A 56,463-nucleotide genomic window follows, 5' to 3' on the forward strand; every position below is an offset into this window, starting at 1 on the left:
CCGCCGCTGATTCACGGCACGTGCCGCTGACGCTCGGTACCCGAACGGGGCCGTTCTCCAGACATGGAGAACGGCCCCGTTCTCGCTCCAGTCGCCCGCCATGACCAGGGCGCTTAGCGTGGTGGGCGAAGTCGATCGGGGGGTCCGGTGGTTTGGAGGCCACGATGGATCGCTCGCCCGACACCTCCCCGACAGGCGCCGAACCCGGCATACAGAACTCCCCTCCCGACGGCGGCTCCGTGCCGTACGCGGGCGGGGGCAGGCACGAGCACCGATGGCTGATCCTCGCCGTGATCGGCCTGGCGCAGCTGATGGTCGTCCTGGATGCCACCATCGTGAACATCGCGCTGCCGTCGGCCCAGCAGGACCTCGGGTTCTCCGACGGCAACCGGCAGTGGATCGTCACCGCCTACTCCCTGGCGTTCGGCAGCCTGCTGCTGCTCGGCGGGCGGATCGCCGACCTCGTCGGCCGCAAGACCGTCTTCCTCACGGGTCTGATCGGGTTCGCGGTGGCCTCCGCGCTGGGTGGTGCGGCGAGCAGCTTCGAGATGCTGGTCGCGGCGCGCGCCCTGCAAGGCGCGTTCGGCGCGCTGCTCGCACCGGCCGCGCTCTCCCTGCTGACGACGACGTTCACCGATCCCAAGGAGCGGGCCAAGGCCTTCGGCATCTACGGCGCCATCGCCGGTGCAGGCGGCGCGGTCGGGCTGCTGCTCGGCGGTGTGCTGACCGAGTACCTGGACTGGCGCTGGTGCCTTTTCGTGAACCTGGCCTTCGCCGCTTTCGCGTTCCTGGGCGGCCTGCGTCTGCTGCACGGCGGGCGCCCCGTGGACCGTCCGAAACTGGACGTGCCCGGCACGCTCCTGGTGTCGGCGGGACTGTTCTGCATCGTGTACGGATTCTCCAACGCCGAGACCCATGACTGGAGCGAGTTCGCGACCTGGGGCTTCCTGGTGATCGGTGCCGTCCTGCTCGCCGCGTTCGCCTGGTTCGAGACGCGGGCCGCGCATCCGCTGCTGCCGCCGCGCGTGCCCCTCGACCGGGACCGCGGCGCGTCGTACCTGGCGATGTTCATCGCCGGTGCGGGCATGTTCGGTGTGTTCCTGTTCCTGACGTACTACCTGCAGCAGATCCTGGAGTTCTCGCCGGTGTCGACCGGTGTGGCGTTCCTGCCGATGGTCGCCTGCATGATCTTCTCGTCGATCGTCACGCAGAACGTCCTAGCGCCGAAGTTCGGGCCGAAGCCGATCGTGCCGCTGGGCATGGCACTGGCCGTGGTGGCGATGATCTGGCTGACCTTCCTCGACCTCACCAGCAGTTACGCCGCCCATGTGCTGCCTCCGACGCTGGTGATGGGCCTCGGCATGGGCATGATCTTCGCAACGGCCATGAACCTGGCCACGTCCGGCATCGCCGCGCACGACGCGGGCGTGGCCTCCGCGATGGTCAACACCAGCCAGCAGGTGGGCGGTTCGATCGGCACGGCGCTGCTGAACACGCTGGCCACGACCGCCGCGACCAGCTACCTCGTCGGCAAGCGGCCCACGCCGCTGGTGCGGGCGCAGGCCGCGATCGAGAGCTATTCGACCGCCTACTGGTGGTCGGCCGTGTTCTTCGGTGTCGGCTTCATCGTGACGCTGCTCCTGTACCGGCCGGGGCGGCCGAAGGTGATGTCCGGCGAAGGAGCCACGCACATGTGAGGCGGGGCGTGCGGCTTCGCTTCACGCGGCTTCGGTCGGCTCGGTTTTGGTTCGCACGGCCCATCCATGGGGCATACCCACTGAGCACAGTCCGCCCAGCGGGCAGGTGGCGGGGCGGGCGGCTGCGTCGTGCGGGGCGGACGGGACAGGGGCGAGGGGGCCGTCATGCGTGGCGTGCCGTACGAGGCGTACCAGGTGGACAGCGAGCGGCTGGCGACGGCGTTCGTGGAAGTGGCCGACGCCGCCGTACGGGGTGGCGCCCAGGCCCTCGGCGCGCTCGTCGGCAGCTGCGTGTCGCTGCTCGGGGTGGCGTCGGCGGTGGCGGTGCTGGATCCGCCCGCGGCCCGGGTCCAGGTCGCGGCGTCCGATCCACGCGGCCTGCGGCTGGAGCGGGCCGCGCTGACCTGGGGCGAGGGCCCCGGCCTTGACTGCCGCAGCTCCGCCACGGCCATCAGCGGCGTTCCGCTCGCGCATCCGTACGCGCGCGCCAACTGGCCGTCGTACACGGCGATGGCGCGCGGTCTGGGCTTCGCGTGTGTGGTGGCGGTGCCGCTGCGGTCCTCGGGCCGGGCGGTGGGTTCGCTGAGCCTGCTGTCGGAGCGGTCGGGGCCGATCGGGCCGCTGCGGCTGCGTCTTGGGCAGCATCTCGCGGACGCGACGGCGTTGGGGGTTGTGCCGCGGGGGCGGCCTTGAGCGAGCGCCTGCCTCGACTTCCGGCTTCCGGCTTCCGGCTTCCGGCTCGGCTTGGACTTCCGGCTCGGCTTCGGCTTGGATCTCCTTCCTCGCGTCCGCGGCCTGGGGGATTTCCCCCAGCAGGGACGGAGGACAACCTCGTTCCGGCGGATCGTCCAGGTCCCTAGCGTGGATGTCACACGAAGGACGCGATGGCAGAGCGCGCCGGCAGAGGGAGTCGAGATGATCGAGGCCAGGGGTCTCACCGAGCGGTACGGCGGGACGGTCGCCGTGGAGGACCTGAGCTTTCGGGTGCGCCCCGGGAGCGTCACGGGCCTCCTCGGGCCGAACGGGTCGGGGAAGCCCACGACCCTGCGCATGATCATGGGCCTCGGGATCGGCGCGATCACGCGGCACACGGCGAGCGCGATAGGTGTCCTGGTCGGCATCACGTATGTGCTGCCCGCGCTCCTGGCCGGGACCACGGGGACGGCGGTCGCGGAGTTCTTCCCGACGATGATCTCGGGCAACTCGCCGGCGGTGACGGTGCCGGTCGACGGGATGCTGTCGCCGTGGGCCGGGTTCGGGGTGCTGTGTCTGTGCACGGCGGCGTTCCTCGCCGTGGGCGACCGGCTGCCGGCGCGCCGCGATGCCTGACTTCCCTGTCGTCGGCCTGCCGACCGTACGCGCGGCGCTGACGGCCTGCGTGACGCGGCGGGCGTGGGTGGAGGCGGCGTACTGCCTCCTGTCCTACGTCCCGGCGCTCGTGGGATTCCTCCTCGTCGTGGTCGCGCTGGCCCTGGGGTCGGCGCTGACGCTGACGGTGGTCGGGGCGGTCCTCGGCGCGGTGTTCCTGCTGGCCGGGCTCGGTCTGGCCCGGGGCCTCGGCGCGCTGCACCGGCGTCTCGCGGGTGTGCTGCTCGGCGAGCGGGTGGCGGCGCCGGGTCCGCCGTCGGCCGAGGGTGGGACGTTCGCGCGCGTGGAGGCGCGGCTGCGGGACGGGGCGGCGTGGCGGGCGGTCGCGTACGTACTGGTGAAGCTGCCGTTGGCGACGGTGGGCCTGTACGGGGTGACGTGGTGGGTGATCGGCGCGGTGAACATGGCGGCGCCGGTGCGGTGGGTGTTCACGCCGGAGGATCTGACGCTGGTGACGCCGTTGCCGTGGGGCGGGCAGCCGCAGGTGCACTCGCTGGCCGGGGCGTTCGGCGTCGCACTGCGGGGTGTGCTGATCGTGGTGGTCGCGCCGTGGGTGACGCGGATCGCCGTCACGGCGGATCGCACGCTGATGGCGGCGCTGCTCGGCCCCGGTGAACTGGCCGACCGCGTGCGTGACCTGGAAGAGAAGCGGGCGCTGGCGGTGGAGGACGCCAACGAGCGGCTGCGCCGGCTCGAGCGGGATCTGCACGACGGGGCGCAGGTCCGCCTGGTGGCGCTCGCGATGAGTCTGGACATGGTGCGTGAGCAGTTGGACGACCGGGACCGGCCGGAGCTGCACCGCATGGTGGAGACGGCACGGGACTCCGCGACGGAGGTCCTCACGGAGCTGCGTGACCTCTCGCGGGGCCTGCATCCGCCCGCGCTCGACGGCGGGCTCGGCGATGCGCTGAGCACGCTCGCGGCGCGCAGCACACTGCCGGTCGATGTGAGCGTGGATCTGCCGGAGCGGCCGGCGCCCGCGATGGAGAGCCTGGCCTACTTCTGCGTGGCGGAGCTGCTGGCCAACGCGATAAAGCACAGCGGGGCGCAGCGGTGCGGGGTGGAGGTGGCCGCGGGGGACGACACGTTGCGGCTGCGGGTGACGGACGACGGGAAGGGGGGCGCACGCATGGAGCCGGGCGGCGGGTTGGCGGGACTGGTGCAGCGGGCGCGGACGATGGACGGGTCCCTGGAGGTGACGAGTCCGCCGGGCGGCCCGACGGCGGTGACGGTGTCACTCCCGCTGCGCACGTAGACGCAGGCGCAGGCGGGAGCGGACAGGAGACGAAGGAGTGAAGTGAACGCGGTGAGGGCCCATGAGACGATCCCGGCCATGCGCGTAGTGATCGCCGAGGACGCCGCCGTGCTGCGGGAGTTGCTGGCCCAGATGCTGTCCATGCGGGGGCACGAGGTCGTGGCGGCGGTGAGTGACGCGGACGCGCTGCGGGCGGCCGTGGCGGAGCACCGGCCCGACGTGACGGTCGTCGACATCCGGATGCCGCCGACGCACACCGACGACGGGCTGCGCGCGGCGATCGACATCCGGCGCGAGCATCCGGGGACCGGGGTGCTGCTGTTCTCGCAGTACGTGGAGACGAAGTACGCCACGCGGCTGCTCGCCGAGGGCTCGGCGGGCGTCGGGTATCTGCTCAAGGAACGGGTGGCGAACGTCGCGGAGTTCACGGACGCGCTCGCCCGGGTCGCGGCCGGCGGCACCGCGCTGGACCCGGAGGTGGTGACTCAGCTCGCCGGTGCGGGCAGGGCGACCGAGGAGCTGAGTGCGCTCACGGAGCGGGAGCGGGACGTGTGGGAGCTGATGGCGGAGGGCCGGTCGAACGCGGCGATCGCCGAGTCTCTGCATGTGTCGGCGGGCACGGTCGAGAAGCACGTCGCGGCGGTCTTCGGGAAGCTGGGGCTGCCGGTGTCCGAGGATCACAATCGCCGTGTACTCGCGGTCATCCGGTTCCTGCACCGAGACTTGACGCATGGCTGACGGGACGAGGCGAACGAAGCGCAGCGCGGGCCTGCTTCTCTTCCGGCGCGCGTCGGAAGGGGTGGAGGTGCTGCTCGGGCACATGGGCGGGCCGTTCTGGGCGCGCAAGGACGCGGGCGCGTGGGGCGTGCCGAAGGGCGAGTACGAGCGGGAGGAGACGCCGTGGGAGGCGGCGCGGCGCGAGTTCCAGGAGGAACTGGGCCTGCCGCCGCCGGAGGGGACCGCGTTGCCGCTGGGCGAGACGGTGCAGTCCGGTGGCAAGCACGTGACGGTGTGGGCGGTGGAGGCGGACCTGGATCCGGCGGAGATGGTGCCGGGGACGTTCACGATGGAGTGGCCGCGCGGCTCCGGTCGCACGGCGGAGTTTCCGGAGCTGGACCGGGTGGCCTGGTTCGCCCTGGACTCCGCGCGGACCCGCATCGTGAAGTCCCAGGCCGTCTTCCTCGACCGGCTCGCGGCCCAGGTGTCCTGAGCCGCGGACGGTGATCCATCGGGCGGGCGTCTGACGGGCCCGTCCGCGGGTACCCGGCGCTCGCCCCGCAGCCCGCGTTGCGCAGGTCCGTGGCGCGCGGGAAGGTCGAGGAAACCGCGCACAGGAGGTCGGCAGCATGCCCATCGCGACAGTCAACCCGGCGAACGGCGAGACCCTCAAGACGTACGAGGCCCTGTCCCCGGAGGAGATCGAGCGCAGGCTCGCCCTGGCGGCGCGCGCCTTCGACTCGTACCGGACGACGACGTTCTTCGACCGGGCGAGGTTGCTGCAGCGGGCGGCGGATCTGCTGGAGGCCGACGCGCCGGACATCGCCCGCGTGATGACGACCGAGATGGGCAAGCCGGTCGCGGCGGCCCGGGCCGAGGCGCTGAAGTGCGTGAAGACGATGCGCTGGTACGCGGAGCACGCGTCGCGGCTGCTCGCGGACGAGCATCCGGCGGAGTCGGACGTGACGGACTCGGGCGCGGTGCGGGCGCATGTGCGCTACCGGCCGCTCGGTCCGGTGCTCGCGGTGATGCCGTGGAACTTCCCGCTGTGGCAGGTCGTACGGTTCGCGGCGCCCGCCCTGATGGCCGGGAACGTGGGCCTGCTCAAGCATGCGTCGAACGTGCCGCAGATGGCCCTCTACCTGGAGGACCTCTTCCACCGGGCCGGTTTCCCCGAGGGCTGTTTCCAGACGCTGCTCATCGGGTCCGGCGCGGTCGAAGGGATTCTGCGCGACGAGCGGGTGGTCGCGGCGACGCTCACCGGCAGCGAACCGGCCGGCCGTTCCGTGGCGTCGATCGCGGGCGACGAGGTGAAGAAGACGGTCCTGGAGCTGGGCGGCAGCGACCCGTATGTGGTGCTGCCTTCGGCGGACGTGGCGAAGGCAGCCAAGACGGCCGTCACCGCGCGCGTGCAGAACAACGGGCAGTCGTGCATCGCGGCCAAGCGGTTCATCGTGCACGAGTCGGTGTTCGAGGAGTTCCGGGAGGTGTTCGTGTCCGGCATGCGGGAGCTGCGGGTGGGCGATCCGCTGGACGAGGGCACGGACGTCGGCCCGCTCTCCAGTGAACAGGGGCGCACCGACCTGGAGGAACTGGTCGACGACGCCGTGGAGAGCGGAGCGACGGTGTTGTGCGGCGGACAGCGGCCGAAGGACTTCGCCGACCGCGGCTGGTTCTACGAGCCGACCGTGATCGCCGATGTGACCCCTGAGATGCGTATCCACCAGGAGGAGACGTTCGGCCCGGTGGCGACCTTGTACCGGGTCGCGGACCTGGACGAGGCGATCGCTGTCGCCAATGACACGCCTTTCGGGCTGAGTTCCAACCTGTGGACCCGTGACGAGGACGAGATCGAGCGCTTCGTGCGCGACAGCCAGGCCGGTGGCGTCTTCGTCAACGGTATGACGGCCTCGCACCCGGCCCTCCCCTTCGGTGGTGCGAAGCGCTCCGGCTATGGGCGGGAGCTGTCGGACCAGGGCATCAAGGAGTTCTGCAACATCACCACGGTGTGGATCGGGGCCTGACAGCGACACATCGACGGTGGCGGCTCACCCCGGCGGGCCGCCGACGTATTGGCGGCTCATTCCGGCCAACCGGGCCCCCGCGCACAGTCCGTGCAGCAGGTCGCTGCCGGAACTGTGGCCGACGGCGAGCAGATCGGCGACTGGTGCGCTCAGATCCGCGTCGGTCGCCGCCGCGTGCAGTACCACCGCTACCTGGGGAATGCAGTAACCGTCGGCGGCGAGCAGCAGAAGCGCGGCGGAGACCGGGGGTGTGCGTGTTCCGGACCGTTCGGCGGTGGCTACGAGGGCGGGCAGCCAGGTGGGTGGCAGCGGGGAGAGGCGGGCGGCGAGCAGCAGGCCGCACAGGAAGTCGTCGCCGGACGGGGTGGCTCCGGGGCCGAGGCCCAACAGGGCGTCGGCGGCGCGTCGCCCCGCGCTCGGGGCTCCGTGTGCGAGGGCGCGGACGAGCGCGGTCGCGGCGGGGCGGGCCTCGGCGGCCAGGGGGCGGGGCGGACGCAGTCGCGCGAGCCGGTCGAGGGCCGGGCCGGGCGGGGTGTCCTGGGCGCGGGGCGGCGCCCAGAACTCCCCTGCGGTCAGACGGAGTTGCCCGACCGAGACCCGCCCGCCCCCGACCCGCCCGGCGTCCCCGACCGCTACGCCGTCGAACGGCCGCTCCCCCGCCGCACTCGGCAGGACGACGGCGGTCGGTACACGCACGGCCTGCGGTGCGATCACGGCGACCGGGGTGTCACCGCCGTACGGCAGCAGGTACAGCGCCTGCCGGGCGACCGCGATGACGCGGGCGGGACGAGGTGGCCCGGCGAGCAGGGCGCGGGCCAAGGTACTGACGGTGCAGGGCAGTTGGGCGGGGCTCATGCCCTGGAGACCGTGACTGCTGACTCCGGGACGGCGAACGCCTCCAGCGCCTTTCGGAAGCATTCCAGGGGTGCGTGGGCCAGGCCCGCTCCGATCTGTCCGATGCCGGGTTCCCTGTGGGCGATGCCCGTGGTGATGACCGGCTCGATGCCGGTGTCGAGGACGGCCCGCATGTCGATGCCGACCGGTGAGCCGATGCCGCCGAGGGCGGGCAGCCGGTAGGCCTCGTGCCGGGCCAGCGTGATGCGGGCCATGTCACGGCTGGTGCGCAGCGCCTCCTCCATGGTGCCGCCGACGAAGCCGGTGATGGCGGGCGCGGCGGCGAGGGCGAAGCCGCCGAGGCCGTTGGTCTCGGTGATGGCGCTGTCGCCGATGTCGGGGTTGGCGTCCTCGGGCCCGTATCCGGCGAAGTACAGGCCCCGCACCTCGGCGGCGGGCGCCGTGAACCAGGCGTCGCCGAGGCCGCTGACGCGGATGCCGACCTCGACGCCGTTGCGGGCGAACGCCGTGACGAGCGTGGAGTGGGCGACGCCGTGGGCGGCCGAGGTGGCGAGTTTGGCCGCCGCCATCGAGAAGTTGAGGAACCAGTAGTGGTTCTCGGCGAGGAACTCCAGGACCTCGGGGCCGTGCGGCACGCGGGCCAGCGGCGCGGCGATGTCCCGCAGCAGCAGCGCGGAGGCGGCGGTGTTGCGGCTGTGGCACTCGTCGCCCATCTGGAGCGCCTGGGCGACGACGGATCGCAGGTCCACGCCGTCGGGCCGGTCGGCGAGGGCGGCGCGCAGCGCGGGGGCGAGGACGTCGGCCATCCAGCGCAGCCGGTCCATCACGTCGTCGCCGAGCGCCCCGTAGCGCAGGCAGCGGCCCGCGCCCTCGTTGAGGTTGGAGTAGGCGCGGCGGCCGGTGGCCTGGTCCTCGACGACGAGCACGGGCATGGACGGGGAGGTGATGCCACCCATGGGCCCCACGGCCTCGTGGTGGTGGCACGGCTCGAAGCGCAACGCGCCCGTGTCCGCGAGGAGTTCGGCCTGTCCCGGGGTGTCGGCCCAGCCTTCGAGCAGCGCGGCACCGATGACACCCGCACGCATCGGGCCGCACATGTCGTCCCAGTCGACGGGCGGCCCCGCGTGCAGCAGGACGCGTTCGCCGGTGGCCCGGTCGTCGAGCACCGGCAGGACGTCGCGGGCGGTGCGTACGTCGCGCCACACGGGCCGCACGGCGAGCAGCCGGTCGACGGCGGTGCGGTTGGCGGCCTCCACGGCGTCGTGGCCGGTGAGTTCGGCCAGTTTCCAGGCGAGATCGGGGTCGCCACCCGCGGGCGGCCGCCAGTCGAGGGTGCTGACGTGGGCGCCGGCGGTGCGGGGCACATCGGCGAAGTCGGCCACGCCGACGGCGGCGATACGCGGTGGGGCGTCGCCCGCGCTGAGCAGATCGGGGTTGAGCGAATCGGGCACGAGGTGAGGGGTCATGTGCGGCCTCCTGGACGGTGGTTGGGGTTCGGTGGGACGGTTCGGCGGGCCTGCGTCGCACGCGGTCCGCGACGGTCGGCGTGGGCTGGCGTGGGCCGGCGCGTTCGGTGAGCGCAGCCCCAGCGACCTCCACGGCGTCTGCGACGCGTCTGCGACACCGCGGCAGTGGACGATGGGCGCAGTCGGTGTGTTCGGCGAGGGCGATCGGCGCCATCCACGACGGCTGCGCCACCCCGCCAATAGACGCGCCATCGGCGCAGCTCAGTGTTCGGCGACCGCCGTCGGCCCGCGTCCACGGCGCCTGCGGCACCACGACACTGGACGCACCCTGGGCGGCACGCCATGCGCCCGCCCGTCACCGCGTCCTGGACGCACGGACCGTCGGCCACTCCGACGAGCCGGTGAGACGGCGCGCCGAGACGGCTTCCGCCGCGTCAAGGCACCGTCACCGCTCTACCCTCCCCGTGGACATCAACTCACCAGCCTCCCACCGCAGTTCGACGCCATCGGTCACCAGCGACACCGCCCACTCGGCCGCATCCGTACTGTTCGGGGCCAGCACGGCGCCCGCCTTCTCCAGGCGTGCCCGTACCGCGTCCGCGTCCTGCGGGTCGCCGTCCGTGCCGACGACGAAGGCGATGACCGGTAGTCGGCCCCGCTCCCCCGCCCGTTCCAGCTCGGTCGCGAGCGCGCCGGCCGGGTCCGCGCCGGCGCCGTGCCCAAGGACGATGTCCAGGACCACGGCCGCGGTCCGCGGGTCGGACAGTGCGGCGCGCAGATGGGCGGCGCGCACCGTGGGGTCGATCATCGGGTGCGGGCGGCCCGCGGTGTAGGCGTCGTCGCCGAGATCGAGCACCAAGTGGCCTCCTGGAAGGGCGATTTCGCGGCCGGGAACGTGGGGGTCGATCGCCGTGACCGCCCCCGGCAGCAGTTGCCGCGCCTCGTAGGCGAAGGTTCCGCCCGCGTAGAGGGCGCGGAGGTACTGCCCGGGTCCGGGCGATACGGCCGGGGCCGTCCACGGCGGCGCCGGAACACCGCCAAGCGTCCGCGCCGCCTCGCGGGCCGCGTCGCGCAGCATGCCGACGACGGTGACGGGGCCGCGTGACGCGGGGCGTTCGGTGCCGAGGAACGCGGCGACGACCGGCTTGCCCGCCCCGCCCGCACGGGCGATGACGCGTTCGGCCACCTCGGGCGCGGGCGGCTTCGACACCAGCACGATCAACTCGCAGCCGGGGTCCGCGGCGAGCAGGTCGAGCGCGTCGAGCGTGGTGCGCGCGCCGACCTCCGCGCCGAGGTCGCGGCCGCCGGTGCCGATCATCTGCCGGACCCCTTCGCCGGCGGCGTCCAGCAGGCAGGACACTTGCTGAAGTCCCGTTCCGGAGGCGCCGATCAGGCCGACGCGGCCGGGGCGCAGGACGTTGGCGAAGCCGAGCGGGACGCCGTCCAGGACGGCGGTGCCGCAGTCGGGTCCCATGGCGAGCAGGCCACGGCGGTGCGCCTCTTCCTTGATGCGGATCTCCTGCTCGACGGGCACGTTGTCGCTGAAGACGAAGGCGTGCATGCCGTGGCGCAGCGCCTTGAGCGCTTCGGCGGCCGCGTACGGGCCGGGGGTGGAGATCAGCGCGAGGGCGGTCGCCGGGTCGGCCTCGCCGAGGGCGCGCGGCACCCAGGTGTCGGGCTCGGTGCTTTCCGGGGCGGCGGGCTGTTCGAGCAGCGCGGGCACCTCACCGAGGGCGTACTCGACCGCGTCGGCGGTGCCGCGCAGGGCGACGATCAGGTCGGCGGGGCGTGCGGCGCGGCCCTCGTCGGTGAGGAGTCGGGCGTCGGCGAGCAGTCGCAGGTTGGGTTCGGTCGCCATGACGAGGCTGGCGGCCGTGATGCCGGGCAGCCCGGTGAGGTACTGTGCCGCGCGCATCAGGGCGACGGAGTCGGCGTAGGCGTCGCACCGCACGGAGTTCGTCGTCAGGGTGTCCGGGGCGGGGTGGCCGTCGGTGGCGGGCGGGGTGGGCTCCATGACCTCGACGCTACGGCCGCCGGCCGGGCGCGGTCTTCGGCGAGCGGTGCCAGCGCGGGGGTGTGGATCACCGGCAACGGCTGACAGTGACCGGGGTGGCGGGCGTGCACCAGCAAGTAGCCGAAAGGTGGCGACCGTCAGTGAGCACGCGCGCTGAGCAACCGGTGCGCGTGGACGGCCAGTTCCGTCTGGAGTCGGCGCATCGGATCCTTGTCGGGTGCGCCGGTGAGCCGTTCGATCTGCTTGAGGCGGTAGCGCAACGTGTTGTAGTGCACGTGGAGTTCCTCGGCCGCCTCGACGCCGTTGCGGTCGTGCCGCAGATACACGGTGAGGCTGTGCACGAGGCTGCCGTCGTGCCCGGCGTCGTACGTCAGCAGGGGGCCGAGGGCGTCGTCGACCAGTGCCTGGAGTTCGCCCGCGGGCAGTTGGTCGAGCAGCCGGTACACGCCGCTCTCCTCGTGGAGCCGGACGAACGAGCGGGCGGGGCCCTCCAGTTCGCGGCCCAGGGCGAGCGCGCTGAGCGCTTCGCTGTGACTGAGGTGCAGTTCGGTGAAGTCGGCGCGGATCGTGCCCGCCGCGACGGACACGGCGCGCCCCGGGCAGGCGGCGGCGACCGCGCGGCGCAACTCCTCGCAGGGGCGGCGCAGTTCGGCGCCGTCGGGTGCCACCAGTGCGGTGAGGCCACCGGGTGTGCCCCAAGCGGGCGTGTGGGCGCCGAGCGCGGTGCGGGCCGCGGCGAGCAGGCGTTCCTCGGTGAGGCGGACGCCGCCGCCGTCCGGGGGCGCCGCGGCCTCGACGACCACGGCGGCGTGCGGCCGCTCCAGGTCCCAGCCGAGCGCGGCGGCGCGGCGCGCCGACTCCGCGCGGTCGCGTGGCGGGTGGGAGACGAGTTCGGTCAACAGCAGGGTGCGGTAACGGCGTTCGCGCTCGGCCAGTACGCGTTCCTGTACGGCGAGCATCCCGGCCAGGCTGGCCACGTGGTCGGCGGCGGTGCCCCACTCCTCGTCGGGCGCGCATCCGGGCCCGGCCCACAGGGCGACCTCGCCGCCGCTGCGGTGGCCGACGGCGATCGGCCGGGTCACGGACGCGGGGGTGGCCTCGGGCACGTCTCCCGCCGCCGCGAGGAGGCCGCCGTCCGGGCCGCGGATCGCGGCGGGGCAGCCTGTCTCCGCCGCGAGCAGGACGACGAGTTCGCCGTAGGAACCGCCTCCGAGGACGGCTTGCGAAAGCCGGTCGCGCAGCGCCTGCGAGCGCTCCAGAGTGAGCGCCTGCCGGTTGAGTACGGTGCCGATGACCTCGGAGAGGATGTCGTTGAGCATGACGTCGCCGGGCAACTCGACGATGGGAAAGCCGAGTTCGTCGGCGAGGTGCAGCATCGGGACGGGCAGCCGCGGCAGGTAGGGGCCGACTTTCACGCCGAGGGCCGCGAGGCCGCGGTCGGCGAGCTCGGGCACCAGGCCGGTGAGCGCCTGCTCGTCGTCGCGGACCGCGTAGGCGGTGGTGAGCAGGAACTCGCCGCCGCGCATCCAGCGGATGATGTCCGGCACTTCCATGATGTTGGCGACCCTGATGCCGCGGCGCGCGCCCGCCCCCCCGGCCGCCAGGCGGGCTCCCGCGAGCGCGGGCAGCTCCAGCGCCTGGGCCACGGTCAGGGCCGCGGCGCCGGCGGGACGGGGGGGGGCCGTCACGGTGTGCGGAACAAGGGTCACGCCGCTCACTATGGGCGCCCCCGCGGGGGCTGTAAACGCTCATGACACGAGGTTGTATACGATTCTTCGATACGCTGACGACGCCGCGGTCCACCCCCACCCAGCCGCCCCTGAAGCACTGTCAGCGAGCGTCAACGCCCCCGCACACACGCTGGTACCGGCTGCCCATGACCGCCGCGTCCGGCGTTCCTATCGTCCTGACATGCCTCCAGGAACCGCGCCTCCACCAGCCGCTTCCCCCGTTCGCCCGCCGGCCGCGACACACCCCGCCGCCCCTGTCACCGTCCTCGCCATCGGCGGCAACGCGCTCCTCAACGGTGGCCCGCGCGCCACCATCGCGGAACAGTTCGCCGCCGCCCGGCAGTTGGCGCGTCCGGTCGCCGAGCTGGTCCGCGCGGGGCACCGCGTGGTCGTCACGCACGGCAACGGACCACAGGTCGGCTTCATCAAGCGGCGTGCCGACCTCGCGGCCGAGTTCGCCCCCGAACTCCCGCTCCTGGACCTCGACATGTGTGTCGCCGACTCACAGGGCAGCATCGGCTACATCCTCGTACGCGGTCTTATCGACGCCCTGCCGGCCGGGTCACGGCCCGTCGCGCTGCTCACGCACACCGTCGTCGACCCGGACGACCCGGCGTTCGCCCGGCCCACCAAGCCCATCGGCACCCACTACGAGCGCGCGGAGGCGGAGCGGCTCGCCGCCCGGCACGGGTGGACCGTCGCCGACGACGCGGGGCGCGGCTGGCGCCGCGTCGTCCCCTCTCCGGCGCCGCACGCCGTCCTCGAACTCGACGCCATAGCAGCCCTGTTGGATGCCGGGCATGTCGTGGTGGCGGGCGGGGGCGGCGGCATCCCCGTCACGCGCGGGCCCGACGGGGCGCTGTGCGGCGTGGAGGCGGTCGTCGACAAGGACGCGACCTCCGCGCTGCTCGCCTCGGCGCTCGGCGCGGACGAGCTGATCGTGACGACCGGCGTGGAGCGGATCGCCCTCGACTGGGGCACCCCGAACCACCGCGACCTCGACCGCATGGACGCGGCGCAGGCCCGCGAGCATCTGGCGGCGGGACAGTTCCCCGAGGGCAGCATGGGGCCGAAGGTGCGCTCGGCCCTGGACTTCCTCGCGTCCGGCGGCCACCGTGTGCTGATCACGTCGCCCGGCGCGCTGAGCGACGCGCTGCGCGGCACCACGGGCACGCGCATCGTCCCGAGGGACCGCACTGTCCGGTCGGTCAACGGCACTGGCGGCAGCACTGGCAATGGCAATGGCAACACGACGGCTTCGGAGCCGTAACACGACGACAGCAAGATCGTCCCTGCCACCGGCCGCCCCCTCACTCAGCCCTCCGCACTCCGCCCTCCGCCTCCCCCGCACCCCCTCACGGCCGAAGGACCTCATATGACGCTGACCTCCGCCGCCCCCTCCCCCGACGCCCTGCCCGTCGACGGCCGCCACCACCTCTCCACCACACCCGACACCGCCCGCTGGGGCGTCCTCCCCCGCGTGGACAGCGCCCCGGTGCTGAAGGTCGACGACGGTGACACGGTCACGCTCGATCTCGTCTCCCACGAGGGGATCCTGCCGGACCAGGGCCGCGACCCGGTGGAGTTCTTCGGTGGTTACGGAGTGCCGGCCCACCAAGTGCCGCGCGACGCACAGGAGATCGCGGCGTCCGACCTCGGGCGCGAGCCGGACGGCCTGTTCGGCCCGCACATCGTCACCGGCCCCGTCGCGGTGCGCGGCGCGCGCCCCGGTGACCTGCTGCGCGTGCGCACCCTGAGCCTGCATCGGCGTACGCACTACGGCATCGTCTCCAACCGGCACACCCGCGGTTCCCTGCCCGATGAACTCCCGGACCCGGCAGCGGAGTTCACGGGCCCCGACACCAGGCGCGCCAAGGAAGGCACAGTCTCCTCGTTCTGCACGGTCGAACGCGACGGTGAAGGAGCCGAGTTCGGCGTGCTGCGCTGCACTCCGACGCTGAGCGCCCGCTTCCCGCTCGGCCCGTTCGTCGGGATCATGGGCGTGACGGACGACGGCGCGGACACACTCAGTTCGGTGCCACCGGGATCCTTCGGCGGCAACCTCGACATCAAGCACCTGACCTGCGGCTCGAACCTGTACCTGCCCATACGTACCGACGGCGCGGGCTTCTACGCGGGTGACCCGCACTTCGCGCAGGGCAACGGCGAGGTGGCGCTCACCGCACTGGAGGCGCCGCTGAGGGCGACGGTCCAGCTGTCCGTGGTGCGCGGTGAGGCGGCACGCCGGGTGACCGGGCTGCTCGCGGAGCCGTTCGCCGAGACCCGTACGCACTGGATCGCGCTCGGGCTCGACGCCGACCTCGACGAGGCGATGCGCCAGTGCGTGCGCTCCGCGCTCGGCTTCCTCACGGCGCGCACCGGCATGGACCGGGCCACCGCGTACGCGTATCTCAGCGCGGCGGCCGACTTCGAGGTCTCACAGGTGGTCGACCAGATCAAGGGCGTCCACTGCCTGATCCGCAAGGCGGACTTCCCCGCCGAAACGTAACCACCACCCCCCAGGTCGCGCCCGCACGCACCGCACCCGCACTTGCCCGTCACGCATCTCTCGACCGAAGGAGAACCACCGTGACCGCTCTGCTGCTGCGCCACGCGCGTGTGGAGGACTCGCCCGACCCGACCGACATCCGGGTGCGTGGCGGACGGATCGAGGCCATCGGCCCCGCTCTCGCTCCGCCGGACGACATCGGCGCCGAGGTCCTCGACTGCGCGGGCCGTGTCGTCGTGCCCGGTCTGATCGAGGCACATCTGCACCCGGACAAGGCACTGCTCGACGGGTTGGCCCCGGAGGGCACCGGCTCCCTCGCTGACGCCATCAGGATCACCGCGCGGCTCAAGGCGGGATTCACGTACGACGAGGTACGCGCGCGTGCCGAGCAGGTGCTGCGGATGTGTGTCCTGAACGGCACCACCGCGATCCGCGCCCACCCCGACGTCGACCCGGTGGCGGGCCTGACGGGGCTCAACGTTCTGCTGGAACTGCGCGAGAAGTGGGCGGCCCTGGTCACCCTCCAGGTCGTCGCGTTCCCCCAGGAGGGCATCTTCAAGGCGCCCGGCACGGAGAAGCTGCTCCGTGAGGCGCTCGACTCGGGCGCCGATGCCGTCGGCGGGTGCACCTACAACGAGGCCTCCCTCGCCGACTGTCACCGGCACGTGGAGCTGGTCCTCGATCTCGCCGCCGAGTACGGCGTCCCGGCTGATCTGCACGCGGACTTCGGCGACGACCACGGCGACAGCCGCTTCGCCCTCGCCGAGTTCATCGCCGCGCGCACGGCCGAGCGCGGCCTCCAGGGGCGGGTGGCCCTCGGCCACGCCACCTCGCTCGCCGGGCGCCCGCCGGCCGAGCGGCGCGCGGTCCTCGCCGCGCTCGCGGCCGCCGGTGTCGCGGTCGTTCCGCTGCCCGCCACGGATCTCTTCCTGGGCGGTCGCGGCGACGACACGGCTCCCCGTCGGGGCCTGGCCCCCGTACGTGAACTCTGGGACGCCGACGTCCTCACCGCCTGCGCCACCAACAACATCCGCAACGCCTTCACCCCGTACGGCACCGGCGACGTCCTGGAGACCGCGCTGCTGCTCGCCCGCATCGCGCACCTGTCAGGGCCCGCCGATCTGCGCCGGGTGCTGCGCATGGTGACGTACGACGCCGCGCGCGTGATCGGCATTCCGGAAGCGGACTACGGGGTGCGCGAGGGCGCGATCGCGGATCTCGTCGTCCTGGACACCCGTGACCACGCCACGCTGCTCCTGGACCGGCCCGCGCGCACCGCGGTGGTCAAGTCGGGGCGGGTGGTGGCCCGTTCGACGGTGTCCGCGGAGCTCGACGGTTCCCTCGTCGCGGGCGGGGTGGTCTGACATGGCCGAGGCGACGACAGGGACGAGCACGGCCGCTCCGGTGGCACCCGTGGTCCGGGAGCGGATTCCGCACGAGATCGTGGCGTCGGTGCTCGCCGCGACGACCGCGTTCGTGGGCGGGACGGCGCTGCATCTGCCGCCCTGGGCGATCTTCATTTCGTGGGCGGGCATGTTCCTGATGGGCGGCCCGAGCCTCGCCGGAGCGCGCCGCCTGTGGTGCGCGATGCCGGTGGGTTCCACGTACGCGCTGCTCATCGTGCTTCTGGAGACCCACGCGGGCACGGCCTTCGGGGAGAGCCAGCCGGCCCGGAACGCGTTCGCGGCGCTGTGCATCCTCGTCCTGAACAGCGCGCTGATGTACACCGGGCGGGTCCGGTTCTTCTCGCTCATCCCCGGCATGTTCTTCGGTTTCGCCAGCTACTTCGCGACGTTCTTCGGCGGCTTCGGCTTCGAGGCGGGCAACCCGTGGGCGGCCTGGGTGTGCGTGGTCGCCATGAACGCGCTCGGCCCGGTGTACGCCTGGCTGTCGATGCGGCTGACGTTCCCTGTGGAGATCAAGTCGCCTTCCTGAGCCGCCCCGTTCACCCTGGTGTCACTCCGTGTTCGGGGCGGGGGCCGACTGTGTGCGCTGTACACCGTATCCGCGCCTCAGGAGGCCCCATGTCCCCGCTCGTCCCCGGTAAGCGCCGCGCCCTCGGCCGTTCCGTCGCCGCGGGTGTGCCGCTCGCCGCTCTCGTGGCGCTCGGTGTGGCGCCGGCGGCGACGGGAGCGCCCGCCGGGTCGGGAGCGGCCGAGGTCACCGGGAGCGCGACGCTCGGCGACCTGCCCCTGGGCGGGTTCAGCAACGCCCTGCTGCCGGGCACGGTCGACAACGACCGGGGCGTGGACCTCGGCGGCATCGGTTCGGACCTCTACCCGGCGGGCCGCGAGGGCGAGTTCTGGACGGTGACCGACCGCGGCCCGAACGGCCAGATCAAGGTCGACGGGACGAAGCGCCGCACGTTCCCCGTGCCCGGCTTCGACCCGGCGATCGCGAAGATCCGCGTCACGGGCAAGCGGGTGAAGGTCATCGACGCGATCCCGCTCACGACGCAGTCCGGCAAGCCCGTCACCGGCCTGTCGAACCAGGAGGCCCGCGACGAGAAGCCGTACTCGTACGACGCCGGGTCCCCGCTCGCGTACAACCCGAACGGTCTCGACACCGAGGGCATCGTGCGTGCGGCGGACGGCAGCTTCTGGCTCGTCGACGAGTACGGCCCCTCGCTCGTGCATGTCTCCGCGCACGGCCGGGTCCTCGCCCGGCACGTGCCGAAGGGGCTGAACCTGCGGGGCGCCGACTACCCGGTCGTCGAGTCGCTGCCGTCCGTGCTGCTGCACCGCAAGACCAATCGCGGGTTTGAAGGACTTGCCCAACTGCCGGGCGGGGACCTGGTGTTGGCGGTGCAGAGCCCGCTGTCGCTGCCGGACGAGGACGCGGGCGAGGCCTCGCGGACGACGCGCCTGCTGCGGTTCTCGCCGAAGAGCCAGGCCGTCACGGCGGAGTACGCGTACCGCTTCGACCCGGTAGACGTGGTGGATCCCGGCGAGGACGACCCCTCCGAGCTGAAGATCTCCTCCGTCGTCGCGGTCGGTGGCAACCGGTTGCTCGTCGAGGAGCGCACCGACAAGGCGGCCCGCCTTCAGGAGGTGCGGCTCACGAGCGGCGCCGACATTCTGGGCGGGCGCTGGGACGACGACGCGACGTCCCCGTCCCTGGAGCAGCTCGACGACCCGGCGGCGAACGGCGTCCCGGTCCTCGACAAGCGCCTCGTGGTGGACCTGAACAAGGTCGACGGCGTCCCGGACAAGATCGAGGGCATCGCGCTCGCGGGACGTGACACCCTCGCCCTGATCAACGACAACGACTTCGGGATGACCGACGGCGACGGTGCGTTCGACGCGGACGGGCGGCTCGTGGACAGCGGCATCGAGACGAAGGTGACGCGCGTGAAGCTGCCGAAGGGCGCGCTGTAGTCGCACGTCGCGGCCGTCGTATCGGCGACATCAGCCGTCAAGGGCGCTGGGCAACTCGCTCGGAAGTTCGCTGGGCAGCTCCGAGGGCACCTCGCTCGGCAGTCCGCTGGGGAGCTCGCTCGGCAGGTTGCTGGGCAGCGAGGACGGCAGCTCGCTCGGAATACTCAACGACGGTGAGGGCGTGGCCTGTTCGCTGCTCTTGTCGGGTGACGACGGTTCGTCGTCGGAGGAGTCGCCGCCCATCGTCGCGAACACCACGAAGCCGACGACGACGATCACGACCACGGCGGCCAGCACGGCGATCAGGAGGAACGGCCCTCCGCCGGAACGCCGAGGCCCGTCCGGCGGTGGCGTGCCGAAGGGACTGCCCGAGGGCGGGCCGAACCCGCCGCCCCCGGGTGGCTGACCACCGGGCGGCGGGGGCGGCTGCGGGGGCATCGGAGGAACGGCCATGCCCCAAGGGTCGCCGCCGGGGGGGCCAACGCGCGACCCCCTGGCGGAAGTTGGGACACGCGTCAGCCGCGCGCACCCAGCAGGTGGTCCATCGCCAGCTGGTCGAGGCGCTCGAAGGCCATGCCGCGCTCGGCGGCGGCGTTCACGTCGAACTCCTCGAAGGCGCTCTTGTCGGCGAGCAGCGCGGACAGACCGTCGGCGGCGGTCGGCCGCGCGAGCTCGTCGAGGCGGGAGGCGGCCAGCGCCGCCTGGACCTCGGGGTCGTCGCGGAAGGCGGCGGCCCGGTCCTTGAGGATCAGGTAGTTGCGCATGCAGCCGGCGGCCGAGGCCCACACACCGTCGAAGTCCTCGGTCCGCGGCGGCTTGAAGTCGAAGTGCCGGGGCCCCTCGTAGCCGGCCTGCTCCAGCAGGTCGACGAGCCAGAACGCGGCGCGCAGGTCACCGGCGCCGAAGCGCAGGTCCTGGTCGTACTTGATGCCGGACTGGCCGTTGAGGTCGATGTGGAAGAGCTTGCCCGCCCACAGGGCCTGGGCGATGCCGTGCGCGACGTTGAGGCCCGCCATCTGCTCGTGGCCGACCTCGGGGTTCACGCCGTACATCTCGGGCCGCTCCAGGCGCTCGATGAACGCGAGGGCGTGGCCGACGGTGGGCAGCAGGATGTCGCCGCGCGGCTCGTTCGGCTTGGGCTCGATGGCGAACTTGAGGTCGTAGCCCTGCTCGATGACGTACTCGCCGAGGAGGTCGAAGGCCTCCTTCATGCGGTCGAGGGCGTCGCGGACGTCCTTGGCGCCGCCGGACTCGGCGCCCTCGCGGCCGCCCCACGCGACGTAGGTCTTGGCGCCGAGCTCGGCGGCGAGGTCGATGTTGCGGATGGTCTTGCGCAGCGCGTAGCGGCGCACGTCGCGGTCGTTGGCGGTGAAGCCGCCGTCCTTGAAGACCGGGTGCGTGAACAGGTTCGTGGTGGCCATCGGGACGACCATGCCGGTGGCGTCGAGGGCCTGCCGGAAGCGCTTGATGTGCGATTCGCGCTCGGTCTCGGAGGCACCGAACGGGATCAGGTCGTCGTCGTGGAAGGTCACACCGTGGGCGCCGAGCTCGGACAGGCGCTGCACGGACTCGACCGGGTCGAGCGCCGGACGGGTGGCGTCGCCGAACGGGTCACGGCCCTGCCAGCCGACGGTCCACAGACCGAAGGTGAACTTGTCGTCAGGGGTGGGCTGGTACGTCATCTTGCGGCTCCCTCGCCGACTATTTCGTCATGGCGCTTTACAAATTAGTATGCGAGGACGCCGCTGGGAAGAGCCGACCGCCCCACAGACACAGATTTCCCGAGATTTCAGGAGACCCGCATGTCAGCTGCCGATGGACCCCTCGTCGTAGGAGTCGACAGTTCCACGCAGTCCACGAAGGTCCTGGTCGTCGATGTCGCGACGGGCGCGACCGTGGCGAGCGGGCAGGCGCCGCACACCGTGACCTCGGGAGCGGGCCGCGAAAGCGACCCCGAGGAGTGGTACCGGGCGCTCCGCGAAGCGCTGGCCCAGTGCGGCGACGCGGCCCGGCGCGCCTCGGCGGTGTCGGTGGGTGGGCAGCAGCACGGCCTGGTGACGCTGGACGCCCGGGGGCGTCCGGTGCGGCCCGCGCTGCTGTGGAACGACGTGCGCTCCGCGCCGCAGGCCCGGCGCCTGACGGACGAGTTCGGCGGGCCGAAGGCGTGGGCGGAGCGGTTCGGCATCGTGCCTGCGGCCTCCTTCACCGTGTCGAAGTGGGCGTGGCTGGCCGAGCACGAGCCGGACGCGGCGCGCGCCACGGCCGCGGTGCGGCTGCCGCACGACTACCTCACCGGCCGGCTGACCGGTGAGGGCACGACAGACCGGGGCGACGCGTCCGGTACGGGGTGGTGGGCGTCGTCGACCGAGGCGTACGACGCGGATGTCCTGGGGCGCGTGGGGCTCGACCCGGCGCTGCTGCCGCGGGTGGTGGCGCCCGGCGAGGCAGCGGGCACGGTACGCATGGGTCGCGGTGAACTGCCGTTCGCCGAGGGTACGTTGGTGGCGGCCGGCACCGGTGACAACGCGGCCGCCGCGCTCGGCCTCGGCCTCCTGCCGGGAACTCCCGTGCTGAGCCTCGGCACTTCGGGCACGGTGTACGCGGTGTCGCGGAACCGGCCGGCCGACCCCTCCGGCACGGTCGCCGGTTTCGCGGACGCGCGCGGTGACTGGCTGCCGCTGGCCTGCACGCTGAACTGCACGCTCGCGGTGGACCGGATCGCGGCGCTGCTCGGCCTGGACCGGGAGGCGGTCGAGACGGGCGGCACCGCGACGATCCTCCCGTACCTGGACGGCGAGCGGACGCCCAACCTGCCGGACGCCTCCGGCCTGTTGACCGGACTGCGGCACGACACGACCGGCGGCCAGCTGCTTCAGGCGGCGTACGACGGGGCGGTGCACGCGCTGCTCGGAGCGCTCGACCGGGTGCTCGACGCGGACGCCGACCCCGCGGCTCCTCTGCTGCTGATCGGCGGCGGGGCGCGCGGGACGGCCTGGCAGGAGACGGTGCGACGCCTTTCGGGGCGGGCCGTGCAGGTGCCCGAGGCCGGCGAACTGGTGGCCCTGGGAGCGGCGGCGCAGGCCGCGGCCGTGCTGACCGGCGAGGACCCGGCGGCGGTAGCACGCCGCTGGGACACGGCGCGCGGCCCGCTGCTCGACCCGGTGGAGCGGCGGGACGAGGCGACGCTGGAGCGGATCTCGGGGGTGCTCGCGGGAGCGGGGGCGCTTCTGGGGGACGAGTGAGGCCCACCCGACACGTAGGCCCACCTGGGGGAAACCCCACCTCACCGCCCCTGGGAGCATGAGCGCATGACCGCACCACTGCACCGGCCGCGACCGGGCACGTCCGACACCCAGCAGGCCATGCGCCGCCGCAACCTGTCCCGCGCCATGTACGCGGTCGCCGCCGAGGGGCCGCTCTCGCGGGCCGCGGTGGCGCAGCACATCGGCCTGACCCGGGCGGCCGTGTCCACGCTCGTCGACGAGTTGATCCGGGCGGGGCTGCTGGAGGAGCTGGGGCCGCAGCGTCCCGGCGGCGTCGGGCGGCCGGGCACGGCGCTCACCGTCAGCGGCGGGGGCCCGGCCGGGCTCGGCGCCGAGGTGGGCGTCGACCATCTCGCGGTGTGCGCGGTGGACCTGCGGGGCGAGGTGCGGGCGCGGGCACGGCGCCGCGTGAGCAACCGGGGGCGCGCACCGAAGCCCGTACTGGCCGAACTCGCGGAACTGGTACGGGAGGTGACCGACGCATCTCGGGCGGCCAGGCTGAGGCCCGCCGGGCTCGCGATCGCCGTGCCGGGTCTGGTGGCGCGGGGCACCACGACCGTCGTGCGCGCCCCCAATCTCGACTGGCACGACACGGACGTCGCGTCCCTGCTCCCGGACGGCGTGCCGGTCACCGTCGAGAACGAGGCCAACTTCGGCGCCCTCGCCGAACTGTGGCTGGCCGAGGACTCCCCCGCCGACTTCCTCCACGTGTCGGCGGAGATCGGAATCGGCGCGGCACTCGTCGTGGACGGTCAACTCCTGCGCGGAACACGGGGGTTCGCGGGGGAACTGGGCCATGTGCCGGTGCGCCCGGAGGGGCCCGCGTGCCCGTGCGGCGGGCGCGGCTGCCTTGAGCAGTACGCGGGTGAGGAGGCGGTGCTGCGCGCCGCGGGCATCGAGCCGGGCCCCGACCGGGTGCCGCTGCTCGCCGAGCGGGCCGCCGCCGGTGACACCGCGACGCGTCGGGCGCTGCGCTCGGCGGGCACCGCACTCGGTATCGCGCTGACCGGCGCGGTCAACCTCGTGGACCCCCGCGCGGTGGTCCTCGGCGGAGCATTGTCCCGCCTAGCTCCCTGGCTTCTCCCCTCCCTGGAGCGGGAGTTGACCCGTCGCACGGCATCCCCGGAGGACGGCGTCATCACCTCCGGCCTCGGCTCGGACGGCCCGCTGCTGGGGGCGGCGCACTCGGTGGTGCGGGCGGTGCTCGACGATCCGATGGGCGTGACGGCCACGGCATAGGGCGCTCCCCTGGCGCCGAGCGCCCCCCTCTGGCGTCACCGGTACGGACGCTCTGACGTGCGGTTGTTCACAACGCGCCGGTAGTCCACAGATCCACCGCGCCCTCTTCCGCCCCAAGCCGCGGGCCCCGTACCGTATTTCACACGAGGGATGACACGCGAGGGACCACACGCAAAGCGGCCGCACCGACCCACCCCCACTGAGCCACCCCGCCCCACTGAGCCCCGCCCCACCGGTGACCTGAGAGGCAGGATTGACATGGACCGAGCAAATGGATCATTCCCGAGCCGCCGCCGACTGCTCCAACTCGGCGCGCTCGCCGCGGCGCCCACCGCGCTGCTGGCAACAGGCAGGGCCGACGCCCTGCCGCTGCTGGCAACGGTGGACTACCCGAAGGCCGAGTCCGTCCCGGCGAGCAAGTCCAACTACACGGAGTCCGGGCGCCCCTTGTCGTACCCGGTCGAGTTCGTGATCGTCCACGTCACGCAGGTGGACTACGCGACGACGCTCGACATCTTCAGGAATCCGGCCAAGGAGGTCTCCGCCCACTACGTCGTGCGCTCCTCCGACGGGCACATCGCCCAGATGGTGCGGGAGAAGAACGTCGCCTGGCACGCGGGGAACTGGGACTACAACACCCGCAGCATCGGCATCGAACACGAAGGGTGGGTCGACAAACCGGAGTACTTCACCGCCGCGATGTACCGGGAGTCCGCGGCACTGACCGCGTCGATCTGCACGCGCTACGGCATCCCGAAGACCCGCGAGCGGATCATCGGCCACGCGGAGGTGCCCGGCGCGGACCACACGGATCCGGGTCCGAACTGGGACTGGGACCGGTACATGCGGCTGGTCGCCGCTGCCTGATCCCGGCGGGCGCGGCCGTCTCCATACCCGTGAGTGGCATGTGCCGAATCGCCCGATCCGTGTCCCGCTCCTTGTCGGCCCGCGCGCCCGGGGCGACGATGGTCGCGCCACCGCACCGTCGCGAAGGAACCCGCCTGGAGGCCGCGTTGAGCGAACAGTGGGTCGCCCTGGAGCCGGGCACCGATCCGTCCGAGCGGGTCCGGGCGCTGCGCCGCGCGCACGACCGGTTCACCGCGGCGGGCACCGTGGCCCGGCCCGTGCGCCCCGTCGTCGCCGCGTCCTGGCGCCGCTCGGCGGGCGCGCACGTCAGCCCGGACGGCTCGGCGTCGGTGGAGATGCCGGAGGCCGACCTCGGCAGCTACCGGGCGGAGCATCCGCTGGCCCGCGTGATGCCGCTGTTCCGCGAGCTGATGGGCACGTTCGCGGCGGACGGCGAGCATCTGCTCGCGGTGTGCGACGCGCACGGCAGGCTGCTGTGGGTGGAGGGACACACCCGTACGCGGCAGGCGGCGGACCGGATGAACTTCGTGCCGGGCGCCCGCTGGTCGGAGTCGGCGATGGGGACGAACGCGCCGGGCACGGCCGTCGCGGTCGACCGCCCCGTACAGGTCTTCGCGGCCGAGCACTTCATCCGCAAGGTCCAGCCGTGGACCTGCGCGGCGGCCCCCGTGCACGATCCGCACACCGGACGGCTGCTCGGCGCCATCGACATCACCGGCGGCGACCGCCTCGCGCACCCGCACAGCCTGGCGTTCGTCCAGGCGGTGGCGCGCGCGGCGGAAACCCAACTCGCCCTCCTGGCCCCGCCGCGCGCGACCGAACCCGCCCTGCGCCTGACCGCGCTCGGCCGCGACGAGGCCCTCCTCCTCACCCCGGACGGACACAAGCTCCGCCTCAGCCGCCGCCACAGCGAACTCCTCGTCCTGCTCGCCCGCCACCCGGAGGGCCTGACCGGCGACGAACTCCTCTGCTTCCTGTACGAGGACGAGTCCGTGACGCCGGTGACGCTCCGCGCCGAACTAGCCCGGCTGCGCCGGGTGTTGGGCCCGGACGTGCTGCGCTCGCGCCCGTACCGGCTGTCGGCCCCGGTCGACTCGGACCTCACCACGGTCGAGCGCCGCCTCGCCTCGGGATCGGTCACCGCGGCGGCATCCGCGTACAGCGGACCGCTCCTCCCCATGTCACAGGCGCCCGCCGTGGCCCGTATCCGGCACCACCTCGCCGGCGAACTCCGGGCCGCGCTCATCGCACGCGGCGACCCCGACCTGCTCGCCGACTGGGTGCACGCCCCGTGGGGCGAGGACGACCTGGACGTCTGGCGCGCGCTCGCGGCGATCCGCCCGACTCCGCCGGTCCTGGCCCGCCTCGCCGCGCTCGACGCCGAACTGCGCTCCCCTGCCCCGTACGCGACGTAGCCGCCGCACCGCATACGCAACGTAGCTGCAACGTCCGCGCTCCTAGCCTCCTGAGCGAACGCTGCCCAAAGGCGGGCAGCCGCACAGGAGGCAGCCACCATGACCCGCTACGCAGCGCCCGGCACCCAGGGCTCCGTCGTCTCCTACCAGGCCCGCTACGACCACTTCATCGGCGGCGAGTACGCGCCACCCGCCCGCGGCCAGTACTTCGAGAACCCGAGCCCCGTCAACGGACAGCCGTTCACCGAGATCGCGCGTGGCACGGCCGAGGACGTCGAACGCGCCCTCGACGCCGCGCACGCCGCCGCGCCCTCCTGGGGCCGCACGGCTCCCGGCGCCCGCGGGGACATCCTCCTCAAGATCGCCGACCGCATGGAGCAGAACCTCGAACTCCTCGCCGTCGCGGAGAGCTGGGAGAACGGCAAGCCGGTCCGCGAGACCCTGGCCGCCGACATCCCCCTCGCGATCGACCACTTCCGCTACTTCGCGGGCGCGGTCCGCGCGCAGGAGGGCTCCCTCTCCGAGATCGACGACGACACGGTCGCGTACCACTTCCACGAGCCGCTCGGCGTCGTCGCGCAGATCATCCCGTGGAACTTCCCCATCCTGATGGCGACGTGGAAGCTCGCCCCGGCCCTCGCGGCCGGCAACGCGGTGGTCATCAAGCCGGCCGAGCAGACCCCGGCGTCGATCCACGTCTGGCTGGACCTGGTGAAGGACCTGCTGCCGCCAGGCGTGCTGAACATCGTCAACGGCTTCGGCGTCGAGGCCGGCAAGCCGCTCGCATCGTCCTCCCGCGTGGCAAAGGTCGCGTTCACGGGCGAGACCACGACGGGCCGCCTGATCATGCAGTACGCCTCGGAGAACATCAAACCGGTCACGCTCGAACTCGGCGGCAAGTCCCCGAACATCTTCTTCGACGACGTCTGGGCCAAGGACGACGACTTCCGCGACAAGGCCCTCGAGGGCTTCACGATGTTCGCCCTCAACCAGGGCGAGGTCTGCACCTGCCCGTCCCGCGCGCTCATCCAGCAGGGCCACTACAGCGAGTTCATCGAGGCGGCGATCGCCCGCACCGAGGCCATCAAGCCCGGCCACCCCCTGGACACCGACACGATGATCGGCGCCCAGGCCTCCAACGACCAGCTCCAGAAGATCCTCTCGTATCTGGACATCGGCCAGCAGGAGGGCGCGAAGGTCCTCACGGGCGGCCAACGCATCGAGTACGACGGCGAGTTGGCGGGTGGCTACTACGTCCAGCCCACCATCTTCGAGGGCCAGAACCGCATGCGGATCTTCCAGGAGGAGATCTTCGGCCCGGTCGTCTCGGTGGCCTCCTTCGCCGACTACGACGACGCCATCAAAATCGCCAACGACACGCTGTACGGCCTGGGGGCCGGGGTGTGGACCCGCGACATCAACACGGCCTACCGGGCGGGCCGTTCGATCCAGGCGGGCCGCGTCTGGACCAACTGCTACCACGCGTACCCGGCGCACGCGGCGTTCGGCGGCTACAAGCAGTCGGGCATCGGCCGCGAGAACCACAAGATGATGCTGGACCACTACCAGCAGACGAAGAACCTGCTGGTGAGCTACTCGGCGCAGAAGCTCGGGTTCTTCTAGGGGGCACGAAGGGGCGCCTGACCTGGCCTTTCTTGGTCAGGCGCCGCCCCGAGGCCATCGACGGCAACGCGAGCGAGATACACGCTTCCTCCCGAAATTTCCCGCCCGTATTCCACCTCCGACCAGCTGTTCCGGGGCATTTCCGGGCCAAATCCGAGCTCCTCAGCCTTCCGCTCTGCAGCGGCCCGCGCCTCCCACTGACACATCGAGTCCTCGACAAGGCTGTTCGCGTGAAGGGGCGCCTCGGCCAGGAACTTGGCGTAGAAGCAGAAGAGAACCCGGATGCTCTGCCCTTCAGCGGGGGCCGATCCGGTCGCGGTCGGGGTCGGGGCGAGACAGGCCGGCGGTGTTCGCTCCGACAGCGTCCGGAAGATCACCCGCTTGCTCTCAACCACACTTAAGGTCATACGGTCTCTGCTCACGACCTCCTCGGCGTGCAGGCTCCGCACCGAAGCACCTGGAAGGGACACCTACCCGGGCTCAGCAGGCCGAAAAGGGCTACACCCAGCCCCAGTTCTGGCTGCTGCGCAACCTGTCTGAGAACGACATCTCACCCGACGGTGAGGGAATGACCGTCCCCGAGCTGCAGGCGGCCATGACCTCCTATATTCGGCCCGAGGACGACCTGGCGGCGGAGGCCGAGGTGCTCCTGGAGCGCGGCTGGCTGACCCGGGACGCCGAGGACAGTCTGTGGCTCACCAAGGAGGGGGAACAGGCCCGCGTCGACCTCGCGCGCAACGCCCCCGCGATCCGCACCACCCTCCACCAGGACATCGACGACGCCGACTACGTCACCACGCTGAAGGTGCTCCAGCAGCTGATCCGCAACGCGGGCGGGACGGCCGCCTGACAGGTCGAGGGGATATGGCAAGCGCTGTGACCCCGTTTCAAACAGGCCCTCTGGCCTCCCGCGGGATGCCAGAGGCCGGGCAAACTGGAGCCGAAGCAGGTATGTCCAGCGGGGCTGCGCACGAGTATTCTCGGGGTAGTCCGTGAGACTGCCTCGCCGTCAGCGCGGCGCAGCGCATCTGGCGATCGCTTGGGCCCAGGGAGGGCCTCCACGCCAACGGCTGCCCTTTGCGGGAGTCTGAGCCCGCTTCACACCACCGCCCGACTTGCGTGGATGGATCCAGGCCGCGTCAGCGAAGAGCGGTGCACTCCACCTCGGGGCACCCCATGCGTGGCTATTTTGCTGACGAGCACCTACTGATCATCCCTCTTCGCGATGTTGCGGGCTTGCGCTTGTACGGCGAAGTTGTCGGTGCGCACAGAGCCCTCCTGACAGTCGCCGTAACCGAGCACGCCAAATCCGGCGACGAGATCACCGTCGACCTCACGCGCGTCGACTACCTCGCCAATAGCGTGCTGGAGACCCTCGTGGCTCTCGCACTCAGCCTCACCCCGCCCAAGCGACTGTGCCTGCTGGCCCCACCCGAACTCGGTCTCGCCGAGCGGCTTGAGCATCACGGGTGGGACCAGATCGACACGCTGCGCCTGGCTGGCTAGTGGCCCGGTCACTCGCGCGACGGCACTCTCGCCGCCAGGTTCGCCACTATGGCCTGTCCGGCGGATCATGCAGCTGGGCCAAGGGTGGCTGTGTCCGCTGGAGAAATTCGGTGGACCGGCCCGAATAGATCATGCGACGGTCCTGGCATGTCGAGCGTGATCGAGTTGTCAGAGTCCTTCGGGTCGTTTGAGTCCTTCGACGGGACCGCTATCAGCTGGCGGCAGCTCGGCTCCGGGGCGCCGGTTGTCATGGTCCACGGTTCCGGCGGTGGCTTGCACTCCTGGCAGCCGGTGGCCGAGGAACTCCACGACCGGTTCGAGCTGTGGATGCCGGCCCGGCGCGGGTACGCCCCGAGCGGGCCAGGTCGCTCACCGAAGCGTTTCACCGACGAGGTGGGGGACCTTGAGGCCCTGATCGACAAGATCGGCCGACCCGTGCACCTGGTCGGCATGTCCTATGGCGCCACCGTCGCCCTGCACGCCGCGGCGGCTGGATTGCCGGTTCGCTCCCTGGTGTTGTGGGAGCCTCCGCTGTACGCAGCTGGCGAGGAACTGGCCCCCGTACTGGCCGAGTTCGAAGACCTGACCGCGCACGGCGACCGGCGGCGGGCCGATCGACTGCTGGCGGAGAAGGTGGCCCGCGTGCCGACAGCGCTGCTGGACCTGATGGATGCGGGCGAGCCCGCCGACGCCGAACCCGCCGAGGTGCCCGGTTGGTGCCGTGACCTTGAATCGATGGCCGCCGATTCGGTGAGTGTGGATCGCTGGTCCGCTGTCACCATCCCGACGCTGCTGATGCGGGGGTCCGACACCTGGCAGCCGATGCCGGCAACGCTCGACAGGCTCGCGACCGTACTGCCTCACGTCACCTACACGACGTTCCCCGACCAGATGCACTTCGCGCCGTCGGTTGTCCCCGAAACCGTGGCAGCGGAGATCACTCGTTTCTTGCCGTGTTCCTGAAGCCGTCCAGGAGCCGATCCCATGCCTTGAGGACCACGCTGGTCGCGCGTCACGGCCTGAGCCACAGGCGCATCGAGGCAACGGTGACGGTGCCGTGGAAGACGGAGGCGCGCTTGTCGAATCTTGTGGCCACGGCTCGGGAGTTCTTCAACGCGTTGATCATTCGCTCAACTTCGATCCTGCGCTCGTAGATCGTCTTGTCGAAGCCGGCAGGTCGGCCGCCCCTGCGTTGGCGGTTGGCCCGCTGGTTCTTCGGTTCGGGGATCGTGTGCTTGATCTGGCGTCGTCGCAGGTAGCGGCGGTTGCGACGGGAGGAGTACGCCTGATCGCCGCCGAGATGGTCAGGACGCTGGCTGACGACGGAGAGCGCGTGCACGGGCAGCACGTGTGTGGGGTGGATGCAGGTCTTGCCCAGCAGTCCGTTGGCCCGGTCGGCCAACGGCCGTGCCGAGCAAGGTGTGGACGACGACGCGTGCGTACGGACCCTCGCTCAGGTCTGCCGAGTCCCGACCGGCCGACGAAGCCAAAAGGGCCGTCCATGCTGTCGGATCCCGACAGGCGGAGACGCACGCGCTGTGCGGTCATGATCAGCCGCCCACGAGGAACGCCACATTGCGCCTGCGTTCACGAACCGGCGGTGTCGCGTGTGCGCAAAGTCCACCGTCGTTCGGCGTAGGCCAGATCGTCGCGCCACAGCCGTCCCGCAGCCACTCGCATCAGGGGCCGCAGCGCGAAGGAGGCATGTCGCGCGATGGTGAACCCGCGGCGCGATGAGGTCGCGATGGTCGCCTCGACGACGGCCGTCCTCGGTGCACGGTGCCCTGGCGGCGTGAGTGGAGTGGCGTGAGTTTCGACGACTGAGTCGCGTCCTTCTCCGTCCGTGATGTGCATGACGACCGTGCGGGGCTCCGGTGCCGTGAAGACGGCGCGGACCGGGACGACGAGCCGAGATGTGAGACGGAACGAGACGTCCACGACGAACTCGTCGACGTCCCGGTCCCCGCTGGTGTCCACGGCATCGCCCGCAGGGCTGCTGTGCACCTTCAGATCGACGAATGAGTAGGGGTGGAACCAAGCGCCGTGCCAGGGATCCAGCCGATTCGCAACGACGTCCTCGGGTTCGCAGCGGCCCATGCCGGTGTAGACAGCGTGGACCGAACCGGCCAGGTCCGGGCGCGGAGGAATGACCGGACGCTCAAGCGCCTGCTCCATCCCTGCACCGTCCAGACGAACCCACATCAAGACACCGTCGTCGTGCACGGGCAACGGCCGCCAGCCGGCTCGGCCGTGGGCGCTGAGGGCGAGGCCGTGCCAGTGACACACCAGGGCCCCGCAGCGCACGGGACTGTCCTTGAGCGGAGCGCCCAGGTGCGGGCAGGCACCAGGGCCCGCCGCGAGGTCGCCTCCCGCATCACGCCAGATCACCACTTCACGGCCGGCCACGGTACGTCCCACGGGCGCATGCCGCGGCACCTCGTGGCTGCCTCCGACGACGTACCAGTTTCCCGATGGCCGTGCCTGGGCCCGCTTCAGCGCCGTCTCGATGATTGCGGGGCGCGCCTGCCGCCAGGTGGGCTCCTGCCCTTCCCATGTCGACGGGTTCTTGCGCAAGGTCAGAGGAAAGCGTGCCGGCTTGGGTCGATCGCTCATGCTGCCCCCCGGATCCTGGTCGCGGTCGACCTGACATGTGTGGACACCGGATCGGGGCTGTGGGGCAGGCAGGTACTCCCGGGAGGCGCGGCGCGGTGTCTGATGCGCGCGTGCACGATACGCGCGAGGCCGTCCAGCGCCACGACGGCGCGGCGTCGTCGGGGTACCTGAGCGCGCCGCTGGAGCACGCTGTACCCGTCGGCCGCGACGGCGTCGAGAATGCCGGAGTAGAGAACGAAGGCGGTGCGGATGCAGGGCCGGGCAACCGGATCCAACAGAGCGATGCCCGGAGCCGCTTGCCGGTAGATGCCGCGCGTGAGCGCTTCAAAGGCTTTGAGAGCCTGCGTGATCCGCAGGTCACGGCAGCCGGTGTCTCGGCTCCACTGCAGCAGGTCCCGGTCGATGCCGTGCGCGTTGAGCAGGTCCGCGGGGATGTAGACGCGTCCGCGATCGAGGTCCTCGCCCACATCGCGCAGGAAGTTGGTGAGCTGGAAGGCCACGCCGAGGTCGGCCGCGTAGGGCTCCGCCTCCGCGCGGGGGACGATGGTTCCCAGGACAGGCAGCATCTGCAGGCCGATCACCGCGGCCGAACCGTGCATGTAACGGCGCAGGTCGGCGTAGGTGGGATAGTCCGTGATGGTGAGATCGTCGAACATCGCCGTCATGAAGTCCTCGAAGTGGCGCCGGTCGATCGCATAACGGTGCGCGGTGTCCGCGAGGGCCCGTACGACGGGCTCGGTGGTGTGACCGGTGCTGAGGCTCCGCTGCAGGCTGGTCGCCAACTCCTGCAGGGCCGTGCTGCGTTCGATGCCGTTGATGTCGTCGGCGCGGGCGTCGACGATGTCGTCTGCCCAGCGGGCGAAGCCGTAGAGGGCATGGACGGCCGGGCGGCGTTCGATCGGCAGCAGTCGTGTGGCAAGGAAGTAGGTCTTGCCATGGCGGGCGTTGAGCTTGCGACAGCGGGTGTAGGCATGGCGCAGCGCGGGGTCGGTGATGTCTGCCGCATCAAGTTCTCGGGCGGTCACGAGGACGAGCCTCCAAAGGTACTGAGCGTGCCGCGGGCCCGGGGCATCGGCGTGCCGAGGGATCCGGTGATGCGCGCGGCGGCAAGCTTTCCGGACAGCAGAACGGTGGGCACACCGATGCCTGGCGTGGTCCCACAGCCGGCGAGCACCGCGTTGGCTGTGCCACGAACGAGGTTGCGGGGGCGGAAGGGCCCTGTCTGGGCAAAGGTGTGTGCGGCGGAGAAGGGGGTGCCTGCGGCGTGTTCCTGGGCATGCCAGTCGGCAGGTGTGACCAGGCACTGTTCGTCGATGGCCGTGCTGATTCCGTCCAGGCCCCGGCGTTCCAGTTCGGTGAGCAGTTCGGCGCGGTAGCGGGGGGCCAGATCACCCCAGTGGGCGCGGCTGGGGCCGATGTCGGTGTTCGGGCAAGGCGCCAGGATGTAGTGCAGATGCCGGCCGGGAGGCGCCAGGGTGGGGTCGCTCGCCGTCGGCCGGGTGATGAGCAGCGAGGGATCACTCATCAGACGGCCGTGACGGGTGAGTTCGTCGAACGTGCGATGCCAGGCTGACCCGAACGAGATGGTGTGGTGGGCCAGTTGGGGCCAGGTGCGGTCCGTACCGGCGTGCAGGATCACGGCCGAGGGGGCGTGGCGCAATGGCACGGTACGGCGCGGTGTGCGGCCGAGCAGCCGGTAGGCGACGGGCAGGTCGGGCGTCAGGACCACGGCGTCGCAGGCGATCCGCTCGGCATCGGTCACCACGGCGGTGATGCGGTCACCAGTACGCTCCAGGCGCTCCACGCTTCGGCCGTAGCGCAGTTCTGCTCCGGCGGCGGCTGCCGCGTCCGCCATGGCCTGCGGCAGGGCGTGCATGCCGCCGCGGGGGAAGTAGACGCCGGCGACGGTGTCCATGTAGGCGATGACCGCGTACGAGGCCAGCGCACGGGCCGGGGGTACTCCGGCGTACAGGGCCTGGAAGGAGAAGACGCGGCGTAGCCGCTCGTCCTTGATGAACCGTCCGATCTGGGGGTCCATGCGACCGAAGCCGCCGAGCACGGCCAGGCGCGCCAGGTCGGGCGTGAGCAACTGCAGGGGTGAGTCGAAGTTGGTGTCGATGAAGTGCTTCATCTGGGCTCGGTAGAGGCGCTCCAGCCAGCGGCGCAGCCTGGTGTATCCGGCTGCTTCCCTGGCACCGGCGAAGTCCTCGACGGCCTGGTGCATGGCGGCTGCGTCGGTGTGGACGTCGAGGGTGCTGCCGTCGGCGAACGAGGCGTGGTAGGCCGGGTGGAGCCCAATGAGGTCTACACGGTCGCGCAGTCGTTCCCCGACGGCGGCGAAGGCTTCGTCGGCCAGATGCGGCATGGTGAGCACGGTGGGGCCGGTGTCGATGCGGTAGCCGCCGCGAGTCAGCCGTCCGGCGCGGCCCCCGGGCAGCTCGTCGCGTTCCACGAGGGTGACGCGGCGCCCTGCGCCCAGCAGGTGGAGCGTGGCCGCCAGACCGGACAGACCCGCGCCCACGACGACCACGTGATCGGTTCTCCCGCTCACCGTCCTCAACAGGCTGCTCCTTGCGCCGCGCCGGCGGACAGGCCGCCCGCTGGTTCGCCTGCCGCCGCGGGGCTGGCGGCCACGTGGTGCACCAAGGCGTGCAGACGGGCGCGGGCGACGGGGTCGAGCGGAGCCGCATCCAAGTTCCGCTTGCTTTGCGCGATGAGGCGGCAGATCTTGTCCTCGACGTCGCGCCGGGCCCCGGTCCTCTCCAGGACGTCGCGGACCTCGTCCAGATCCTCGTCCGTGGCATCCGACCTGCCCAGCGCGTGACCCAGCACCTTGAGAGCGTGGTGGTCGCCGTCAACTGTGGCTTGTGCGTGGGCCAGGGCCACCAGGTACGTGGGTTTCCCGGCTCGCAGGTCGCCACCGGCGGGCTTGTCGCGGCGGCGGCTGGGATCGCCGAAAGCATCATCGAGGTCGTCGCGCAGTTGGAACGCCAGCCCGGCGTCGCGGCCTGCCGAACACAAGGCACGCAAGGTCGCCTCGTCCGCGCCGCCCAAGGTCGCACCGAGCTGGAGGGGACGCTCCACGGTGTACAGAGCGGATTTGAGGCACGCAGCGCTGACCGCCTGACTGAGAGACCGGCTCTGCGTCGCCTCACCCTGGATGTCCAGGTATTGACCGGCGACCATCTCCAGGCGCATGCGTGACCAGATGTCGCGGATCCGCCCTGCGTGCCAGGTCGGCAGGTCGAGGCAGGCAGCTTCGTCGTCGGCCCAGGCCAGTGCGAGGTCGCCGACGAGAATGGCGGACGATTCCCCGAACCGGCGGCCGTCGGAGGGGAGGGGCCGAGCGTACTGCGCGGCGCAGTCGACGTGCACGGACGGCCTGCCGCGCCGACTCTGTGCCTGGTCCATGACGTCGTCGTGAACCAGCGCGCAGGTCTGTAGGAGCTCAAGGGCCGCGCCCAGCTGGAGGGCCGCTTCCATCTGCTGGTCGTCGGGCATGCCACAGGCGCGAAGGGCCCACCAGAGGAACTGGGGGCGCGCGCGGCGTCCGCCTCCGAGGGTGAAGCGTCGGACGCGCTCGGCGATATCGGCGCCAAAGGTCGGGTTGACCTCGCCGGCCTGAGCGACGCGACGTTTCAGCAACTGCTCCAAGTGGCCTGTCACCACGTACGCGACCGCGGTGTCGATCTGCCGCACGCGCGCGGACACCAACGAGGGGTCGCCGTGCCTGAGGCCATGGTCCGGCGAGCCGGTAGTCGCGACGCCGGTCACCTCATCGGGGGGCATGTCGGCTCCTTCAAGGTGGGCACGGGCTGGAAGTGTTGTAGGCATTCCGCGCTACCTACGTGATCGGATGCGCTGCGGTACGGCAGTTGGAGCAACCCACTCGCCGCACAGGTAACGGACTGCCGACTCCGGCCGAATCAGCGGGAGGACGCATCCATGATCAAGGCGGCGCAGGAAGGGATTGCGGAGGACGTGGTCGACGCGCCGGAGGTGAGCGTGCAGTCGGACGTGGTGATCATCGGCGCAGGCGCTGCGGGCCTGTCGCTGGCGGAGCAGTTGTGTTCCGCGGCCGGGCAGTCTTCGCCGGCGGTACGGCTGGTCCAGGCCCCCGCCGGGCCACTGCGCCCGCCGGCGCGCACCTGGTGCTTCTGGGAGAGCGGCGCCGGGCGGTATGACGAAGCCGTCACAGCGGCGTGGGGCCGCATGCGGGTGCGCAGCCCCAGCGGGCAACTGGTGGAAGCGGGGACGGGATCCCTGCAGTACAAGATGATCCGCTCCACCGACTTCGAAGCGGCACTTGAGCGCAGGTTCGCGGGACAGCGCGCTCTGACCCGCACCGAGGGAACCGTCGAAGCGGTCGACGAGACCGCCGGCGGTGCTCAGGTGCTGGTTCGCCTGGCCGACGGAACCGTGGAGAAGCTGTCCGCACGCTGGGTCTTCGACTCACGGCCGCTGGGCACGCTGCCGCCTGCCCGCACGACACTGTTGCAGCACTTCCGCGGCTGGTTCGTGCGCACGACTCAGCCGGTCTTCGACCCCGACTGCGTCGAACTCATGGACTTCCGCACCCCGCAGCCCGAACGCGGTCTTGCCTTCAACTATGTCCTGCCCACCAGCCCCTTCACAGCGCTGGTGGAATACACCCAGTTCTCGGCGTCCGTACTGCCAGGAGAGCGCTACGACCGCGCCCTGCAGAGCTACCTGCGCTCCGTACTGGATGTGCGTGACTTCCACGTCGAGGCACACGAAGAGGGCGTCATTCCCATGACAGACGGTCAGTTCGCTCGTCAGTGCGGCGAGTCCACCTTCAGGATCGGCGCGGCGGGCGGTGCCACCCGCCCATCCACCGGCTACGCCTTCGCCGCCATTCAACGCCAGACGGCCGCCATCGCCGCCTCCGTGCACGCGGGGCGCCACCCCCTTCCCCCGGCACCACACTCGAAGCGTTCCCTCGCCATGGACGCTGTCCTGCTGCATGCCCTGGCCAGCGGTCGACTCGACGGCCCGGCCTTCTTCACACGTCTGTTCTCACGCGTTCCCGCCGAACGCCTGCTGCGGTTCCTCGACGGCGCCACCACGTGGGGCGAGGACCTGGCCATCGGACTGAACAGCCCCATCGTGCCCCTGGTACGCAGCGCGGTGACGCTCCCCTCCCGCCCACTGCGCCCCTCCCCCACCCACTGACCAGTCGGGTCCGCCAAGGAGAACCATGCCGACCATGCGCGACGCCACTCTCGCCCACGCCTTCGACCACGCTGCGCCCACGTATGACGCCCTGGTAGGGGCCAATCCCGGCTACCACGCGCACCTTCGACGCTCGGTGCGCCGACTGGGACACGGTGCGCCCGGACGGGGCCTGCGCGTCCTGGATCTCGGCTGCGGCACCGGCGCCTCGACCGCGGCCCTGCTCTCCGTGCTGCCGGAGGCGAAGATCACCGCAGTGGACGCCTCGACCGGAATGCTGGAACGGGCAGTCGCCAAGCGCTGGCCGCCCAGCGTCACCTTTGCCCATGCGGCCGCGGAAGACCTGCCTCACGCGGAAGTCCGAGGTCCCTTCGACGCGGTCTTCGCCGCCTACCTGTTCCGCAACACCGCCGATCCCGACCCGGTTCTCTCAGCAGTGCACAACCTGCTCGCACCGGGCGGCCGACTGGCCGTGCACGACTACACGCTCAGCGGCAAACGTCGCCATCGCGCCCTGTGGACGGCGGTCTGCGCGGGGCTGCTGCCACTCACCACCGCCCTGGGAGACGGCGCCCTGTACCGGCACCTGTGGCGCAGCGTCATCGAGTTCGACACCGCCGACCGCTTCGCACAGCGACTGACACGCACGGGATTCTCGCGGGTACGCACCCTGCCCTTGCCCGGCTGGCAGACCGGCATCACGCACACCATCATCGGCCAGGTCCCGGACAAGAGGGACCGCGCATGAAGCCCCGCCGACATCTGCCGCCGGGGGCCCAGGACCACCGGGCCGTACGACTGCCCGCTGCCCCCGGAGCGGCCGCAGCCACCGGTACACCGCCATCGACGGCCGTGATCGGCGGCGGCATCGCCGGCATCGCAGCCGCGGTCGCACTGGCCGAACGCGGCGTGCGGGTCACCCTCTTCGAACGGGAGAGCGCGCTCGGCGGCCGCCTGGCCGGCTGGGACACCCGGCTCGCCGACGGATCGTCAGCCACCATGAGCCGCGGCTTCCACGCCTTCTTCCGCCAGTACTACAATCTCCGCGCACTGCTGCGCCGGACCGACCCCCAGCTGGAGCGGCTGACCTCACTGCCCGACTACCCCCTGTGGCACGCCGACGGGATGAAGGACAGCTTCCGGCATGTCCCGCGGACCCCTCCGTGGAGCGCTGTGGGGTTCGCACTGACCAGTCCGACCTTCGCCCCCAGAGATCTGCCCCGAATGAACGCACGGGCGGCTCTCCCCCTCATGGACGTACGCGTCCCCCAGGTCTACGACCAGCTGGACGCGGTCAGTGCGCACGACTTCCTGGCCTCGATCCGATTCCCCGAGGCCGCCCATCACCTGGCCTTCGAAGTGTTCTCACGAAGCTTCTTCGCCGATCCGCACCATCTTTCAGCTGCCGAAATGGTGCTGATGTTTCACATCTACTTCCTCGGCTCCGCCGAAGGGCTTCTGTTCGACGTACCCAACGACCCGTTCCCCACAGCCCTGTGGAACCCACTGCACCAGTACTTGAACAGCCTCGGCGTCGACGTACGGGTGTCGACCTCGGTCGACCGCATCGCCTCCATGCCGGGAGGCGGCTTCCGTCTGAGCGCGGGCCCCCACACGCAACACGACGACGCCTGCGTTCTGGCCCTCGATACAGGCGGCCTGCAGCATCTGCTCGAGAACAGCCCCGGCCTGGCCGAGGAGCCCTGGTACGCCCGCATCGCACGCCTGCGCACCGCGCCGGCCTTCCTGGTCTCCCGCCTATGGCTCGACCGACCGGTGGCGGCCGACAGGGCGGGCTTCCTCGGCACCAGCGGCTACGGCAACCTCGACAACGTCAGCGTGCTCGAACGTTGGGAACACGAGGCACGCACGTGGTCGTCCCGCACTGGCGGATCCGTCGTCGAACTGCACGCCTACGCCGTGCCCGACACCGCCGACCCACTGACCGAACAGAACCGTGCCGTCGACCAGTTGCATCTGCTGTATCCCGAAACACGCCAGGCCCACATCATCGACGCCCGCCACGAATGGCGCCAGGACTGCCCGATGTTCTCCGTCTCCGGATACGCGGACCGACCCACCGTGCGCACGTCGAACCCCAGCCTCGTCGTCGCCGGTGACCTCGTGCGCACCGACCTGCCCGTAGCTCTGATGGAACGGGCCGCGACCAGCGGGATGCTCGCCGCCAACGCACTCCTCCACCAATGGCGGCTCCAGGGCCACGAGTTGTGGACCGTGCCAACCCAAGGACGCAACGCGTTGCTGCGGCGGCTGGCACGCTGGAGCGCTCCAGCCGAACACGACATGGCACCTCAACCGAGTCGGTAGGCACCATGACGAAGCTGAAGATGACGTTGGTCATTCCGACGTCCAGCACGTTCGCCCCCTTGTCCAGGATGAAGATGTGGACGAAGCCTGTGCCATGCCATACCGCGGCTCCCCGCCGGCAACACCTACCAAGATCCGGACCAGGTGCGGACCAATTTCGCCACCAGCAGACGAAGAACCTTCTGGTGATCTACTCGTCTCTCCGAGGGGGCAACTCACGTGGCAGGTCTATGAACTGATGACACGTCAGGTTACGCTCCCGCGCATGACTTCCACGGTGGTCTGGGGCACCGGGAACGTGGGACGCGCGGCGATCCGAGCCGTCGACGCCCACCCCGGGCTCGAACTCTGCGGCGTGCTCGTGCACGATCCCGACAAGGACGGCCGCGACGCGGGCGACCTGGCCGGACTCGACCACGCCCTCGGTGTCACCGCGACGACGGACGTCGACGCGGTGCTCGCGGCCCGGCCCGGCGCCGTCTTCTACGCGGCATCCGGCGAACTGCGCCCCGACGAGGCCCTCGCCGACATCTGCCGCGCCCTGCGCACCGGTGCCGTCGTGGTCTCCCCGGCCCTCTATCCGCTCTACGACCACCGCAGCGCCCCGCCGGACTTCACGGACCCGGTGCGCGCGGCGATCACGGCGGGCGGCGGCTCGCTGTTCGTGTCCGGCGTCGACCCCGGCTGGGCCAACGACGTACTGCCCCTGCTGGTCAGCGGTCTCGGCACCCGCGTCGACGCGCTGCGCTGCCAGGAGATCTTCGACTACTCGACGTACGACCAGGAGGACTCGGTACGCCATCTCGTCGGCATGGGACACCCCATGGAGTACGAGCCCCTGATGCTGGCGGAGTCCATACCGACGATGGTGTGGGGCGGCCAGCTGAGGCTGATGGCGCGGGCGCTCGGGGTCGAACTCGACGAGATCCGCGAGACGTTGGAGCGCCGGGCCCTGGAGAGCGACGTCACGACGGCGGCCATGGGCGACTTCGCCGCGGGCACCCAGGGCGCGGTCCGCTTCGAGGTGCAGGGCGTCGTGGACGGCGAGGTGCGCATCGTCGTCGAGCACGTGACGCGGATCCATCCGTCCTGTGCGCCCGACTGGCCGGTGCCGCCCGGCGGCGGGGCCGGCGCGCACCGGGTGATCGTCGAGGGCCGCCCGCGCATCGAGGTCACCGTGCAGGCCACCGACGAGGGCGGCAACCACGCGGCGGGCGGCAACGCGACCGCCGTCGGGCGCCTCATCGGCGCGATCGACTGGCTCCTGGCCGCGCCTCCCGGACTCTACGACGCGCTCGACGTGCCCGTGTCCCCCGCTGTCGGCCGGCTCGGAAGGAAGCAGCCATGAGGATCGACATACCTGACGGCCAGGAACCCATCCCGTACGTGTGGGGCGAGATGGTGCCCGGCATCGGGCCCGCGGCGGCGCGGTTCTCCATGGCCGTGTACGACCACTCGACCCTGGGGCTGCGGGAGTTCGAGGCCGCGCGGCTGCGTATCGCACAGCTCAACGGGTGCCTGTTCTGCCTGGACTGGCGCACCGAGCGGGAAGGCGAGAAGGTCGAGGAGTCGTTCATCGACGCCGTCGAGGGCTGGCGCGAGACCGACGCGTTCGACGAGCGGACCCGGCTCGCGGCCGAGTACGCGGAGCGCTACGCCGTCGACCACCACGGCCTGGACGAGGAGTTCTGGAAGCGGATGACCGCCCAGTACAGCCAGGCCGAGATCGTGGAGCTGAGCATGGCCATCGGCTCCTGGCTGGCCTTCGGACGGCTCAACCACGTGTTGGGTCTCGACGCGGTGTGCGTCCTGCCCAAGCCGTGAACCACCCCCGGGCGGGCTCTACTTGAGCAGGACGCGGCCGTCACAGGTCAGTGGCGACGATCTTGGCGATGTTGCGCTCGGCGAGCGCCGTGATCGTCACGAACGGGTTGACGCTGGTGTTGCCGGGGATCAGCGCGCCGTCGATGACGTAGAGGCCCGTATAGCCCTTCAGGCGGCCGTAGTTGTCGGTCGCCTTGTTCAGCACGGCGCCGCCCAGCGGGTGGTACGTGAGGCCGCGCTGATCCCCGACTGCTTCCACGCCGTCTGCCAGTTCAGGTCCACGCCGCCGGACGTCGGTTGAACTGGGCTCTTACCCATCAGGCGCCTTGCTTTCACGGCCCCGGGCCACCACGTCGTAGCGCATCAGGCCGGTGGCGGGGGCGTGGCCGTTGTCGGCAACTCGCCCTGCCCCACTGCCGGGTTGGTGGCGAGAACACAGGCGACTGGCGGGGCCAAAGGGAGAGTTTCCACGCGGGCTCGAATGAAGCCGGCCCGGGTGAGCCGATCTTTGAGTTCTCCGCCGGCTCGAGCGGTGGTGTCCGCGGTGGCTCCGGCGCAGCGGGGCTGACTGGCGAGCGCGATGCGTCCGCCCGGCCGGAGCAGACCGCGCAGATCGCTGAGCCGTTGCGTCGGGTCGGGCCAGAATCCGAGCGAGTTCACGGCGACGATGGCGTCGAGCGGCTCGTCGAAGTGCGGCAACCGGTCCACGGAGGTGTGCGTCAGTGTGACCCGCTGGGTGCGGATGACGGCCGCGTTGTGCTTGCGGGACCGGCGGACCATGGCGTCAGAGTGGTCGATGCCGTAGACGTGTCCTCGGTCGGCGCGGCGGGCCAGCTCCGCGATGGCCAGACCAGGGCCGAAGCCGACTTCGAGCACCCGATCGGCGGGTTGGACATCGAGCAGGGACACCACCCACAGACTCCGCCGACGGTTGGAGTCGCGGTGTGCCATGAACCATCCGACGAGCCGTCCGGGCACACCGTGCGGACGGCCGAACTGGCGGACGGTCTTGGTGGTAACGCGCTGCTTGAGCGAGGTCGATGTCATGGGCCCAGCAAACGAGTTCAAGTACCCTTGAAGTCAATATGGCGGACAAGCAGCGTACGCAGCAGCTGACAATCGGTGAGCTGGCCAGGATCACCGGGGTCGCCACCTCGGCCTTGCGCTACTGGGAAGAACTGGGCCTGATTCCCGCCCCGGCCCGGGTTTCGGGCCAACGGCGGTACCCGGCTTCGGCAGTGGGACTGGTCGGGCTGATCCTGCTGCTACGAGACGTCGGTTTCACGCTGCGGGAGGCCAAGGCGCTTGTCGCCCCTCGCTCCGATGACCCCAGCGCCTGGCGAGAACTCCACCAGCGCAAGCTCGCCGAGCTCGACGCGCACATCGCGCAGGCCCAGACGGCGCGCACCGCCATCGCCCACGCACTGGCCTGTCCGCACACCGACATCCACGCCTGTCCCAACTTCGCCGATGTCCTCGGTGCCCGCCTTGCCGGATCACCTCTTCACGAGGCCCACTCCCACTGAACGACTCGCTCGGGCCGACCTGTTCGCCCGCCTATACTCCGAAGCTCCGGAGTGCGGGGTGGGTGGAGGAGGGGCCGGATGCTGCTGGGACGGGACGCGGAGCGGGCCGCGATCGAGGCGCTGATCGCGGGTGCGCGCGCCGGCCGTAGCGGTGTCCTGGTGGTCAGAGGCGAAGCCGGCATCGGCAAGACCGCCCTGCTCGACGAGGCCGCCGCGGTTGCCGAGGACTTTCGCGTACTGCGGGGCACCGGGGTCGAGTTCGAGAGCGCGTTGCCGTTCTCCGGGCTGCACCTGCTGCTGCGCGGGACCACCGGGGAGATCGCGGATCTGCCCGCCGGACAGGCGCACGCGCTGCGCGCGGCCCTGGGCCTCGGTCCTGCGCCGACGGTCGGCGAGGACCGGTTCCTGGTCGGTCTTGCCGTGCTGAGCCTCCTCGCCGAGCTGGCGGAGGGCCGGCCCCTGCTGTGCATCGTCGACGACGCCCATTGGCTGGACCAGCCGTCGGCGGAGGCGCTGCTCTTCGCCGCCCGCAGGCTGCAGGCCGAGCGCATCGCGATCGTCTTCGCCGTACGGGACGGGCAGGCTCCCGCCTTCCGCGCCCCTGGCCTGGCCCAGCAGGTGCTGTCCCGTCTCGAAGGCGGGCAGGCCGCCGACCTGCTGAACCTGTACGCCGCGGACCTGCCGCATCACACGCGGACCCACATCCTGGCGGAGGCCGAGGGCAACCCGCTGGCGCTGCTGGAACTCAGCGCCGCTGCCCGCGAGGGCCGGACGGTGTCGTCGTACGCCGCGGGCCCGGCCCAGGGGCGGATCCAGCAGGCCTTCGCCGATCGCATCGAGTCCCTGCCGCAAGCAGCCCGGACGCTGCTCCTGGTGGCCGCCGCCGACGACACCGGAGAAGCGGCCGTGGTGCTGCGTGCCGCCGCGATCCTCGATGCCGGCATCGAGGATCTGGAGCCGGCGGAACGCCACGGTCTCATCGGCCTCGACGGTGACCGGCTGGTCTTCCACCACCCGTTGGTGCGGTCCGCGGCCTACCAGGGCGCGCCGGCGGCGCGCCGGCTCGGCGCACACCGCGCCCTTGCCGAGACCTCTGACGCCGACCGCAGCGCCTGGCATCTGGCGGCGGCCACCACGGAACCGGACGAGAAGGTCGCCGCGGCGCTGGAGGACAGTGCCGAGCAGGCGCAGCGCCGGGGCGGGCAGGCGGCGCTGGCGGCCGCGTACGAGCGGGCGTCGGCGCTCAGCCCGGATGCCGGCCCGCGGGGTCGGCGGCTGCGGATGGCGGCACAGTCCGCTCTGGACGCAGGGCAGTTGGACCGCGCGGGTGCGCTGGCGGAGGCGGCCCGGCGGCACACGAGCGACCCGATGGAGCTGGCGGCGACGGCCGAGGTCGCCGCCTTGGCGGCGGACGAGCAAGGAGATCGGCAGCGCGCCCACTCGTTGCTGATGGACGCGGCCCTGTCCATCGCCGAGGTCTCCCCCGACAGCGCGGGCAGGATGCTGTTCCAGGCGGCGGCGAGCGCCTCGGTCGTACGCGATGCGGCGGGTGCGGAGCTGGCCGCGGCCCACGCCGAACGGCTCGGGCTCAGCGACGCGCACCGGGTTCGTGCCCTGTCCCGCCTGTCCTCCCCGGACGTGGCCGACCGGACGGCGGCACTGCGCGAGCTCTACGAAGGTGTCGGGCCTGATCTGCTGTCCCTGCGCGGGGCGATCCGGGCGGCCCGGTGGGTGCACGATCTGCGCGATCATCGGCAAGCACTTGAGCACGGCCTGTGCATCGAACGGGAGTGCCGGGCCCAAGGGGCCGTAGGTCTGCTGCCGCACGCGCTGGTGCTGGTCTCGCTCGGCCTGCTGAACCTGGGCCGCCATCGCGACGCACTCGCCGGCGCCACGGAGGGCCTGCGCATGGCCGAGGACACCGGGCAGGCCAGGGTGCAGGCCCAGATCGCCGCCGTGCTCTGCCACTTGGCGGCCATCGCCGGCGACGAGGCGCGGCACGCCGAACTCGCCGAGCTGATCCACGCCGAGAACCAGCCGGGCGGCCTGCACGAGCTGACCTCCAGCCTGGCCGAACTCGACCTGGGCCTGGGCCGCTACCAGGCCGCGGCCGACCGGCTGTCCGCCACGGCCGGCCAGGCCGTGTGCAGCTGCACGGCCAACGAAGTCGAAGCAGCGCTCCGCGCGGGCAGACCTGAGGCCGCTGCCCGCGCGCACGCACGCTACGCGGACCTGGCCCGGCACCTGGGGCAGGTGGGCATCGACGCGATCGCCGCCCGCTGCACGGCACTGCTGGCAGGGGACGACGAGGCCGAGCCCCACTACCGGCACGCTCTGGACCTCCACCAGCAGGACGGCAACCCCTACAAGCGCGCCCGCACCGAACTCCTCTACGGCGAATGGCTACGCCGGATGCAGCGCCCCGCCGACGCGAGAGTGGCACTCCGCTCCGCCCACGAAACGTTCGAGCACCTCGGCGCCCGGCCATGGGCGACCCGGGCCATGGCCGAACTCCGGGCAGCGGGCGAGACCCGCACCGCGCCCCGTCACGACGCGGCTGTGGCCGGCCGGCTCACCCCGCAGGAGTTGCAGGTCGCGAGGCTGGCGGCGACGGGCCTCAGCAACCGGGAGATCGGCGCGCAGCTGTTCCTCAGCCCACGTACCGTCGGCTACCACCTCTACAACGCCTATCCCAAGCTGGGCGTGGCGAACCGGGTCGAGCTCGGCCGGCTCGACCTGTCCGCCTGATGACCGGGTCCAGGTCGCCCACCCCAGTCGATCGACAGAGGAGCCGGGGGCCCTGCCGCTCGTAGCGTCCTGGCCATGGACATCACCGCAGCACACACAACCGACGCGTTCGCCCCCGAGTTCCGTCTGGCCGTCATCATCGGCAGCACGCGGGAGGGCCGCTTCGGTCCGACCGTCGCCGGATGGTTCACCGACCAGGCCCGGCAGCACGGTGACGTAGAGATCGACGTCATCGACGTCGCCGGTGCCGATCTGCCGGACCGCCAGCCCGCCTTCGGTTCCGAGCCCACCGCCGCTCTGCTCGCGCTGGCCGAGCGGGTGGCCGCCGCCGACGCGTACGTCGTCGTGACCCCGGAGTACAACCACAGCTTCCCGGCCGCCCTGAAGCACTTCATCGACCTGCACGGCGAGGAATGGCGGGCCAAGGCGGTCGGGTTCGTCTCGTACGGCGGTATCAGCGGCGGCCTGCGCGCCGTGGAGCAGCTGCGTCCGGTCTTCGCCGAGCTGCACTGCGTCACCATCCGGGACGGGGTGAGTTTCCACAACGGCTGGGCGCACTTCGGCGAGGACGGCGCCGCCAACGATCCGAACGGCGCGGCCGGAGCCGCCAAGACGATGCTCGGCCAACTCGGCTGGTGGGCACGCACCTTGCGCGCGGGCCGCAGTGAACTCCCTTACACGGGCTGAGTTTCCCGCCCCTGCCCGCCCCTTCCACAACTGCTGAGCAAGGAGCACATCCGCATGAGAAAATCCCTCATCACCGTCGTGATCCTCGGATCGATCATGCCGGTGCTCGACATGACCGTCGTCAACGTCGCCTTGAGCGGTCTGTCGCAGAGCTTCGACGCGCCACTGACCACCATCCAGTGGATCGTCACCGGCTACACCCTGGCGCTCGCCGCGATCATTCCCGTCACCGCCTGGGCCATCGACCGCTTCGGCAGCAAGCGCGTCTACCTGAGCGCGATCTCGCTGTTCGTCCTCGGCTCCGCGCTGGCCGGGCTCGCCTGGTCCGCCGAGGCGCTGATCGGCTTCCGGGTACTGCAAGGGCTCGGCGGCGGCATGATCGTGCCGACCGGCATGGCCGTCGTCATCCGGGCCGCGGACTCCGATCGGCTGGGCAGGACGATGGGCCTGCTCGGCATCCCGATCCTGATCGGGCCGCTGGCCGGTCCTGTCCTGGGCGGCTGGCTGGTCGACGACCTCTCCTGGCGCTGGATGTTCTTCATCAACGTGCCCGTCGGGGCGCTCGTGCTGCTGCTGAGCGCGCGGTTCTTCCCGTCCGAGGCCGCAGGCTCCACGCGGCGTCTCGATGTCCCGGGGCTGCTGATGCTCTCGCCGGGACTGGCGCTGCTGCTGTTCGGGCTGACCCGGGTGGAGCACGGCGGCATCGGCGATCCGGGGGTGTACGGGCCCGTCGTGCTCGGGGCGGCGCTCGTGGCCGGGTTCGTACGCCGCGCGCTGACCACCGCGGAACCGCTCCTTGATCTGCGTCTGTACGTGCACCGTCCGTTCGGTGTCAGCGCCGCCACCCTGGTGCTGTTCTCCGCCGGCTACTTCGGGACGATGATGCTGACGCCGATGTTCTATCAGGCGCTGCGTGGCGAGTCCGCGCTCGCCTCCGGACTCTTGATGGCGCCGCAGGCGCTGGCCACCGGCATCACGATGCAACTGATCGGCCGCGTCACCGACAAGGTCGCGCCGCGCTCCCTGATCCTGCCCGGCGTGCTGCTCGCCGGCGCCGGAATGCTCGGCTTCACCGTCCAGGCCGGCGTGGACACCCCGTACTGGCGGCTGATCCTCTCCTTGGTCTGCGTCGGGATCGGAGTCGGCATGACGATGATGCCGTCGATGACCACCGCCACCAGGCAACTTCCCAAGTCGCAGGCCGCCGGCGCCAGCACCGCGCTGAACATCAACTCGCAGCTCGCCATGTCGGTCGGCACGGCCGTGCTGTCGGTGCTGCTCGCCGCGCAGCTCAGCAGCCGGATCCCGGGCAGCGGCGGCGCGGTGACCGCCCTCGCGGACGCCTCGCCCGCGGCGGCTGCCCGACAGGCGGCCCAGTTCGCCGACGCCTTCCAGACCACATTCGCCTGCGGTACCGCCCTGATGCTCGCCGCTGCACTGCCGGCATTGCTGCACTCCCGCCGCCGCCCGGCCGCTACCGAAGGCGTCTCCGCCGACCCGGCGGCGACGGTCGAACCGAGCTCGGCATCGGCCCCTTGACCCCCCGTCACTTCGTCAGCAGCCACCAGACCCGGTCGTATGCCAGGAGGTGATAGACGACGAGAGCGGCGAGGAACCAGCGGGCGACCTGGCGGAACCGCAGCTGGTGGAGAGCGGCGAACGCCCCGAAGAACACGGCGAGTTCGAGGAACAGCCGGAGCGGGCCCGGTGTCTCGAAGTCGGTCTCGCCCGAGCGTGACGCGTCACCCGACACGGCGAACGCCCCCCAGGCCCAGCCGGCGAAGACAGGCAGGGCGATCACGGTGACCAGGCGCCACGGCGATGGGGTCCTGCGCCATGCCCACAGACCGAGACAGCACAGCGCGAAGAGTTCGAAGAGGAAGCGGATCAACAGCATGGCCGGGTGGTAGGCCAGAGCGATGATGGTCAACGTACCCCCAAGGTCGGTGACGTGAGGGGAGCGTAATTACGCTACGGCCGTTGCGTAAAGGGGATGGTCCGCCTAATTTTGTTGCCATGACAACTGCTCCACGCGGCCGCCCCCGGGGGGAAGGTACCGACGACCGCATCCTCACGGCTGCGCACGAACTGCTCCTTGAGCGTGGATACGACGGCTACTCGATCGACGAGGTCGCCCAGCGGGCCGACGTCGCCAAGACCACGCTGTACCGGCGCTGGCCCACCAAGGACCACCTCATCGTCGCCGTCGTCGCCAAGATCCAGAACGACGTCCCGGTGACGGACACCGGAGACATCCGGCACGACCTCGTCACCTATCTCGAAGCCATCGTGGCGGGCCTCGACCGTATGCGTCGGATCGGCGCGACGGCGGACGACCCGTCGGCCGGCCTGGTGGCGGAGCTCGTCGCGGCCGCCGCTCGCCATACGGACGTGGGCCAGGCCGTACGGGCGGTCTTCGCTCTCCGCAACGCGCTGCCGCTCGCGCTCCTGGAAGCCGCGCGAGGACGCGGCGAGCTGAACGCCGACGCCCAACCAGACCTGATCTTCGACGAGTTGGCGGGCGCCGTCTACTACCGCCTATTGATCACCGGCGAACCCTTCACGGGCGACTACGCCTCCCGCCTCGTCGACCAGGTACTGGCGGGAGCTCTTGCCCCGAACTGACCGGTCGTGGGCGCATGACAGCCTCATGTGCCGTCTGGTTGCGCCGGTTGTGCGCCCTTCCCGTACCCCTTCGGAGGGTTCTAAACTCCCTGGCAGATAACGGCGGATACGGCATCGGACAAGCCGCTGTCCCGCCTCTGCCTCCTCCCGGACCTGAGGGCGCGCAAGCCACCAAAGACCCTGCCGGGGGACGCGTTCGCCGATACGCGTCGGCCCGGCCTTCCGTCCTCAGGTATCCGGCAGACGCACTCCTGTGCCCTGCCGTACGAGGACACCCACGCGCGGAGGGACTGAAGGGGAGCTGCCCTTCTCGCGCACGCGACGGCCGCTGTCGACCGCCCGGTCGACGGCGGCCGTCGCCCATGAGCCCCACCCCACGACGCGGGACGCCTCTGCTTCTCCTCGTGTTCTCCTCGTGGCTTCTTCGACGCGGCCCGTCTCAGCGGGCCCGCTTACGTGTGGTGCTGTCGGTCGCGCCGGTCGACGGGGGTGGTTGCGGGGGCGGAGGTGCGTTGCCGGCCCGCTCGGCGGAATGCCGGCGGCCGGGCAGGAGATGGTGATGGGTGTGCACGACGATCTTTCCGGTCTGCTGGGCGTTGAGCCGATGGATCAGAAAGGCACCGAGGGCGATGAGCAGCAGGAAAGCGACTGCGGTGAGTACGGCGTCCATGGTCCTCACCGCCCCGCGCGCGAGGGAGGTGGAGGTGGGGGAATGCTGCGGGGGGCCAGGGTTGTCGCGATCATGATGCGAACCCGTCTCCGGAGCAACGCGTCGGTCGCCCCGATGCATGTGATCACCGAGGACGAGACCCGCGTGGATGCCGGAGTACGAAATGCCCTTGGTCTCCCCAGCTTACGCCCACGGACCGGTCGGGCGACGAGTCCGTTCGGTTCCGTTGGACGGAGCACGGGAGCGCCCGGGCGCAGTGTCCGGCGTCGTTCTTCTGGGTCCCGTGTGCCTGATCGCAGCTTCGCAGGGAACACGACAGCCAACGGTGCGGCCACGGGGGTCACCGGTGGCCGCCGTTCACAGGCAGGAGAAGTCAGATGCTGGCATTCGTGGCGGCCGTGCTCTTCGTCATCGCCTTCGTCATCAACGCGACCGAGACGTCGACGGAGACGGTCTTCAGTCCGACGAGTCTCATGCTCGCCGGGCTGGCGTTCCTCGCCGTGCACTCCGCCGGCGTGGGTTCCGGGTGGTCTTCCCGCGGTGGCGGACGCGGGCGCCGACGCTGAGCGAAGCAGCTGCCGGGGCCGGTCCAGGTCCGCACTCCGTCTCGAATCCGTCGGCCTGTGCACGTTCATCACTGCCCCGGCAACGCGAAACGCAGGATGCGCCCCCAGGTCGAGCCGTACTGCCGCCACAACGGGCCGGTGACGTACGGGATGTCGTACTTCTCGCAGAGTTCCCGCACGCGCGGGGCGATTTCGGCATAGCGGTTGCTGGGCAGGTCGGGGAAGGCGTGGTGCTCGATCTGGTGGCCCAGGTTGCCACTGAGGACGTGGAAGAGCGGGCCGCCCTCGATGTTGGCCGAGCCCTGGATCTGCCGCAGATACCACGCGGCATGTGTCTCGTCTTCGATGTGCTCCTCGGTGAAGGTCTGGACGTCGCCGGGGAAGTGGCCGCAGAAGATGACGGTGTGCGTCCAGAGGTTGCGCACGGTGTTGGCGGTGAGGTTGCCCAGCAGGCAGGGCAGTGCGGACGGTCCCGCGAGCAACGGGAAGATCACGTAGTCCTTGGCCAGTTGGCGGGTGGCCTTGGAGAGGAATCCGGTCAGGTCGGCCGCGAAGGACCGCCACGGCTTGCGGCCGGCGGCGACGCTGTCGGGCTCCAGGTCGTACAGCGCGATGCCCCACTCGAAGAGCGGCGCGAGCACGAAGTTGTAGAGCGGCTGGGCGAGATGACGCGGACGCCAGCGTTGGTCGGCGCTCATCCGGAAGACGACATAGCCGAGGTCCCTGTCTCGGTCGACGACGTTGGTCCAGGTGTGGTGCAGGTGATTGTGGGTGCGTTTCCAGGCTGCGGCGGGGGTGAGGAAATCCCACTCCCAGGTTGTCGAGTGGATCGCCGGGTCGCTCATCCAGTCCCACTGGCCGTGCAGGATGTTGTGGCCGAGCTCCATGTTCTCCAGGATCTTGGCGACCGAGAGCATGGCGGTGCCCGCGCCCCAGGCCGGCGGAAACAGCGAGACGGAAAGCGCCGCCCGGCCTCCCGCCTCCAGACCGCGCTGGGCGGCGATCACGGTACGGATGTAGCGGGCGTCGTCGGCGCCGCGCGCGGCGATGATGTCGGAGCGGATCAGGTCCAGTTCCTGACCGAGTTCCTCGACGAGTTGCTTGCCGAGGGCCGGGTCGATGGTGGCGGGAGGGCTCGCAGTCAACGGGACTCCTAGGGGGCTGAGCGCGGGCTAAGCGTCGAGTGCCGGCGGTCCGGCTGCCGCGGTCACACAGGTCTGGATCATGGCGAACCTGCCGCGCTGCCGCGTGTGGTGTTCGTGAGGGTCGGGCCACCCCAACCGGCGCCTGGCGTGGTGAAGTTCGCAGCTGAAGATGCTGTCCGCAGCGCTGGGCGTGCTGTGCACCAGCACGACACCGGGGTGCGCCGAGTCGTAGCACCGTTCCCGGAGGCCCGTCCCACCGGGAAACCGGCGTCGAGGAGGGGATCGATCAAGCCGAGGTAGTGATCCGGCGTGCGCGGGCCGGCGAGCCAGGAGGCCTTGTTCAACGACCTGCTTGCGAGACCCGGTAACTCAGGCATACGTGGATTCCTCTCGTCGCGCAGCACGATGGGTGCTGCGTACGTCGAGTCGTCCCGGGCCCGGCTGAGGCAACGTAACCACGACTGTGTGAACTGACGCGCGGCCAAGGAACCCATCCCGCCACGCGCGCGCTGCGGTGCCTGGAGCACGCGTACCGGCGCAGCACGGTGGTCTGCGAGGACATCCTGGTACGGGCCCGACGGAAATGGCCGGAAGACGGTGTCGCCTCCCGACGCCCGGTGCCGCGTGATGGCCTTGTTCGACGGTTCCGCACCGTGATGCCGATCGCGCCGGACCAGCTCCCCTCGGCCCACTACCACCCATCTCGACCGTCACTCCACAGAATCCACCCACCCAATCCGCCTGAACGTTACATAAGAAGGCCAACTATGCAGCGATAAAGGCAAATTGCGGCAGATCCTCAATGGGTATCTCCCGGTGTGCTGCAATATCTGTCACCTCAATAGGCCTCAATGGGCGTTGGCGATGACGTGCAGAGGCGCCGGGAGATGCAGCTCTCCTGAATCGGGTCGTGAAGCGGGGGCACTTGATGGTGTCGGTGGAGAGTTCGCAGGGCGCCGGAAGCCGGCAGGGACTGTTTCGGGAGCTGGTCGAGTCCTCCCAGGACGCGATCCTCATGAAGACCCTCGACGGGAGGATCACCTTCTGGAACGAGGCCGCACAACGCCTGTACGGCTACACCCCAGCAGAGGCCATCGGCAGCCATGTCGGCATGCTCGTACCGCCCGACCTCAAGGACGAGGAAGACGACCTTCTCGCGCGGATCGCCGGCGGTGTGCGGATCGAGCACTACGAAACCCGTCGAACCACCAGCGACGGCCGTGTCTTGGACATTGACGTGACTCTGTGGCCGATCCGCGACCGGGCCGGCGCGATCACCGCCGCGTGTTCCACCATGCGTGACATCACCGGGCGCAAGAAGGCCGCGGTGGAGCTCGCGGAGTTGCACGAGCAGCGGCGGCACGTCGCGCTCGCGCTCAACCTCATGGGCGCCTCGAAGGAGATTTCCGGTGCGCAGGCGGCCACCCGCTACCTTCCCTCGGTCCAGGGGCAGGGCGTTGGCGGTGACTGGCTCGACCTGATCGAACTGGGGGCCGGGCGGGTCGGGATCTTCGTCGGGGACGTCATGGGGCGCGGTCTGGACGCGGCCGTGGTCATGGGACAGTTGCGCTCCGCGGCCCATGCTCTGGCCCTGGCCGGGCTGCCGCCATGTGACCTGATGCAAACGCTGGACGTGTTCACGCGGGAGCTGCCCGAGCCCTTCGTCACCTGCGTGTACCTGGAGGCCGACCCGGCTCAAGGGGAGCTGACCGTGTGCTCGGCGGGACATCTGCCGGTTCTCCTCGTCGAACCGGGCGCGAAGGTCCACGAGCTGCCGGTTCCGATCGGGACCCCTCTGGGGGTGGGCGGGGTGCCGCATCAGCAGGTCCTCCTGCCCCTCGACGCGGGGACGACCCTCGCCCTGTACACCGACGGCCTGGTGGAGACCACCAGCAGCGACATCGACCTTCGACTGAAGCTGCTGACCTGCGCGCTGGAGGACAGCTTCGCCACCGCCGACGGGCTGGAGAGCGCCGCCGACCACGTCCTGCATACCCTGCTGCCGAACACCGACACGTACGCCGACGACGTGACCCTGCTCCTCGTCAGGTTCCCTACGGCCCCGCTGGATGTCGCAGAAAGGGAACTGGACTGCGAGGCGGCCTCGGTCCCCGCCGGACGGCGGTTCCTGAAGGAGAAGTTGCACGAGTGGGGCCTGACCGCACTCGCCGACACCGCGCTCCTGCTCGCCTCGGAGCTCCTCACCAATGCGGTCTGCCACGCGCAGGGACCGCTCAACTTCCGGATGTGGCACAGCGTCCGCGAACTCAGCGTCGAGATCACCGACCACAGCGCACCCCGGCCACGCGCCCGTAGCGCCGAGAACACCGAGGAGAACGGCCGCGGCCTGATCCTGGTCGACACCCTCGCCGACGCCTGGGGCAGCCGGTCCAACACCACCGGCAAGACGGTCTGGTTCACCCTGCTCACTGCTCAGCACAGATGACCCTCGGTCCCCCTCCACGTAGCCGGGTGCGTCTGAGAGCGCGGCGAACTCATGAATCGCTGCTGCCGAGTTGCAGACCGAGCCGTGTGCCGCCGCGACTTAGCTCTTGGCGGTCTGCACCACCGTCAGGCCGTGGCCGGCGAGATGGTTGAGGAGGAGGTCGGCCAGCACGGCGGAATCGTCATGCCGGTCGAGCAAGCGGCCCCCTTCCCCGTCTCGCGAGGCGAAGGGGTAGTGGCCGGGCAGCACGACAGCACGGGTGAAGAAGTCGCACAGAACATCGGCGAACTCTGCGTCCGGACGCTCGGGCACGGGCTTGCCCAGCGCCGTGAGGCCGGACTCGACGATGGTGTTGAGGTAGCGGCGGCGTGCGTTCCTGTCCCGCCGGGCCTCACCTTCGGCGCTCTCCTCGGCCGCCTCCACCACGCGAAACCGGTCCGGGTCACTGCCGGGCCCGGCGTCCGGCCAGTCGTCGGTCCCGCGGGCCTTCGCCAGGGCTTCCTCCATGGTGCCCGCGTACACCTCGGTCGCGCGACGGATCCCCTCATCGAGGCTTTCCAGCTCGACCCGGAAACGCGGCAGGGCGCCTTCCCGCTCCGCGCTCGACGGCTCACTCATGCATCCTCCGTAAGTCCTCGGTCTCCATGCGGCCGTGTCCGCCGGGAACTATACACAGTGTGTATAGCGGGGCACGTGTCCCCGTGGCCTGAGAGAGGGAGCGGGTGTGCGAAGTGTGCGCGGGAGGCCGGTCAGGCCGGTCAGGCCGTCAGCGGGACCGCGTGGACCTCGTCGGCCCGATGACCGGCACGTTCGTGAATGCGCTGCACCGCTTCGGCGGACGGCGCCTCCGACAGGCAGTACACCGTGCCGGATTTCGGGTCCGCCCATGCCTTCTCGAAATGCACGCCTTCTTCCTTCTCGATAGCGAGGTCAGCCTGATGGGCCTGCATCAGCTGGTCGGCCGTAATGCCCTTCATCCCGCGGTGGACGTCCATGAACTGGGTCATGACGCCGCACCCCCTTCCGGCGTGCGGGGCGTTCAGAGCCGTCAATGCGCCTGCCGACTCCAGTTCCGCTATCTCCATCGTGCGCCCGCATGACCACGAAAGCGAACTTCGCGGCCTGAGCGCGCTTGCCCCATGATTCAAGTAGGCGACTTTCAATCAGGCAGGATCTGCGCAGTTCCCTCGCTCTCGTCGTCGACGACGGGGGTCTGTGTGTCCGTAAACGTGGCCGCGCACGCGCCCGAACCTTGTTCGCCACCTGCGGCGACAGTTCGTTTCGCGAGCTGACCCGATATCAATCCTCGTCAACTTGCCTGCCACTCAAGGTGTCTTCCACAACCTCCTGGAACAGCACGGGATCCCGCGGCCGAGGTCTTGGCGGTCCGCCAGAGACTGAGCAGACGACACTAAGCTTGATCTTTGACCTCGGACGTCACCCGACCTGCTGATCTGGGTTCTTTCCGGGACACCCGAGGCGGCCGTTCTCCACGCTTCGAGATGTCGAGTGACGAAGTGCGAGAGAACGGCCGCTGTGTATGAGTGTCTCTGTCTCCGGGACTGCCGGTGGCGGCTTGGAGGTCTTGTCCCGCTTTCGGATCGAGTTCTACGACTGCCTGTACGCCCGCGCCGATGTCCTCTTCGAGCTCACCGACGCTGTCCTGTGCAAGGACGGGCCCGTTCAGACCTTGGTCGACCTCAGCCTGAAGGCCGAGCACCGGCGCGGGCACGGCGCCTTCTACCAGGCGCTGCACGCCGACTGGGCCGAACCGGCCCGACTGCGGGGCCTGTTGGCCTCGCTGCCCGTTCCCGCGCGGTCGACGGGCGGATCGTGCTGGCCGTGGACGTCTCGACCTGGTTGCGGCCGCACAGGTTAAAGATCAAGCTAAGATCCCGACAGGGGCAGGCTAAGCGACTCCCTGAGTGCTGACGTCGAAGAGGTGCTTCCCGCTGTCGTCCTCGATGTGCAGCTTGCCGGGCTGAGTACCTGGGATGACCACGACGGTGACGCCCTGCACATACTCGCCGGGCTTCAGGCTCATCGTCCCGCCGAGGTCCTCGGAGGTGGACGTATCGTCCAGGAAGCCGGTCGCGACCTCAGCGACCCTTCCGTCCTTGCCGGTCCAGGTGATTGAGCTGTTGTACGGCGTCGTACTGATCTCGGTGCCACTCGTATTTTTGATCTTGAAGGTGACCGCGGCCGCCTCCTGGCCGGCTTCGAGTTCACTGGCGACCGAGTCGTCCGACAGGTCAGCGGCGTTGTACTCCTTGACGGACACCAGGGTGACGTCCGCGGTGCCGCTCAGCCAGTCACCGTCGTCGCTGTACTCGGTGGTCTCGACGTGCACGGTCTCGCCGACCTTGAGGGTCGGTACGCCTTCCGTGGCGGGCTGAGACTCTGACTCCGGGGCCGTCTCTTCACGCTGTGCGTCAGGCTCCGCGGGAGCCTCCTTCTTCGGCTCCGTCGGGTTCTCCTTCTGCGTTTCAGTCGAGACGGTTTCCCCACTCGTATCGTTGCTGGTGCTGGAGCCGCAGGCTGCGACTCCGCCGAAAATGACGAGGGCTGTGCTAGCTGCCGCTATGACTCTCTTCATCGCGACACGCCTCCTGCTACGGGTGCGACAGTGGCGACAACTCGGCCGCCATTCCTGGCTTGCACGTGCTCTCTAAGGGCGCCGTGCCAGCCGGATGACGGCATAAGTGATGCCGAGGATGATGTCGACGACGGCCCAGAGAAGGATGACGAGTCCGACGCCGATGGCCGTACCCGCGCTTTCGGCGTCATTGCACGTCTGCGCGTCCAGTGAGCCGCAGTCGTCCGGAACTCCTGCGCCGGAGCGCGCCCCGAGGATGATCCAGAGCAGGAAGATCGCCTGCACCGCGAGAAAGAACCACATGAACCATCGGGGGTGCCGCCGGGTGGCAGCTCCCTGGGGCGGAGGCGGAAGCGGAGGCCTGGGCGAGGTTGGGGGTGGGGGCGGGTTCGCCGCTGCGGGCGCAGTGGGTGCGGCGGTCGGGCTGCCGCCGGGGCCCCACTGACGGGTCTCCCACTGTCCAGGGGGTTGGGTGCTGCGTTTCATGGTGCTGAGCCTTTGAAAAGATCCGTCGACTTCCCCCAGATCGCGGACCAGGCCGTGACCGTCCCCTGAACGTTCTGCGTGTACC

Annotated in this window: 49 protein-coding genes and 5 pseudogenes; 33 read left to right on the forward strand and 21 right to left on the reverse strand. The window is 70.9% G+C overall.

The features are described from left to right. The first annotated feature begins 164 nt into the window (after window positions 1-164). From ACFYWS_RS17075 to ACFYWS_RS17105, 7 genes are all read left to right on the forward strand, one after another. The gene (locus ACFYWS_RS17075) at window positions 165-1,697 is read left to right on the forward strand and encodes an MFS transporter (RefSeq protein ID WP_389276361.1); all 1,533 of its coding nucleotides are present in this window, start codon (window positions 165-167) and stop codon (window positions 1,695-1,697) included. A 165-nt stretch (window positions 1,698-1,862) separates the two neighbouring features. Further along, window positions 1,863-2,390: a GAF domain-containing protein gene (locus tag ACFYWS_RS17080; protein ID WP_389276365.1), complete on the forward strand. Its 528-nt coding sequence runs from the start codon at window positions 1,863-1,865 to the stop codon at window positions 2,388-2,390. A 222-nt stretch (window positions 2,391-2,612) separates the two neighbouring features. Next, window positions 2,613-3,026 (forward strand): ATP-binding cassette domain-containing protein, encoded by a 414-nt coding sequence (locus tag ACFYWS_RS17085; protein WP_389276368.1) that lies wholly within the window; start codon window positions 2,613-2,615, stop codon window positions 3,024-3,026. After that, window positions 3,019-4,320, forward strand: coding sequence for a sensor histidine kinase (locus ACFYWS_RS17090; protein ID WP_389276371.1), 1,302 nt, complete (start codon window positions 3,019-3,021; stop codon window positions 4,318-4,320). The genes ACFYWS_RS17085 and ACFYWS_RS17090 overlap by 8 nt, the downstream gene beginning before the upstream one ends. A 78-nt stretch (window positions 4,321-4,398) precedes the next feature. Then, a complete protein-coding gene (locus tag ACFYWS_RS17095; protein WP_389276374.1) occupies window positions 4,399-5,058 on the forward strand; it encodes a response regulator in 660 nt (219 codons plus the stop codon). After that, entirely contained in the window at window positions 5,051-5,530 is a 480-nt protein-coding gene (locus tag ACFYWS_RS17100) for an NUDIX domain-containing protein (protein WP_389276377.1), read from the forward strand. Before ACFYWS_RS17095 ends, ACFYWS_RS17100 begins: the two co-directional genes overlap by 8 nt. 136 nt (window positions 5,531-5,666) lie before the next feature. Then, a complete protein-coding gene (locus ACFYWS_RS17105; RefSeq protein ID WP_389276380.1) occupies window positions 5,667-7,061 on the forward strand; it encodes an NADP-dependent succinic semialdehyde dehydrogenase in 1,395 nt (464 codons plus the stop codon). Window positions 7,062-7,085: 24 nt separating this feature from the next. Here the strand turns inward: ACFYWS_RS17105 and ACFYWS_RS17110 are convergent, their stop codons facing one another. From ACFYWS_RS17110 to ACFYWS_RS17125, 4 genes are all read right to left on the reverse strand, one after another. Next, window positions 7,086-7,916 carry a DUF2877 domain-containing protein gene (locus tag ACFYWS_RS17110; RefSeq protein WP_389276383.1) on the reverse strand — a complete coding sequence of 277 codons (831 nt, stop codon included), beginning with the start codon at window positions 7,914-7,916 and terminating at the stop codon, window positions 7,086-7,088. Next, window positions 7,913-9,382 carry a DUF1116 domain-containing protein gene (locus tag ACFYWS_RS17115; RefSeq protein WP_389276386.1) on the reverse strand — a complete coding sequence of 490 codons (1,470 nt, stop codon included), beginning with the start codon at window positions 9,380-9,382 and terminating at the stop codon, window positions 7,913-7,915. The genes ACFYWS_RS17110 and ACFYWS_RS17115 overlap by 4 nt, the downstream gene beginning before the upstream one ends. A gap of 445 nt (window positions 9,383-9,827) precedes the next feature. Further along, window positions 9,828-11,396: a transcriptional regulator gene (locus ACFYWS_RS17120; RefSeq protein ID WP_389276389.1), complete on the reverse strand. Its 1,569-nt coding sequence runs from the start codon at window positions 11,394-11,396 to the stop codon at window positions 9,828-9,830. 137 nt (window positions 11,397-11,533) lie between these two features. Continuing rightward, complete coding sequence (locus ACFYWS_RS17125) at window positions 11,534-13,084, reverse strand: PucR family transcriptional regulator (protein WP_389276392.1); 1,551 nt, start codon at window positions 13,082-13,084, stop codon at window positions 11,534-11,536. 223 nt (window positions 13,085-13,307) lie between these two features. Between ACFYWS_RS17125 and ACFYWS_RS17130 the strand changes: the two genes are divergently transcribed. The 5 genes from ACFYWS_RS17130 to ACFYWS_RS17150 all read left to right on the forward strand — a co-directional run bounded on the left by ACFYWS_RS17130 (window position 13,308) and on the right by ACFYWS_RS17150 (window position 19,012). Further along, window positions 13,308-14,396, forward strand: a complete 1,089-nt coding sequence (locus tag ACFYWS_RS17130) for a carbamate kinase (RefSeq protein WP_389276395.1) — start codon at window positions 13,308-13,310, stop codon at window positions 14,394-14,396. A gap of 105 nt (window positions 14,397-14,501) precedes the next feature. Further along, entirely contained in the window at window positions 14,502-15,635 is a 1,134-nt protein-coding gene (locus tag ACFYWS_RS17135; RefSeq protein ID WP_389276398.1) for an acetamidase/formamidase family protein, read from the forward strand. 80 nt (window positions 15,636-15,715) lie between these two features. Continuing rightward, entirely contained in the window at window positions 15,716-16,999 is a 1,284-nt protein-coding gene (locus ACFYWS_RS17140) for an amidohydrolase family protein (protein WP_389276401.1), read from the forward strand. Between the two features lies 1 nt (window position 17,000). Continuing rightward, window positions 17,001-17,570 carry a DUF1097 domain-containing protein gene (locus ACFYWS_RS17145; RefSeq protein ID WP_389276404.1) on the forward strand — a complete coding sequence of 190 codons (570 nt, stop codon included), beginning with the start codon at window positions 17,001-17,003 and terminating at the stop codon, window positions 17,568-17,570. A gap of 89 nt (window positions 17,571-17,659) precedes the next feature. Then, the gene (locus ACFYWS_RS17150; RefSeq protein ID WP_389276407.1) at window positions 17,660-19,012 is read left to right on the forward strand and encodes an esterase-like activity of phytase family protein; all 1,353 of its coding nucleotides are present in this window, start codon (window positions 17,660-17,662) and stop codon (window positions 19,010-19,012) included. Window positions 19,013-19,042: 30 nt separating this feature from the next. Here ACFYWS_RS17150 and ACFYWS_RS17155 read toward each other — a convergent pair whose 3' ends face one another. Together ACFYWS_RS17155 and xylA are read right to left on the reverse strand one after the other, a co-directional pair. Beyond that, window positions 19,043-19,465, reverse strand: coding sequence for a hypothetical protein (locus ACFYWS_RS17155; RefSeq protein WP_389276410.1), 423 nt, complete (start codon window positions 19,463-19,465; stop codon window positions 19,043-19,045). Between the two features lie 62 nt (window positions 19,466-19,527). After that, entirely contained in the window at window positions 19,528-20,694 is a 1,167-nt protein-coding gene (gene xylA / locus ACFYWS_RS17160) for a xylose isomerase (RefSeq protein WP_389276413.1), read from the reverse strand. A 120-nt stretch (window positions 20,695-20,814) separates the two neighbouring features. Between xylA and xylB the strand changes: the two genes are divergently transcribed. The 8 genes and pseudogenes from xylB to ACFYWS_RS17200 all read left to right on the forward strand — a co-directional run bounded on the left by xylB (window position 20,815) and on the right by ACFYWS_RS17200 (window position 29,888). Next, window positions 20,815-22,254, forward strand: coding sequence for a xylulokinase (gene xylB, locus ACFYWS_RS17165; protein WP_389276416.1), 1,440 nt, complete (start codon window positions 20,815-20,817; stop codon window positions 22,252-22,254). A gap of 66 nt (window positions 22,255-22,320) precedes the next feature. Beyond that, complete coding sequence (locus tag ACFYWS_RS17170; RefSeq protein ID WP_389276419.1) at window positions 22,321-23,514, forward strand: ROK family protein; 1,194 nt, start codon at window positions 22,321-22,323, stop codon at window positions 23,512-23,514. A gap of 258 nt (window positions 23,515-23,772) precedes the next feature. Beyond that, window positions 23,773-24,381, forward strand: coding sequence for an N-acetylmuramoyl-L-alanine amidase (locus ACFYWS_RS17175; RefSeq protein WP_389276422.1), 609 nt, complete (start codon window positions 23,773-23,775; stop codon window positions 24,379-24,381). 146 nt (window positions 24,382-24,527) lie between these two features. Beyond that, window positions 24,528-25,796, forward strand: a complete 1,269-nt coding sequence (locus tag ACFYWS_RS17180) for a GAF domain-containing protein (RefSeq protein WP_389277363.1) — start codon at window positions 24,528-24,530, stop codon at window positions 25,794-25,796. A 99-nt stretch (window positions 25,797-25,895) separates the two neighbouring features. Continuing rightward, window positions 25,896-27,419 (forward strand): aldehyde dehydrogenase family protein, encoded by a 1,524-nt coding sequence (locus ACFYWS_RS17185; protein ID WP_389276425.1) that lies wholly within the window; start codon window positions 25,896-25,898, stop codon window positions 27,417-27,419. Window positions 27,420-27,891: 472 nt separating this feature from the next. Further along, window positions 27,892-28,269, forward strand: a pseudogene (locus tag ACFYWS_RS17190) (MarR family transcriptional regulator); the annotation flags it as partial. Between the two features lie 326 nt (window positions 28,270-28,595). Continuing rightward, entirely contained in the window at window positions 28,596-28,925 is a 330-nt protein-coding gene (locus tag ACFYWS_RS17195; RefSeq protein WP_389276428.1) for a hypothetical protein, read from the forward strand. Window positions 28,926-29,072: 147 nt separating this feature from the next. After that, on the forward strand, window positions 29,073-29,888 hold the full coding sequence (locus tag ACFYWS_RS17200) for an alpha/beta fold hydrolase (RefSeq protein ID WP_389276431.1): 816 nt from the start codon (window positions 29,073-29,075) through the stop codon (window positions 29,886-29,888). 49 nt (window positions 29,889-29,937) lie between these two features. Here ACFYWS_RS17200 and ACFYWS_RS17205 read toward each other — a convergent pair. From ACFYWS_RS17205 to ACFYWS_RS17225, 5 genes and pseudogenes are all read right to left on the reverse strand, one after another. Then, window positions 29,938-30,321 (reverse strand): annotated as a pseudogene (locus tag ACFYWS_RS17205) (HpcH/HpaI aldolase/citrate lyase family protein); the annotation flags it as partial. Window positions 30,322-30,512: 191 nt separating this feature from the next. Continuing rightward, window positions 30,513-31,538 carry a DUF5914 domain-containing protein gene (locus ACFYWS_RS17210; protein ID WP_389276434.1) on the reverse strand — a complete coding sequence of 342 codons (1,026 nt, stop codon included), beginning with the start codon at window positions 31,536-31,538 and terminating at the stop codon, window positions 30,513-30,515. After that, window positions 31,535-32,563, reverse strand: a complete 1,029-nt coding sequence (locus tag ACFYWS_RS17215; protein WP_389276437.1) for a phytoene/squalene synthase family protein — start codon at window positions 32,561-32,563, stop codon at window positions 31,535-31,537. The genes ACFYWS_RS17210 and ACFYWS_RS17215 overlap by 4 nt, the downstream gene beginning before the upstream one ends. Next, window positions 32,560-34,098: a phytoene desaturase family protein gene (crtI, locus tag ACFYWS_RS17220; RefSeq protein WP_389276440.1), complete on the reverse strand. Its 1,539-nt coding sequence runs from the start codon at window positions 34,096-34,098 to the stop codon at window positions 32,560-32,562. The genes ACFYWS_RS17215 and crtI overlap by 4 nt, the downstream gene beginning before the upstream one ends. Then, window positions 34,095-35,327, reverse strand: a complete 1,233-nt coding sequence (locus ACFYWS_RS17225; RefSeq protein WP_389276443.1) for a polyprenyl synthetase family protein — start codon at window positions 35,325-35,327, stop codon at window positions 34,095-34,097. The genes crtI and ACFYWS_RS17225 overlap by 4 nt, the downstream gene beginning before the upstream one ends. Before the next feature lie 156 nt (window positions 35,328-35,483). Here ACFYWS_RS17225 and ACFYWS_RS17230 point away from each other — a divergent pair, with 156 nt between their 5' ends. The 3 genes from ACFYWS_RS17230 to ACFYWS_RS17240 are packed head-to-tail and all read left to right on the forward strand — an operon-like array spanning window position 35,484 to window position 39,059. Continuing rightward, window positions 35,484-36,731, forward strand: a complete 1,248-nt coding sequence (locus tag ACFYWS_RS17230; RefSeq protein WP_389276446.1) for a lycopene cyclase family protein — start codon at window positions 35,484-35,486, stop codon at window positions 36,729-36,731. A gap of 25 nt (window positions 36,732-36,756) precedes the next feature. Further along, the gene (locus ACFYWS_RS17235) at window positions 36,757-37,479 is read left to right on the forward strand and encodes a methyltransferase domain-containing protein (RefSeq protein ID WP_389276449.1); all 723 of its coding nucleotides are present in this window, start codon (window positions 36,757-36,759) and stop codon (window positions 37,477-37,479) included. Then, a complete protein-coding gene (locus tag ACFYWS_RS17240; protein WP_389276452.1) occupies window positions 37,476-39,059 on the forward strand; it encodes an FAD-dependent oxidoreductase in 1,584 nt (527 codons plus the stop codon). The genes ACFYWS_RS17235 and ACFYWS_RS17240 overlap by 4 nt, the downstream gene beginning before the upstream one ends. Before the next feature lie 4 nt (window positions 39,060-39,063). On the opposite strand, the pseudogene ACFYWS_RS17245 reads toward ACFYWS_RS17240, so the two are convergent. Then, window positions 39,064-39,150: pseudogene (locus tag ACFYWS_RS17245) on the reverse strand (DUF4383 domain-containing protein); the annotation flags it as partial. Window positions 39,151-39,324: 174 nt separating this feature from the next. Here ACFYWS_RS17245 and ACFYWS_RS17250 point away from each other — a divergent pair. After that, window positions 39,325-40,407, forward strand: coding sequence for a dihydrodipicolinate reductase (locus tag ACFYWS_RS17250; RefSeq protein WP_389276455.1), 1,083 nt, complete (start codon window positions 39,325-39,327; stop codon window positions 40,405-40,407). After that, entirely contained in the window at window positions 40,404-40,883 is a 480-nt protein-coding gene (locus tag ACFYWS_RS17255) for a carboxymuconolactone decarboxylase family protein (protein WP_389276458.1), read from the forward strand. Before ACFYWS_RS17250 ends, ACFYWS_RS17255 begins: the two co-directional genes overlap by 4 nt. 40 nt (window positions 40,884-40,923) lie before the next feature. Here ACFYWS_RS17255 and ACFYWS_RS17260 read toward each other — a convergent pair. Then, window positions 40,924-41,174: pseudogene (locus ACFYWS_RS17260) on the reverse strand (GMC oxidoreductase); the annotation flags it as partial. Window positions 41,175-41,246: 72 nt separating this feature from the next. Beyond that, window positions 41,247-41,930, reverse strand: a complete 684-nt coding sequence (locus ACFYWS_RS17265) for a class I SAM-dependent methyltransferase (RefSeq protein WP_389276460.1) — start codon at window positions 41,928-41,930, stop codon at window positions 41,247-41,249. A gap of 38 nt (window positions 41,931-41,968) precedes the next feature. Between ACFYWS_RS17265 and ACFYWS_RS17270 the strand changes: the two genes are divergently transcribed. From ACFYWS_RS17270 to ACFYWS_RS17285, 4 genes are all read left to right on the forward strand, one after another. After that, on the forward strand, window positions 41,969-42,409 hold the full coding sequence (locus ACFYWS_RS17270) for a MerR family transcriptional regulator (protein ID WP_389276463.1): 441 nt from the start codon (window positions 41,969-41,971) through the stop codon (window positions 42,407-42,409). Window positions 42,410-42,487: 78 nt separating this feature from the next. Then, on the forward strand, window positions 42,488-45,157 hold the full coding sequence (locus ACFYWS_RS17275) for an AAA family ATPase (RefSeq protein WP_389276466.1): 2,670 nt from the start codon (window positions 42,488-42,490) through the stop codon (window positions 45,155-45,157). Between the two features lie 75 nt (window positions 45,158-45,232). Further along, on the forward strand, window positions 45,233-45,844 hold the full coding sequence (locus tag ACFYWS_RS17280; protein ID WP_389276469.1) for an NADPH-dependent FMN reductase: 612 nt from the start codon (window positions 45,233-45,235) through the stop codon (window positions 45,842-45,844). A gap of 54 nt (window positions 45,845-45,898) precedes the next feature. Then, complete coding sequence (locus ACFYWS_RS17285) at window positions 45,899-47,383, forward strand: DHA2 family efflux MFS transporter permease subunit (RefSeq protein WP_389276472.1); 1,485 nt, start codon at window positions 45,899-45,901, stop codon at window positions 47,381-47,383. Between the two features lie 7 nt (window positions 47,384-47,390). Here the strand turns inward: ACFYWS_RS17285 and ACFYWS_RS17290 are convergent, their stop codons facing one another. Continuing rightward, the gene (locus tag ACFYWS_RS17290) at window positions 47,391-47,774 is read right to left on the reverse strand and encodes a YrdB family protein (protein ID WP_389276475.1); all 384 of its coding nucleotides are present in this window, start codon (window positions 47,772-47,774) and stop codon (window positions 47,391-47,393) included. A gap of 86 nt (window positions 47,775-47,860) precedes the next feature. Between ACFYWS_RS17290 and ACFYWS_RS17295 the strand changes: the two genes are divergently transcribed. Next, entirely contained in the window at window positions 47,861-48,469 is a 609-nt protein-coding gene (locus tag ACFYWS_RS17295) for a TetR/AcrR family transcriptional regulator (protein ID WP_389276478.1), read from the forward strand. Window positions 48,470-48,908: 439 nt separating this feature from the next. Here the strand turns inward: ACFYWS_RS17295 and ACFYWS_RS17300 are convergent, their stop codons facing one another. Next, window positions 48,909-49,139 carry a hypothetical protein gene (locus ACFYWS_RS17300; protein WP_389276481.1) on the reverse strand — a complete coding sequence of 77 codons (231 nt, stop codon included), beginning with the start codon at window positions 49,137-49,139 and terminating at the stop codon, window positions 48,909-48,911. Window positions 49,140-49,516: 377 nt separating this feature from the next. Between ACFYWS_RS17300 and ACFYWS_RS17305 the strand changes: the two genes are divergently transcribed. Beyond that, window positions 49,517-49,705 (forward strand): hypothetical protein, encoded by a 189-nt coding sequence (locus ACFYWS_RS17305; protein WP_389276484.1) that lies wholly within the window; start codon window positions 49,517-49,519, stop codon window positions 49,703-49,705. Window positions 49,706-49,773: 68 nt separating this feature from the next. On the opposite strand, the gene ACFYWS_RS17310 is transcribed toward ACFYWS_RS17305, so the two are convergent. Next, complete coding sequence (locus tag ACFYWS_RS17310; RefSeq protein ID WP_389276487.1) at window positions 49,774-50,850, reverse strand: fatty acid desaturase family protein; 1,077 nt, start codon at window positions 50,848-50,850, stop codon at window positions 49,774-49,776. 910 nt (window positions 50,851-51,760) lie between these two features. Between ACFYWS_RS17310 and ACFYWS_RS17315 the strand changes: the two genes are divergently transcribed. Next, a complete protein-coding gene (locus ACFYWS_RS17315) occupies window positions 51,761-53,296 on the forward strand; it encodes a SpoIIE family protein phosphatase (protein ID WP_389276490.1) in 1,536 nt (511 codons plus the stop codon). A gap of 99 nt (window positions 53,297-53,395) precedes the next feature. Here the strand turns inward: ACFYWS_RS17315 and ACFYWS_RS17320 are convergent, their stop codons facing one another. Both ACFYWS_RS17320 and ACFYWS_RS17325 read right to left on the reverse strand, forming a co-directional pair. Beyond that, window positions 53,396-53,914, reverse strand: a complete 519-nt coding sequence (locus ACFYWS_RS17320; protein WP_389276492.1) for a hypothetical protein — start codon at window positions 53,912-53,914, stop codon at window positions 53,396-53,398. A 140-nt stretch (window positions 53,915-54,054) separates the two neighbouring features. After that, window positions 54,055-54,303 (reverse strand): SCO4226 family nickel-binding protein, encoded by a 249-nt coding sequence (locus ACFYWS_RS17325; protein ID WP_389276495.1) that lies wholly within the window; start codon window positions 54,301-54,303, stop codon window positions 54,055-54,057. Window positions 54,304-54,836: 533 nt separating this feature from the next. Between ACFYWS_RS17325 and ACFYWS_RS17330 the strand changes: the two are divergent. Further along, window positions 54,837-55,165 (forward strand): annotated as a pseudogene (locus tag ACFYWS_RS17330) (transposase); the annotation flags it as partial. A 40-nt stretch (window positions 55,166-55,205) separates the two neighbouring features. On the opposite strand, the gene ACFYWS_RS17335 reads toward ACFYWS_RS17330, so the two are convergent. Both ACFYWS_RS17335 and ACFYWS_RS17340 read right to left on the reverse strand, forming a co-directional pair. Then, window positions 55,206-55,892 carry a hypothetical protein gene (locus tag ACFYWS_RS17335; RefSeq protein WP_389276498.1) on the reverse strand — a complete coding sequence of 229 codons (687 nt, stop codon included), beginning with the start codon at window positions 55,890-55,892 and terminating at the stop codon, window positions 55,206-55,208. A gap of 72 nt (window positions 55,893-55,964) precedes the next feature. Then, complete coding sequence (locus tag ACFYWS_RS17340; protein ID WP_389276501.1) at window positions 55,965-56,195, reverse strand: hypothetical protein; 231 nt, start codon at window positions 56,193-56,195, stop codon at window positions 55,965-55,967. Window positions 56,196-56,463 lie beyond the last annotated feature (268 nt).

The organism is Streptomyces sp. NPDC002795 (assembly GCF_042888725.1).
GTDB lineage: Bacteria > Actinomycetota > Actinomycetes > Streptomycetales > Streptomycetaceae > Streptomyces.

Coding starts and splice junctions, on each gene's coding strand:
- ACFYWS_RS17075 (WP_389276361.1), top strand. CDS start 165: ATGGATCGCTCGCCCGACACCTCCCCGACAGGCGCCGAACCCGGCATA.
- ACFYWS_RS17080 (WP_389276365.1), top strand. CDS start 1,863: ATGCGTGGCGTGCCGTACGAGGCGTACCAGGTGGACAGCGAGCGGCTG.
- ACFYWS_RS17085 (WP_389276368.1), top strand. CDS start 2,613: ATGATCGAGGCCAGGGGTCTCACCGAGCGGTACGGCGGGACGGTCGCC.
- ACFYWS_RS17090 (WP_389276371.1), top strand. CDS start 3,019: ATGCCTGACTTCCCTGTCGTCGGCCTGCCGACCGTACGCGCGGCGCTG.
- ACFYWS_RS17095 (WP_389276374.1), top strand. CDS start 4,399: ATGCGCGTAGTGATCGCCGAGGACGCCGCCGTGCTGCGGGAGTTGCTG.
- ACFYWS_RS17100 (WP_389276377.1), top strand. CDS start 5,051: ATGGCTGACGGGACGAGGCGAACGAAGCGCAGCGCGGGCCTGCTTCTC.
- ACFYWS_RS17105 (WP_389276380.1), top strand. CDS start 5,667: ATGCCCATCGCGACAGTCAACCCGGCGAACGGCGAGACCCTCAAGACG.
- ACFYWS_RS17110 (WP_389276383.1), bottom strand. CDS start 7,916: ATGAGCCCCGCCCAACTGCCCTGCACCGTCAGTACCTTGGCCCGCGCC.
- ACFYWS_RS17115 (WP_389276386.1), bottom strand. CDS start 9,382: ATGACCCCTCACCTCGTGCCCGATTCGCTCAACCCCGATCTGCTCAGC.
- ACFYWS_RS17120 (WP_389276389.1), bottom strand. CDS start 11,396: ATGGAGCCCACCCCGCCCGCCACCGACGGCCACCCCGCCCCGGACACC.
- ACFYWS_RS17130 (WP_389276395.1), top strand. CDS start 13,308: ATGCCTCCAGGAACCGCGCCTCCACCAGCCGCTTCCCCCGTTCGCCCG.
- ACFYWS_RS17135 (WP_389276398.1), top strand. CDS start 14,502: ATGACGCTGACCTCCGCCGCCCCCTCCCCCGACGCCCTGCCCGTCGAC.
- ACFYWS_RS17145 (WP_389276404.1), top strand. CDS start 17,001: ATGGCCGAGGCGACGACAGGGACGAGCACGGCCGCTCCGGTGGCACCC.
- ACFYWS_RS17150 (WP_389276407.1), top strand. CDS start 17,660: ATGTCCCCGCTCGTCCCCGGTAAGCGCCGCGCCCTCGGCCGTTCCGTC.
- ACFYWS_RS17155 (WP_389276410.1), bottom strand. CDS start 19,465: ATGGCCGTTCCTCCGATGCCCCCGCAGCCGCCCCCGCCGCCCGGTGGT.
- xylA (WP_389276413.1), bottom strand. CDS start 20,694: ATGACGTACCAGCCCACCCCTGACGACAAGTTCACCTTCGGTCTGTGG.
- xylB (WP_389276416.1), top strand. CDS start 20,815: ATGTCAGCTGCCGATGGACCCCTCGTCGTAGGAGTCGACAGTTCCACG.
- ACFYWS_RS17170 (WP_389276419.1), top strand. CDS start 22,321: ATGACCGCACCACTGCACCGGCCGCGACCGGGCACGTCCGACACCCAG.
- ACFYWS_RS17175 (WP_389276422.1), top strand. CDS start 23,773: ATGGACCGAGCAAATGGATCATTCCCGAGCCGCCGCCGACTGCTCCAA.
- ACFYWS_RS17185 (WP_389276425.1), top strand. CDS start 25,896: ATGACCCGCTACGCAGCGCCCGGCACCCAGGGCTCCGTCGTCTCCTAC.
- ACFYWS_RS17195 (WP_389276428.1), top strand. CDS start 28,596: ATGCGTGGCTATTTTGCTGACGAGCACCTACTGATCATCCCTCTTCGC.
- ACFYWS_RS17200 (WP_389276431.1), top strand. CDS start 29,073: ATGTCGAGCGTGATCGAGTTGTCAGAGTCCTTCGGGTCGTTTGAGTCC.
- ACFYWS_RS17210 (WP_389276434.1), bottom strand. CDS start 31,538: ATGAGCGATCGACCCAAGCCGGCACGCTTTCCTCTGACCTTGCGCAAG.
- ACFYWS_RS17225 (WP_389276443.1), bottom strand. CDS start 35,327: ATGCCCCCCGATGAGGTGACCGGCGTCGCGACTACCGGCTCGCCGGAC.
- ACFYWS_RS17230 (WP_389276446.1), top strand. CDS start 35,484: ATGATCAAGGCGGCGCAGGAAGGGATTGCGGAGGACGTGGTCGACGCG.
- ACFYWS_RS17235 (WP_389276449.1), top strand. CDS start 36,757: ATGCCGACCATGCGCGACGCCACTCTCGCCCACGCCTTCGACCACGCT.
- ACFYWS_RS17240 (WP_389276452.1), top strand. CDS start 37,476: ATGAAGCCCCGCCGACATCTGCCGCCGGGGGCCCAGGACCACCGGGCC.
- ACFYWS_RS17250 (WP_389276455.1), top strand. CDS start 39,325: ATGACTTCCACGGTGGTCTGGGGCACCGGGAACGTGGGACGCGCGGCG.
- ACFYWS_RS17255 (WP_389276458.1), top strand. CDS start 40,404: ATGAGGATCGACATACCTGACGGCCAGGAACCCATCCCGTACGTGTGG.
- ACFYWS_RS17265 (WP_389276460.1), bottom strand. CDS start 41,930: ATGACATCGACCTCGCTCAAGCAGCGCGTTACCACCAAGACCGTCCGC.
- ACFYWS_RS17270 (WP_389276463.1), top strand. CDS start 41,969: ATGGCGGACAAGCAGCGTACGCAGCAGCTGACAATCGGTGAGCTGGCC.
- ACFYWS_RS17275 (WP_389276466.1), top strand. CDS start 42,488: ATGCTGCTGGGACGGGACGCGGAGCGGGCCGCGATCGAGGCGCTGATC.
- ACFYWS_RS17280 (WP_389276469.1), top strand. CDS start 45,233: ATGGACATCACCGCAGCACACACAACCGACGCGTTCGCCCCCGAGTTC.
- ACFYWS_RS17285 (WP_389276472.1), top strand. CDS start 45,899: ATGAGAAAATCCCTCATCACCGTCGTGATCCTCGGATCGATCATGCCG.
- ACFYWS_RS17295 (WP_389276478.1), top strand. CDS start 47,861: ATGACAACTGCTCCACGCGGCCGCCCCCGGGGGGAAGGTACCGACGAC.
- ACFYWS_RS17300 (WP_389276481.1), bottom strand. CDS start 49,139: ATGGACGCCGTACTCACCGCAGTCGCTTTCCTGCTGCTCATCGCCCTC.
- ACFYWS_RS17305 (WP_389276484.1), top strand. CDS start 49,517: ATGCTGGCATTCGTGGCGGCCGTGCTCTTCGTCATCGCCTTCGTCATC.
- ACFYWS_RS17320 (WP_389276492.1), bottom strand. CDS start 53,914: ATGAGTGAGCCGTCGAGCGCGGAGCGGGAAGGCGCCCTGCCGCGTTTC.
- ACFYWS_RS17325 (WP_389276495.1), bottom strand. CDS start 54,303: ATGACCCAGTTCATGGACGTCCACCGCGGGATGAAGGGCATTACGGCC.
- ACFYWS_RS17335 (WP_389276498.1), bottom strand. CDS start 55,892: ATGAAGAGAGTCATAGCGGCAGCTAGCACAGCCCTCGTCATTTTCGGC.
- ACFYWS_RS17340 (WP_389276501.1), bottom strand. CDS start 56,195: ATGTGGTTCTTTCTCGCGGTGCAGGCGATCTTCCTGCTCTGGATCATC.